This window comes from Streptomyces sp. NPDC047028 (assembly GCF_040644095.1).
GTDB lineage: Bacteria > Actinomycetota > Actinomycetes > Streptomycetales > Streptomycetaceae > Streptomyces.
In genome coordinates this window covers 1-55,398 of sequence record NZ_JBEYVS010000014.1, presented here as the reverse complement: position 1 = coordinate 55,398, position 55,398 = coordinate 1, and the positions used below count along the sequence as shown (strand labels likewise).

Here is a 55,398-nt window from a genome sequence, read left to right as displayed (position 1 = left end):
GACGGCAGTACGGCGAGCACCCGGAAGCCGCCGTCCGGGCGCGGGCCCGCCTCGATGGTGCCACCGAGCGCGGCGGCCCGCTCCCGCATTCCGGCCAGCCCGTTACCGCTGCCGCCGGCGTCCGCCCCGGTCGCGGGACCGTCGTCGTCGACCAGCAGCCGCAGCCGGTCCCCGTCGTGCTCGAACCGCACGCGCGCGTGCCGGGAACCGGAGTGCCGTACGACGTTGGTCAACGCCTCCTGGACGATGCGGAACGCGGCGAGGTCGGCGCCGGGCGGCAGCCGGGGCGGCTCGCCCTCGACCCGCACGGTCAGTCCGGTGGCCGCCGCCTGCTCCACGAGTTCCGGCAGCCGGTCCAGGCCGGGTGCGGGAGCGCGCGGCGCGGCGCCGGGCGCGCGCAGGGTGTCGAGGACCTGACGCACCTCGCCCAGCGCCTCCTTGCTGGCGGACTTGATGGTGGTGAGCGCTTCGCGCGCCTTCTCGGGGTCGCTGTCGAGCAGGGCGAGGCCCACCCCGGCCTGCACGTTGATGACGGAGATGCTGTGGGCGAGGACGTCGTGCAGTTCGCGGGCGATCCGCAGCCGTTCCTCGTCGGCGCGGCGCCGGGCCGCCTGGGCACGGTCCGCGCGTTCGCGTGCCCACTGCTCGCGCCGTACACGGGCCAGTTCGGAGATCGCGACGACGGCCAGTACCCAGGTGCCGACGACGACCTCCTGGGTCAGGGTCGCCGCCGGGTCGTCCGACGGCGGCAGCCATCGGTAGAGCCACAGGGCGACGACGGCGTGGCCGGCCCAGAGCAGGCCGACCGCGGTCCACGCGGCCCGGCGGTGTCCGGCGGCGACGGCGCTGACGCAGGCCACGGCGACGGCCACGAAGACCGGGCCGTACGGATAGCCGGCGCACAGATAGACCAGGGTGGCCGCCGCGACGCCGAACACGACGGACACCGGGTGGCGCTGCCGCCACAGCAGCGGAAGCGTGGCGGCGAGCAGCAGGACGCGCGCCCAGCCGTCCAGGGGCTGGCGGTGCGTCTGCGCGTGCGCGGCGAAGTTCGAGCCGACGAGGACGAAGGCGGTGAGCAGTGCGGTGGAACGCCAGGGCAGGCGGGTGCGCCGCGTCTCCCGGCCGTCGGGGTGCTGCGACCACGGGGGGCCGTAGCGCCACCAGCGCGCGGGGCCGTGGCCGGGCTGCTCTTCCATGACCGCCACGCTAGACGGCGCCGGGCCGCGCGGGCGTCAGCCGGACGGGGTGATCACGGATACTCCCCGTGGAGTACGGCCGTCCGCGCCCTCAGCGCTTCCCCGTCAGCCCGGCGAGTTCGGCGCCGAACAGCAGCTCCGGGTCGAACTCCATGCCGGTGAAGTGGCCGGCCAGTTCCAGGGACAGAACTCCGTGCAGGCGGGTCCAGAAGGACAGGGCGCGGCGCAGGGCGGCGGGCGGCGCCGGGTGGTCGCCGGCCCAGCCGCGGTGCTCGGCGAGATGGGCCACGAGCGGGTCGCCGGGCCCGCCCGCCATGTCGTCCGCTTCCTCGTCGGCCACGCACACGTCCAGCAGGGCCGCCATGATCTCCTGGGCGATGCCGGTGATGTCGTCGGGCGCGCGGTACCCGGGGACCGGTGTGCCGTAGACGAGGAAGTAGCGCTGGGGGTCCGCCAGTGCCCAGCGGCGCAGGGCGTGCGCGAGTCCGGCCAGTCCCTCGCCGGTGCCGGCCGCGGCACGGAAGGTGCCGGCCAGGTCGCGGTAGGCGTCCCGGACCAGTTCGGTGATCAGGTCGTCCCGGCCGGCGAAGTACCGGTAGAGGGCCGGGCCGCTCATGCCCAGCTCCTTGGCGATCGCGTTGAGGGAGAGGCCCGACGCCCCGGCCGTGCCGATCTGCTCCCAGGCGCGCGCCTTGATCTCCTCCCGCACCTGGGTGCGGTACCGCGCGCGCGGGCTCGCGGGGCCTGCCGCCATCGTGTTCACGCTCCTCGCCTTCACGGTTATCACTTGACACCTGGAGCATACCTCGTCATTTTAGTTATAGGGACTAACGCAAGCGAGGCTTTCTAGCGTCCAGCTGCCAGCCGGCATTTCTCGGAGGTCGTCATGGAGAACAAGGAGCTCGTCGAGGTCGTCCTGCCGGGCGTGGTCGAGCCCGAGGGGTTGCGGCTGCGCCGCGGGGAGGTGCCCGTTCCGGGCGCCGGACAGATCCTGGTCCGGATGGAGGCGACCGGGGTGTCCTTCGCCGAGCAGCAGATGCGCCGGGGCCGCTACTACGACCAGCCACCCTTCCCCTTCGTCCCTGGCTACGACCTGGTCGGCACCGTCCTGACGGCCGGCCCCGGCGTCGCGCCCGGCCTCGTCGGCCGGCGGGTGGCCGCCCTGGTCAAGGTGGGCGGCTGGGCCAGTCACGTGGTGCTGGACGCGGCCGACGCGGTGGAGGTGCCGGCCGGGATCGGGGCGGTGGAGGCGGAGACGCTGGTGGTCAACGGGATCACCGCCTGGCAGATGCTGCACGGGAAGGCCCGCGTCCGCGAGGGAGGGACGGTCCTCGTGCACGGCGCCAACGGCGGCGTGGGCACGGTCCTGGTCCAGCTCGCCCGCGCCGCCGGGCTGCGGGTGATCGGCACGGCGTCCGCGCGGCACCACGACGCCCTGCGCGAGCAGGGCGTGACCCCGGTCGACTACCGCACGGAGGACGTCCCGGCGCGCGTGAGGGAGCTGGCTCCCGGCGGGGTCGACGCGGTCTTCGACCATCTCGGCGGCCGCAGCGTCGTCGGTTCCTGGCGGCTGCTGGCGCCCGGTGGGACGCTCGTCTCCTACGGCAGTGCCACGACCCGGGACGACACCGGCTCCAAGCAGTGGCCGGTGCTGAGGATCCTCGGCCGGGTGTGGCTGTGGAACGCGCTGCCCAACGGCCGGCACGCGTACTTCTTCAATGTCTGGGCGGGGCGCGCCCTCGGCAAGGACCGGTTCCGGGCCCGGCTGCGCGCCGATCTCACCGAGGTGTTCGACGCCCTGCGGCGCGGCGAGGTGACGGCGCGCGTCGCCGCCCGGCTGCCGCTGACCGAGGTGGCGGAGGCGATGCGGCTGGCCGAGTCGGGGACGGTGGCCGGGAAGGTCGTCCTGGTCCCCGAGTCGTAGGGCGGTGCCGTCAGCCGACGGATGGGCCGGGGAGCCGTCAGGGACGGGTCAGGCCCACCCCCTCGGCGAGCCGGGTCACCGCATGGCGGAAGAAGGGCTCCCGGTCCTCGACGATCCCGTGGAACTGGCCGAACAGCTCGAACCCGACCAGGCCGAACAGCTGGGCCCAGGCCGCCGCCAGGGCCACCGCGGCCTCGGGGGGCAGGCCGGGGGCGAGGTCGGTGGCCATCCGCTCGGCGTCGGGACGCAGGTCGGCGGGCAACGGCAGGTCGGCCGGCCCGGCGCCGAGGTGGGCGTCGCGGAGGATGCCGATGAGGAGCAGGCCCACGCGGGCGGCGGCCGGAATCGTGGTCTCGGGGGCGGAGTAGCCGGGGACCGGGGAGCCGTAGATCAGGGCGTACTCGTGCGGGTGGGCCAGCGCCCAGCCGCGGACCGCCTCGCAGACGGCTGTCCAGCGGCCCATGTGGTCGGCCTCGGGGACCTCGGCGTGTGCCGACTCGGCCGCCTCGCCGAGGGAGTCGTAGGCATCGATGATCAGTGCCGTCAGCAGGTCGTCACGGCTCGGGAAGTAGCGGTACAGCGCCGACGAGACCATGCCCAGCGCGCGGGCGACGGACCGCAGGGAGAGCTTGGTGGCGCCATCCGCCGCGAGCTGTCTGCGGGCCTCGTCCTTGATGGCGGCGGTGACTTCGATCCTGGCCCGCGCGCGGGCGCCCTGTGCGCTGCTCATGCCGGCCAGTCTGCCACGGAGCAAGAGCGCTGCACACGAATGTGAGCAGCGCACAAAAACGAGAGCACCGCTCTTGCATTGCGCCGTCACCTCCCCCACACTGGAGCCAAGCGAGAGCACCGCTCTCCCAAACTGTGGGGGTCACCATGTCGTCGTCTACGCCGTACTACGTCAAGGGCAGCCAGATGAGCGTCCGCGTGAACGGGTTCGTCGGCTGGCTCGCGCGGCACGGGCTCAGCTTCGCCGGCAGCGCCGAACTGTCCGTGCGCGGCCGCAAGAGCGGCACGCTGCAGCGCATCCCGGTCAACCCGCTCAGCCACGACGGCGGGCAGTACCTGGTGTCGGCGCGGGGCCTGTCCCAGTGGGTGCGCAACATGCGGGTGGCCGGCGGCGGCGAGCTGCGGGTCGGCCGCTCGGTCAGCCGGTTCACCGCCGTGGAGCTGCCCGACGCGGAGAAGCTGCCGGTGCTGCGCTCCTACTTGGCGAAGTGGGGATGGCAGGTCAAGCAGTACTTCCCGGGGGTGACGGCCGCCTCCTCGGACGAGGAACTGCTCGCGGCCGCCGCCGACCACCCGGTCTTCCGGATCACCGTCGGCAAGTGACCACCGGCACCGGGGCTGCCGTCCTCAGGACGCGGCCGGGTCCTCCGCGGAAGCGGCCGGCCGCGGGTCCATCGCGGTCAGGGCGCGCTGGGCGATGGGGTGGGAGCGGACCAGTTCGCCGAGCGAGGTCGAGCCCTGCGTGATGTCCCGGAACGCCCGCCAAGCCGGGCGGAAGCCGGTGAGGGCGGCGTGGAAGATGCCCGGGCGGCGCTCGAACACGGCCAGCATGCGCTTGCCGACACTCATCTCGACGCCGAGCCCCGCCTTGATCGCGAACGCGTAGTTCAGGGCCTGGCGCCGGGCGTCCACCGCGTCGTGCGCCTCGGCGATCCTGACCGCCCACTCCCCCGCCAGCCGGCCCGAGCGCAGCGCGAACGAGATGCCCTCGCGGGTCCAGGGCTCCAGCAGCCCCGCCGCGTCGCCGCAGACCAGCACCCGGCCGCGGGACAGCGGCGAGTCGTCGGCGCGGCAGCGGGTCAGGTGCCCGGAGGAGATGCTCGGCTCGAACCCGGCGAGGCCCAGCCGGGCGACGAAGTCCTCCAAGTACCGCTTGGTGGCGGCGCCTTCACCGCGCGCCGAGATCACCCCGACCGTCAGGGTGTCGCCCTTGGGGAACACCCAGCCGTAACTGCCGGGCATCGGGCCCCAGTCGATGAGCACCCGGCCCTTCCAGTCCTCGGCGACCGTCTCCGGGACGGGGATCTCCGCCTCCAGACCGAGGTCGACCTGGTCCAGCTTCACGCCGACGTGGGCCCCTATCCGGCTGGCGCTGCCGTCGGCGCCGACGACCGCGCGGGCCAGCACCGTCTCGCCGCCCTGCAGCACCACGGCGACCGTCCGCCGGTCCGGCACCGCCGAGCCGTGCTGTTCGACGCGCTGCACCGTGACGCCGGTGCGCAGTTCGGCGCCGGACTTCTGCGCGTGCTCCACGAGCTGCTGGTCGAACTCGGGCCGGTTGATCAGCCCGAACATCATCTGCCGGGAACGGCGGGTACGCGTGAAACGCCCGTTGTTCGAGAAGGTGACCGCGTGCACCCGGTCCTGGAGGGGCAGCTCGAAGCCCGGGGGCAGCGCGTCGCGCGAGGGGCCGATGATGCCGCCCCCGCACGTTTTGTAGCGGGGCAGCTCGGCCTTCTCCAGCAACAGCACCCGCCGCCCCGCGACCGCCGCCGCATAGGCCGCCGAGGCCCCCGCGGGACCCGCGCCCACCACGACGACGTCCCACACCCGCTGCACGTCGTCCGCCGAAGAGTTCTCGCCGCTCACGTTGGTCTACTGCTCCGATCAAGCCGCTGCCGCTACCTGTCCCCCGCATCCTACGGCGGCCGTCGCCACCGGCCGCTGTGGGAGGATCGGGGTACCTCACCAGTTCAACGTCGCACCTACGAGGAGCGTGCCCATGTCGTCGAATCCGGTCGCCGAGACCGTCGCCTCGCTGCTGCCCCGGGCGAAGGCGGAGCTGACCGAGCTGGTCGCCTTCCGGTCGGTCGCGGACTTCGACCAGTTCCCGAGGAGCGAGAGCGAGGGCGCCGCGAACTGGATCGTGACCGCCCTGCGCGCCGAGGGCTTCACCGACGTGGCCGTGCTGGACACCCCGGACGGCACCCAGTCGGTGTACGGCTACCTGCCGGGCCCGGAGGGCGCCAAAACGGTTCTGCTCTACGCCCACTACGACGTGCAGCCCCCGCTGGACGAGGCCGGCTGGGCCACCCCGCCGTTCGAGCTGACCGAGCGTGACGGCCGCTGGTACGGCCGCGGGACCGCCGACTGCAAGGGCGGCCTGATCATGCACCTGCTCGCGCTGCGCGCCCTGAAGGCCGACGGCGGTGTCCCGGTCCACGTCAAGGTCATCGTCGAAGGCTCGGAGGAGCAGGGCACGGGCGGCCTGGAGCGCTACGCCGAGCAGCACCCCGAGCTGCTGACGGCGGACACCATCGTGATCGGCGACTCGGGCAACTTCCGCGTCGGTCTGCCCACGGTGACCACCACCCTGCGCGGCATGACCCTGCTCCGCGTGCAGGTCGAGACCCTCGCCGGCAACCTGCACTCGGGCCAGTTCGGCGGCGCCGCCCCGGACGCGCTGGCCGCTCTGGTCCGGGTCCTGGACTCGCTGCGCGCCGAGGACGGCTCGACCACGATCGACGGTCTGGACGCCGGCGCCCGCTGGGACGGTCTGGAGTACACCGAGGAGCAGTTCCGCGGGGACGCCAGGGTGCTCGACGGGGTCGGCCTGATCGGCGGCGGCTCGGTCGCCGACCGCATCTGGGCCCGCCCGGCCGTCACGGTCCTCGGCATCGACTGCCCGCCGGTCGTCGGCGCCACCCCGTCGGTGCAGGCCGGGGCCCGCGCGCTGGTCAGCCTGCGGGTGCCGCCGGGCGTGGACGCGGCGGAGGCGACCAAGCTGCTCCAGGCCCACATCGAGGCGCACACCCCGTGGGGCGCCCGGGTCACCACCGAACAGATCGGCCAGGGCCAGCCCTTCCGCGCCGACACCTCCAGCCCGGCCTACCAGGCGATGGCCGACGCGATGGCGGTCGCCTACCCGGGCGAGACCATGCAGTACGCCGGCCAGGGCGGCTCCATCCCGCTGTGCAACACCCTCGCCGGCCTCTACCCGCAGGCGGAGATCCTCCTGATCGGGCTGAGCGAGCCGGAGGCGCAGATCCACGCGGTCAACGAGAGCGTGTCCCCGGAGGAACTGGAGCGGCTGTCGGTCGCCGAGGCCCTCTTCCTGCGCAACTACGCCGCGAGCTGAACCCTTCTGCCACGGGCAGAGCGCCCTCGCCGCCCGGCGGGGGCGCTCCCTACGGTCGGCGCATGGACGTCATCCAGCTCCTCCCCCGCCTCCACCTCCTGCGCTTCACCGTCGGCCAGGCCTATCTCTGGCACGACGGCGACGCGCTGACGCTGATCGACTCCGGGACGATCGGATCGGCCCGGCCGATCGCCGACGCGATCACGTCGATGGGCCGCTCGCCCGGAGACATACGGCGGATCGTCCTGACCCACTTCCACGAGGACCACGTCGGCGGGGCCGCCGAACTGGCCGCGCTCAGCGGCGCCGAGGCGTTCGCCCATCCCCTGGACGCGCCCTTCGTCACGGGCGAATTCCCGGGCCCACAACCGCGCCTGGAGGACTGGGAGCGGCCGATCCGGGCCGAGGTGGCCCGGCACCTGCCCCAGGGTGAGCCGACGCATCCTGAACGGGTCACACCCGTCACCGACGGCGAGGTGCTCGACTTCGGTGGCGGCGCCCGGGTGCTCCATGTGCCGGGCCACACGGACGGCAGCATCGCGCTTCTGCTCCCCTGCGAGGGCGTGCTGTTCACCGGTGACACCGTGGCCGCGTCCCCCGTCGACGGCTCCGTGATCCCGGGTGTGTTCAACCTGGACAAGGACCAACTCCTCGCCTCCTTCCACCGGCTGGCGGAGCTGGACGTGGACGTGGCGTGCTTCGGACACGGTGAGCCGGTGGTGGGCGGGGCCGCGGCGGCCCTGCGGAAAGCGGCGGACAGGCGGGCCGCCGGGGGCTGATCATGGGGGCATGACCGCCGAGCGCTTCGCCGCCCACGCCCGGATCGCCGCCTCCCTCGCCCGGCTGGACGACCGCGAGCTGGCCGCACGGCTTGCGGAGGCCGAGCCCCTCGGTACCGGCATCGGCGGCAGGTCCGTACGGCTGACGGTGGACGATCGCCCGGTGTTCGTGAAGCGGGTGCCCCTGACGGACCTGGAGCGGCGGCCCGGCAACGAGCGGTCCACGGCCAACCTGTTCGGGCTGCCGCCGTACTGTCACTACGGCATCGGCAGCCCCGGCTACACGGCCTGGCGCGAACTGGCCGCGCACACGCTGACCACCGGGCACCTGCTGAACGGCGGCTTCCCGGGCTTCCCGCTGCTGCACCACTGGCGCGTCCTGCCCGAGGAGCCCCAGCCGCTGCACGGTGAACTCGCCGACGTGGAGCGGGCGGTGGCCTACTGGGGGCCCAAGTCACGGGCGCGCATCGAGGGACTGCGGTCGGCCTCCGCGAGTCTGGCGCTGTTCCTGGAGTACGTCCCGCACAGCCTGGGCGACCGGTTCGGCGCCGAACTCCACTCGGACCGGGCCGACGCGGCCTGCCTGCGGGTGGCGCGGGGCCTGACCGCGCTGACCGACGCGCTGCACGCCTTGGGACTGCTCCATCTGGACGCCCATTTCGACAACATCCTGACCGACGGCCGCGCCCTGTACCTCACCGACTTCGGGCTCGCTCTAGGTTCCGGGTTCCGACTGGACGACGCAGAACGGGAGTTCTTCGGCCGGCACCGGGACTACGACCGCGTCTACACCGCCAACCACCTGGTCATCCGGCTCGCCGCCGAACTGTACGGATACGGCCGGGAGGAGCGGGACGAGCACGTCAGGGCCTGGGCTTGCGGTGTCCGCCCCGAGGGAGTCCCGCCGGCCGCCGCCGACCTCCTGACCCGTCTCGCGCCGCTCGCCGTGATCATGGGCGACTTCAGCCGGCGGCTGGTGCACGACAGCCGGCTGACGCCGTACCCGGAGCAGGAGCTGCGCGGCGCCTACAACAGCTCGATGCTCTCGGCGTAGTGGCAAGCCACGGGATTTGCCACCGCCCCGGTCGACCAGTGCCGGCACCTCCTCCACGCAGGCCGTGCGCTCGGACTCGGTGAGCTGCTGGGCAGACTTGGGGCAGCGGGTGCGGAAGCGGCATCCGCTCGGCGGGCGGACCGGGTTCGGCATGTCGCCCTGGACGATGATCCGGGTCCTGGAAGACGATCTGCAGCTCGCGGCGCAGCGGCCGCATGCGGCGTCTGCTCAGCTCGGTCAGCTCGTGTCCGCCGAAGCGCACCCCTCCGGAGGTGGCCCGTTCCAGGCCCAGCAGCGTGCGGGGCGACCGTGGTCTTCCCGGAGCCGGACTCCCCCAACCAGGCCCAGGGTCTCGTTCTCGTACAGCCCCTCGCTTGTGTCTCGGAAGGACCCGGACCGGGCACAATCCCCCGTTCAGACGGTCCGTCAGCCGACCGGTACGCCCGCCTCCAGATACAGTGCGGCCCCGCGTTCCCGGGCGCGCAGCGCCCAGCGCAGCCGCTCGTAGCGCACGGGGGGCAGCATCCCGGCGGCCTCCTGCTCGGTGACGAAGCGCCAGTCGCGCAGTTCGGGGCCCGGCAGCAGCACCCGGCCGGCCGCGGCGGGGTCCAGCCGGCCGCCGTCGAACAGCAGCCGCAGGCCGCCGTAGCCCGGGGGCACGGGCCGTTCCCAGTCCACGACGAGCAGCCGGGGCACCTCCCGCAGCCGTATCCCGGTCTCCTCCGCGACCTCGCGCATGCCGGCGCGGGCCGGGGCCTCGCCGCGCTCGACCACTCCGCCGGGGAACTCCCAGCCGGCCTTGTAGGTGGGATCCACGAGCAGCACCCGGTCCTGCTCGTCGAAGAGGAGGACCCCGGCCGCGAGGGTCTCGGCGGTGGGCTCCGGGGTCTGCACGATCTCGCACGGGGCCACGTCCCCGGAGCCGACGGAATCGGCGATGCGGACGGCGGTCTCGTACGGCGTGAGCGCGCTGGTGTCGACGAGGTGGGCGTCGGCGGTGAGCCAGGAGGCGAGGGCGGCGCGGTAGGGCTCGATGTGGTCGTAGGACCACTGGCGCATCCGTATCTCGCCGTCGGTCGGGTCCGGCGGGATCTCGCGGTCCGCTATCCGCTCGCGCAGGATCGTTTCAGCCGGGGCGAGGAGCACATGACGTACGGCGATCCGGCGGGCGGCCAGCCCGCCGAAGATCTCGTCGCGGTACTCCTGGCGGAGCAGGGTCATGGGGACCACGAGGGTGCCGCCCAGGTCGGCGAGCAGGGCGGCCGCCGTGTCGATCACGAGCCGGCGCCAGACCGGGAGGTCCTGGTAGTCGCCGGCCTCGGCGAGGCGTTTGGCCGGCAGCAGGTGCCGGAGCGCACCGCCGATGACCTCCGGGTCGAAGAGCGTGCTGTGCGGGATCAGTTCGATCAGTTCCCGTGCGGTGGTGGTCTTTCCCGCACCGAACGCGCCGTTGATCCAGACGACGGTCACGGTTCCCCCTCTTCTGTTGGCCCCCTGGGGCTTGCCCGCTCCACCCTGCCACGGAAACCACGTCCAGTTGAGGGCGCTGGGAACGACGGTGCCGGCACCCCGTGGCGGGGCGCCGGCACCGGGCCGCGTGACGGGGCCGCGTGACGGGCTTGCTACTGCTGCCCGAGGGCGTTGTGGTCGATGGCCAGGCTGTCCTGGCTGACGAGCTGCTGTACGTCGTCGAGCGTGCCGGAGATCTTGAGGTCGTCCTTGGGGGCGTGGTCCGCGGCGTGGGACGGGGTGACGGCGGCCACGACGAACCCGGTGGCGAGCGTGGCGAGGGCGAGCATGCTGCGCTTCTTCATGCCGGGATCAACTGTGCGCGCGGCCGCTGGGTCACGCACCCGTCGGCGTGAGAGACGCGGCGTGCGCTCCGGCCACCGGCCGCACCACCCGGCCGTAAACAAGTGGATCACCCGCCCGGCCCGCCGGTAGCGTGCGGACCCCGCCCGTCCGTCCCGGCGACGGGCCCCACCAGGAGAGCGGCAGCATGACCAGCCCCCGCCCGACGACGACCCTCTGGCGTCCCACCGGCCCCGCCGAGCTGGAGCTCGTCCGCGAGCTGGAGTGGCGGGCCTGGCCGCCCCGGCTGCCTGAGCAGCCGATCTTCTACCCGGTCCTCGATGAGGACTACGCGATCAGGATCGCGCGGGACTGGAACGTCAAGCACGACGGTGCCGGGTTCGTGACCCGGTTCGAGGTCGACACGGAGTTCGTCTCCCGCTACCCGGTCCGGCAGGCGGGCGGCGAGACCATCCTGGAGCTGTGGGTGCCGGCGGAGGAGCTGGCCGAGTTCAACACCCACATCGTCGGCACGATCGACGTGGTCCACGAGTTCCGGTGAACAGCCGCCGTCCGACCGGACTCCGTCGGCAGCGGCAGCGGCAGCGGCAGCGGCAGCGGCAGCGGCAGCGGCAGCGGCAGGGGGAACGTTCCTGCCGGCCGGGTGGCGGAACGTTCCTGTCGGTCGGCCGTCAGACCGGGGCGGTGTCCGTCCGGCGGGCGAGGGCCGCGGCGGCCGCGCCGACCAGGCCGGCGTCCGTGCCCATCTGGGCGGGGGTGATCTCCAGGTGACGTACGAAGGACAGGGTCGCGTAGTCGGTAAGGGCCTTGCGCAGCGGTGTGAACAGCACGTCACCGGACTTGGCCACGCCACCGCCGATCACCGCGATGTCGATCTCGACGAGGGTCGCGGTGGCCGCGATGCCGGCGGCCAGCGCCTGCGCGGCCCGCTCGAAGGAGGCCACCGCGACCGGGTCGCCCGCCCTCGCGGCGGCCGCCACCGCGGCGGCGGAGGCGTCCTCGTCGGGGCCCGGCCGCCAGCCCTGCTCCCGGGCGCGGCGGGCGATGTTCGGTCCGCTGGCGATGCGCTCGACACAGCCGCGCGCACCGCACGGGCAGGGGTCGCCGTCGAGGTCGACGCTGATGTGCCCGATGTGCCCGGCGTTGCCGGTCGGACCGGGATGCAGCCGCCCGTTCAGCACCAGGCCGCCCCCGACGCCCGTGGAGACGACCATGCACAGCGCGTTGGCGTGGCCGCGCGCGGCGCCCTGCCAGTGCTCGGCGGCGGTGATCGCCACTCCGTCACCGATCAGCTCGACCGGCAGTCCCCCGGTCGCCGCACTCACCCGCTCCACCAGCGGGAAGCCGCGCCAGCCGGGCACGTTGACGGGGCTCACGGTGCCGGCCGAGGCGTCGACGGGTCCGGCGCTGCCGATGCCGACGGAGGCGGCACGTCCCCACAGGGGCGACCCGGCGAGGTCGCCGAGCACCTCCTCCACGGCCCGCATGACCGTGTCGCCGTCCTGTCGCGCGGGCGTCGGGCGCTGGGCGCGGGCGTGGAGGCGGCCGTGGCCGTCCACGAGCGCGCCGGCGATCTTGGTGCCGCCGATGTCCAGGGCGGCCACCAGGTCCGTGTGCATCAGAGTCAGATCTCCCCGTTCAACCGTGCTTATGAAGGCGAAGCAGCAGGCCGGTCGCGGTGGGGGCGCGGGCCCGGGACAGCGGTGGACAGTCTCTCGCGCAGCTGACAACGTTGTCCAGGCTCTATGCTCGACGCCACATCCTCATACAAGCCCATGGATCGACGCAGAGCACCCAGTGGGGCCTGCACGGACGACAGGACAGGACGCCGCATCGTGCCCGAGACCACCCGCCGCGCAGACCACCTCTCCGGGACCCGCTACGGCAACCGTCCGACGATGAAGGACGTGGCAGCGCGGGCCGGAGTGGGCCTGAAGACGGTCTCCCGGGTGGTGAACGGCGAGCCCGGCGTCACCCCGGACACCGAGCGCCGCGTGCAGGAGGCCATCGAAGCCCTGGGCTTCCGCCGCAACGACAGCGCCCGGGTGCTGCGCAAGGGCCGCACGGCCAGCATCGGCCTCGTCCTGGAGGACCTCGCGGACCCGTTCTACGGCCCTCTCAGCCGGGCCGTCGAGGAGGTGGCCCGCTCGCACGGCGCCCTGCTGATCAACGGCTCCAGCGCCGAGGACCCCGAGCGCGAGCAGGAGTTGGCGCTGGCCCTGTGTGCACGGCGGGTGGACGGGCTGGTGGTGATCCCGGCCGGGGACGACCACCGGTACCTGGAGCCGGAGATCCGGGCGGGCGTGGCGACGGTGTTCGTGGACCGTCCGGCGGGGAAGATCGACGCGGACGTCGTCCTCGCCGACAACCACGGGGGCGCCCGCGACGGCGTGGCCCATCTGATCGCGCACGGCCACCGCCGGATCGGGTTCATCGGCGACATGCCGCGCATCCACACCGCCGCCGAGCGGCTGCGCGGCTACCGGTCCGCCATGGAGGACGCGGGGATAGCCGTGGACGAGCGCTGGATGTCGCTCGGCACGACCAGCCCCGAGCGGGTGCGCCGGGCCACCGAGGAGATGCTGACGGGCCCCTCCCCCGTCACGGCGGTCTTCGCGGGCAACAACCGGGTCACGGTCACCGTCATCCGCGTCCTCGCCGAGCAGTCCCGCCCGGTCGCGCTGGTCGGTTTCGACGACATCGAACTGGCCGACCTGCTCCGTCCGGGGGTCACGGTCGTCGCCCAGGACGCGGCCGCCCTCGGCCGCACGGCCGCCGAGCGCCTCTTCCGCCGCCTCGACGGCACCCCCGTGGCCCCGGAGCGCATCGAACTCCCGACCCGCCTCATCACCCGCGGCTCGGGCGAACTCCGGCCCGCGGACTGAGCCACCGCGTACGACCGCCCCGCCGCCCGGACGTGCGACCGCCCCGCTCCCCGGTGTCCGCTCTGGTGTCGGGCGGGGTCCGGGGTGCGGGGCGGCAGGTGCTCGGCGGGGGCTACTTGGTGGAGGCTGTCAGGTCGCCGCGGCGAGGGGAGGCGAAGCCTTCCAGGTCCGCGCGGGTCAGGCCCGAGAGGCGGGCCACCTCGGCGATGTCGAGAGCGCCGCAGTCCAGGCCGCGCAGCAGGTAGCCGCTGAGAGCCTTGGCGGTGGCGGGCTCGTCCATCACGTCGCCGCCGGCCCGGTTGGCGTACCGGGCGAGACGGGCCGCGGCCTGCTCGAAGCCCTCGCGGTAGAAGGCGAAGACGGCCGCGTAGCGGGTCGGGATGTGACCGGGGTGCATGTCCCAGCCCTGGTAGTAGGCGCGGGCGAGAGCGCGGCGGGTGAGGCCGTAGTGCAGCCGCCAGGCGTCGTGGACCTTGGCCGTCGGGCCGACCGGCAGGACGTTGGTGGAGCCGTCCGAGACGCGTACGCCGGTGCCGGCCGCGGCGACCTGCATGACGGCCTTGGCGTGGTCGGCCGCCGGGTGGTCGCTGGCCTGGTAGGCGGCGGAGACGCCGAGGCAGGCGCTGTAGTCGAAGGTGCCGTAGTGCAGGCCGGTGGCGCGGCCCTCGGCGGCCTGGATCATCCGGGCGACGGCGGCCGTGCCGTCGGTGGCCAGGATGGACTGGCTGGTCTCGATCTGGATCTCGAAGCCGAGGCGCCCGGGTTCCAGGGCGTGAACCTTCTCGAACGCCTCCAGGAGCCGGGCGAAGGCGGTGACCTGTTCGGCGTAGGTCACCTTCGGCAGGGTCAGCACCAGCCCGTCGGGCAGTCCGCCGTGCTCCATCAGGGTGGTGAGGAACACGTCGAGGGTGCGGATGCCCCGGTCGCGTACGGCGGCCTCCATGCACTTCATGCGGATGCCCATGTACGGCGCGGCCGTGCCGTTCCGGTACGCCTCGGCGATCAGCCGGGCGGCCCGCGCGGTCGCGGCATCCTCCTCGGCGTCCGGGCGGGGGCCGTAGCCGTCCTCGAAGTCGACGCGCAGGTCTTCGATGGGCTCGCGCTCCAGCTTGGCGCGGACGCGGGAGTGGACCGGCTCGGCGAGCTCGTCGGAGAGGCCGAGCACGGCGGCGAACGAGGCGGCGTCCGGGGCGTGGTCGTCGAGGGCGGCGAGGGCCTGGTCGCCCCAGGAGCGGAGGGTGTCGGCGGCGAAGGCGTCTCCGGGGACGTACACGGTGTGGACGGGCTGCCGGGTGCCGGGGTCGCCGGGGTAGCGGCGCTCCAGCTCCGCGTCGACGGGGGCGAGGGAGGCGCTGATCTCCTCGCTGACGGCGCCCGCGAGGCTCGTCGCGACCTTCTGCTCCCGGCCCTGCTCCTGCTGGCCCTGACCCATCCCACACCCTCCATTTTCCGCTGTGCGGAATCAACAATCCGTAGAATGAAGTTATCCGGGGTGGTTCCCGCTGGTCAACACCCGTCCGGGGACTGGTCGGCAGCCGGTGGGCGCCCTCGTCGTCACCGTGCCCGGACGCCTCCAGGATGCACCGAGGCCCCCGTGACCGCGCAGGTCACGGGGGCCTCGTACGCCGTGGGCGGCGGAGGGACGATCAGCCCTTGCGGGTCTTGATCTCCTCGGTCAGCTGCGGGACCACGTCGAAGAGGTCGCCGACGACGCCGTAGTCGACCAGGTCGAAGATCGGGGCCTCGGCGTCCTTGTTGACGGCCACGATGGTCTTCGAGGTCTGCATGCCGGCGCGGTGCTGGATCGCGCCGGAGATGCCGTTGGCGATGTAGAGCTGCGGGGAGACCGACTTGCCGGTCTGGCCGACCTGGTTGGTGTGCGGGTACCAGCCGGCGTCCACCGCGGCACGCGAGGCGCCGACGGCCGCGCCGAGGGAGTCGGCGAGGGCCTCGATGACCGAGAAGTTCTCCGCGCCGTTGACACCGCGGCCACCGGAGACCACGATCGCGGCCTCGGTCAGCTCCGGACGGCCCGTCGACTCACGGGCGGTACGGCCGGTGATCTTCGTGCCGGTCGCCTTCTCGGAGAAGGACACCGACAGCGCCTCGACAGCACCGGCGGCCGGGGCGGCCTCCACGGCGGCCGAGTTCGGCTTGACCGTGATGACCGGGGTGCCCTTGATCACGCGGGACTTGGTGGTGAAGGACGCGGCGAACGCCGACTGGGTGGCCACCGGGCCCTCGTCGCCGGCCTCAAGGTCGACGGCGTCGGTGATGATGCCGGAACCGATGCGCAGCGCCAGGCGGGCGGCGATCTCCTTGCCCTCGGCGGAGGACGGGACCAGCACGGCGGCCGGGGACACGGCCTCGTAGGCGGCCTGCAGGGCGTCCACCTTCGGCACGACCAGGTACTCGCCGTACTCGGCGGCGTCGTGGGTGAGCACCTTCACCGCGCCGTGCTCGGCGAGGGCGGCGGCGGTGTCGGCGGCGCCGTTGCCGACGGCCAGGGCGACCGGCTCGCCGACGCGGCGGGCCAGGGTCAGCAGTTCCAGGGTGGGCTTGCGGACGGCACCGTCCACGTGGTCGACGTAGACGAGGACTTCAGCCATGGGACTTCTTCTCTCCTGCTTGCGAGGTATGAGGGGCGGTCAGCGGGTGCGGGCTCAGATGAACTTCTGGCTCGCGAGGAACTCGGCGAGCTGCTTGCCGCCCTCGCCCTCGTCCTTGACGATCGTGCCGGCCGTGCGGGCCGGACGCTCGGCCGCGGCCTCGACCTTGGTGAACGCACCCTCCAGGCCGACCTCTTCGGCCTCGATGTCCAGGTCGGACAGGTCCCAGGACTCCACCGGCTTCTTCTTGGCGGCCATGATGCCCTTGAAGGACGGGTAACGCGCCTCGCCCGACTGGTCCGTGACGGACACGACGGCCGGGAGGGAGGCCTCCAGCTGCTCGCTCGCGGCGTCGCCGTCACGGCGGCCCTTCACGGTGCCGTCCTCGATCGAGACCTCGGACAGCAGGGTGACCTGCGGGACGCCCAGGCGCTCGGCGACCAGCGCCGGCACGACACCCATGGTGCCGTCGGTGGAGGCCATGCCGGAGATGACCACGTCGTAGCCGGCCTTCTCGATGGCCTTGGCCAGCACCAGGGAGGTGCCGATGGCGTCCGTGCCGTGCAGGTCGTCGTCCTCGACGTGGATCGCCTTGTCGGCGCCCATCGACAGGGCCTTGCGCAGCGCGTCCTTGGCGTCCTCCGGGCCGATGGTCAGCACGGTGACCTCGGCGTCGTCCGCGTTCTCCGCGATCTGCAGCGCCTGCTCGACCGCGTACTCGTCCAGCTCGGAGAGCAGACCGTCCACATCGTCGCGGTCGACGGTCAGGTCATCGGCGAAGTGCCGGTCGCCAGTGGCGTCGGGCACGTACTTCACAGTGACAACGATCCTCAAGCTCACGCCGGCTCTCCTACTGCATCGTCATTTCCTGGCTGCCTCTTGCAGGCAGCATAGGCGCCTGAAGCGGCCGATCCCGGTCGGGGCGTCCGCGCGCTCCGACCGAAATATTACTCGTCAGTACACCCAGTTCCTGCCCGCTAAGCAAGCGCTTTGAACTGTGACCTTCGCAACGCAGCGTAACCGGAACTCGACGGCTCCGCAGGACGGGAGGGGCGTGATCAATCCCGCAGACCGTTGAAGCGGCCCTGGTGGTAGAGGAGCGGGCGGCCGTCTCCGCCGGCGTCGCCGAGGACCACCTCGGCGAGCACGATCCGGTGGTCGCCGGCCGGGACGCGGGCGGTGATCCGGCACACCAGCCAGGCCTGCACTCCGTCCAGCACCGGTACGCCCGCCGGGCCCTCACGCCAGGCGGTGGGCGCGCCGAAGCGGTCGGCGCCGCTGCGGGCGAACGTGGCGGCCAGCTCGCTCTGGTGCTCGCCGAGTATGTGGACGCCGACGTGGTCGGTCCCGGCGACGGCCGGCCAGCTGGAGGCGCCCGTGCCGATGCCGAAGGAGATCATCGGCGGGTCGGCGGAGACGGAGGTCACGGAGGTGGCGGTGAAGCCGACCGGTCCGGCGGCGCCACGGGCGGTGATCACGGCGACGCCGGCGGCGTGCCGCCGGAACGTGGCACGGAGCAGGTCGGGCGAGGCGAGCCGGATGGTGCCCGGGTCGTGCAGGGCCGTCATGGACGTGTCCTTCTGCGGGAGGTGACGTCGGTGTCCGTTGCTGCTCACCGGCTCGGACAGGCCGCGCTCGCGGTGCGCAGGAGATCGACGTGGACCCGTCCGAAGAGAAGGAGTTCGATCGGCATGGGGTCAGGCTGACGACAAGGGGCGGGCCCCGTCAAGCCGGTCCCGACGAGCGGGAGGTGCCCGTGCGGCCACCCGCTGGGCTGCCCACAGCCTCGCCGAGAGCCGCGATCACATCCGCCGTGCGGGGCTGTCCGGCGGCGCGCCGCACCACCCGGCCGTCCGCGTCGAGCACCAGCACGGTGGGCGTCTTCACCACGCGTACGCGGCGTACGAGGTCCAGGTGGGCCTCGGCGTCGATCTCGACGTGGGCCACGCCCGGGACCATGGCGGCCACCTCGCCGAGAACGCGCCGGGTGGCCCGGCACGGCGCGCAGAAGGCGCTGCTGAACTGCACGAGAGTGGCCCGCTCGCCGAGCGCGGCCCCCAGGTCGTCCGCCCCGAGGCGCTCGCCCTCAGCGCCACTCGGCCCCCTGCCCCCGTCCGTACTCCCTGTACTCCCCTCCGCCCGGAGCCGCTCGCCGTCGTTCCGCCCGCGCACCGCACACCCTCGCTTCCCGTGACATGTCGTCCCCGACGGAAAGCATGCCCGGTCGCGGGATGATTCCCGCTTTCCGGCCCGTGGTCCCGCCGGCACTCGCGTGCGGTTCCGGGGCCGGTACGGCCCGGGTACGACGTGACGAGGATCTCCCCGGCCTCGGGCACCAGGACTGGTCCCCCGTTCGTTCTTCGGGCACGATCTGCGAGACGCCGTAAACCTACGGCTGCGTAACTTTCCCGCCGGGAGCCCCTTTCCCGAGCAGAGCAGAAAGGGTCCGTCCCGCCCATGGCAGAGCTGGTCTACCGTCCCGTCATCGGTTTCGCGAAGACGTTGTTCAAGGTCTGGGACCTGAAGATCGACTGCAAGGGGTCGGAGAACATCCCGCGCTCGGGCGGTGCCGTGCTGGTGAGCAACCACATCAGCTACCTGGACTTCATCTTCGACGGTCTGGCCGCCCTGCCGCAGAAGCGCCTGGTGCGTTTCATGGCGAAGGAGTCCGTGTTCCGGCACAAGGTGTCGGGGCCGCTGATGCGCGGGATGAAGCACATCCCGGTGGACCGCGGGCAGGGCGAGGCGGCCTACGCGCACGCGCTGGACTCGCTGCGCTCGGGCGAGATCATCGGGGTGTTCCCGGAGGCCACGATCTCGCAGTCGTTCACGCTGAAGAGCTTCAAGTCCGGTGCGGCGCGGCTGGCCCAGGAGGCCGGCGTCCCGCTCGTGCCGATGGCTGTGTGGGGCACGCAGCGGCTGTGGACCAAGGGGCACCCGCGCAACTTCAAGCGCAGCCACACCCCGATCACCGTCCGGGTCGGCGAGCCGGTCGAGGCGCCGCGCGACCAGTACGCGGGCGCCATCACCCGCCGCCTGCGCGAGCGCGTCCAGGAGCTGCTGGAGGCCGCCCAGCGTGCCTACCCCGCGCGGCCCAAGGGCCCGGAGGACTCCTGGTGGCTCCCCGCTCACCTGGGAGGCACCGCCCCGACCCAGGAACAGCTGCGGGCGGCCCAGGCGCACTGACACGGCGTACGGCGCAAAGGCGCTCACCCGAGGGCCGTCGGCTCCTGGGGTGAGCGCCTTTCGTGCACCGTCCCGGCGTGCGCTAGCGCGCCATCTCCTCCTTGAGCGCCGCCACGAACGCGTCGACGTCGTCCTCCGTCGTGTCGAAGGAGCACATCCAGCGCACGTCACCGGCGGCCTCGTCCCAGAAGTAGAACCGGAACCGCTTCTGCAGCCGCTCGGTCACCTCGTGCGGCAACCGGGCGAAGACGCCGTTGGCCTGCACCGGGTAGAGGATCTCCACGCCGTGCACCCCGCGTCGCGCGCCCTCGGCGAGCCGCTGCGCCATCTCGTTGGCGTGGCGGGCGTTGCGCAGCCACAGGTCCTTCGCGAGCAGCGCCTCCAGCTGCACGGACACGAAGCGCATCTTGGAGGCGAGCTGCATGGACAGCTTGCGCAGGTGCTTCATGTGCCGTACGGCGTCCTGGTTGATCACCACGACGGCCTCGCCGAACAGCGCGCCGTTCTTCGTCCCGCCCAGCGAGAGGATGTCGACGCCGACCGCGTTGGTGAACGTGCGCATGGGCACGTCCAGGGAGGCGGCGGCGTTGGCTATCCGGGAGCCGTCCAGGTGCACGCGCATGCCGTGGGCGTGGGCGTGCTCGCAGATCGCGCGGATCTCCTCCACCGTGTAGAGGGTGCCCAGTTCGGTGCTCTGGGTGATCGACACGACCTGGGGCATCGCCCGGTGCTCGTCGTCGAAGCCCCAGGCCTGCCGGTCGATCAGCTCGGGCGTGAGCTTGCCGTCCGGCGTGGGCACGGTGAGCAGCTTCAGGCCGCCCATGCGCTCGGGGGCGCCGCCCTCGTCGACGTTGATGTGCGCGCTCTCGGCGCAGATCACCGCGCCCCAGCGGTCGGTGACCGCCTGGAGCGCGACGACGTTCGCGCCGGTGCCGTTGAAGACGGGGAAGGCCTCCGCGGTGGCCCCGAAGTGGCTCCGGACGATGCCCTGGAGGTTCTCGGTGTAGTCGTCCTCGCCGTACGACACCTGGTGGCCGCCGTTGGCCAGGGCCAGCGCGGCCATCACCTCCGGGTGCGCGCCCGCGTAGTTGTCGCTGGCGAAACCGCGGACCTCCGGGTCGTGGTGGCGACGCGCGTCGGTCCTGGGAGGGTTCACGGCTTCTCGGTCAGCCACAGACGGTTTCCGTTCACTTCGGCGGCGGTCTTGCTCCAGACGCCCTCGACGGCCTCGGCCAGGTCCTTGACGTCCGTGAAGCCCGCGAACTTCGCGTTGGGGCGTTCGGCGCGCATCGCGTCGTGCACCAGCGCCTTCACCACCAGGATGGCAGCCGCCGAGCCGGGGCCCTGCTCGCCCCCCGCCTTGCGGAAGCCGTCGGCCATGGCGAGCGTCCAGGCCTCGGCCGCGGCCTTGGCGGCGGAGTAGGCGGCGTTGCCGGCGGTCGGCTTCGACGCTCCGGCGGCGCTGATCAGCACGTACCGGCCGCGGTCGCTGCGCTGCAGGCCGTCGAAGAACGCCAGGGACGTGTGCTGCACCGTGCGGACGAGCAGCTTCTCCAGCAGGTCCCAGTCGGTGAGGTCGGTGTCGGCGAAGCCCGCTCCGCCGCGCCAGCCGCCGACCAGGTGCACCAGGCCGTCGACGCGGCCGTGGTCCTTCTCGATGCGCGCGGCCCACTCACGGGCCGAGCCGAGGTCGAGCAGGTCGACCGTCTCACCGGTGACCGTGGCGCCGCCGCGCGCGTAGCGGGCCGCGTCCACGGCCTCCGCCAGGCGCTCCGGGTTGTTGTCCGAGCCGACGACCGTCGCGCCGGCCTCGGCGAGCCGGATCAGCGCCGCGCGGCCCGCGGGACCGCCCGCGCCCGCCACCGCGATCACCGCACCGCTGAGAGACCCGTTCCCCATGTTCTTCCCCTCTTGAACTGTGTCCTGCACGCGTTGGACTGTGGCGCGGTCGCTCACGCGGCGAGCCGCTCGGCGCCGTCCGCCGTGATGCCCTTGGTGGAGGCGATCACGTTCTTCAGCTTCTTGGACAGGGCCTCATAGAACATGCTGAGCGGAAACTCGTCCGGAAGCACGTCGTCGACCAGCTTGCGCGGCGGCAGGGTCAGGTCCAGGGCGTCCGGGCCCTTGGCCCACTTGGAGCCGGGGTGCGGGGCGAGGTAGGTGGAGACCAGTTCGTAGCCGGCGAACCAGTGCACCAGCTTCGGGCGGTCGATGCCGTCCTTGTAGAGCTTCTCGATCTCGCCGCACAGCTGGTTGGTGACCTGCGGGGCGCGCTCCCAGTCGATGGAGAGCTTGTTGTCGGTCCAGCGGACGACGTCGTGCTTGTGCAGGTAGGCGAAGAGGAGCTGCCCGCCGAGACCGTCGTAGTTGCGGACGCGGTCGCCGGTGACGGGGAAGCGGAACATGCGGTCGAAGAGCACCGCGTACTGTACGTCACGGGCCTGCGGGACGCCGTCCGCCTGGAGCTTGACGGCCTCCTTGAAGGCGGTGAGGTCGCAGCGCAGTTCCTCCAGGCCGTACATCCAGAACGGCTGGCGCTGCTTGATCATGAAGGGGTCGAACGGCAGGTCGCCGTGGCTGTGGGTGCGGTCGTGGACCATGTCCCACAGCACGAAGGCCTCCTCGGAGCGCTTCTGGTCGTGGACCATCGCGGCGATGTCCTCGGGCAGGTTCAGGCCCAGGATGTTCACGGCGGCGTCGGTGACCCGGCGGAAGCGGGCGGCCTCGCGGTCGCAGAAGATGCCGCCCCAGGAGAATCGTTCCGGCGCCTCGCGCACGGCGATGGTCTCGGGGAAGAGGACGGCGGAGTTGGTGTCGTACCCGGCCGTGAAGTCCTCGAAGGTGATGCCGCAGAACAGCGGGTTGTCGTAGCGGGTGCGCTCCAGCTCGGCCAGCCAGTCGGGCCAGACCATGCGCAGCACGACCGCCTCCAGGTTGCGGTCCGGGTTGCCGTTCTGCGTGTACATCGGGAAGACGACGAGGTGCTGCAGGCCGTCGGCGCGGTGCGCGGCGGGCTGGAAGGCGAGCAGAGAGTCCAGGAAGTCAGGGACCTCGAAGCCGCCCTCGGCCCAGCGGCGCAGGTCCTTGACGAGGGCCTCGTGGTAGGCGGCGTCGTGCGGGAGCAGCGGAGCGAGCTGCTCGACCGCCTCCACGACCCGGCGTACGGCCGCCTCGGCGTCGGCCCGCTCCGGGGCGCCCTCGGCGTCGAAGTCGATCGACCCGTCCTTGGACTGCCATGGCCGGATCTGCTCCACGGCATCCTTGAGCACGGGCCAGGCCGGGTGCTCGACCACCCTGGTCAGCGAAGGAACCTGCCCCTCCGCACCCGCCTGCACAAGAATTTCCGTCATGACCCATCCTCCACGGGAGAAGCTCGCGTAAGGACACCGTAGGCATACGGGGTTCCTCCCAGCAAGAGGGGTACCCGGAAAATATCCCGTGCATCCACATGGTGACCGTCGTTTTTCCTGTGCCAAACCGTGACGGCGCTCACTTTCGTCGCGCAGGTGGGTGCGGTCACGGCGGACGGCGGGCGACTCGGGGACGGTCGGCATTCGGCCGTCCGGGTGACGGGGACCGGCGAGGAGGCGGGTCTCGGCCATGCCTGGTCAGGGACGACCGGACCGGCGGCCGGCCGGCGGTCAATCTCCCGGGGACTCGCCCACGCCAGGGTGACCGCAAGGCGCATACGAGCCAGGAACCGCCCGCCCCGTGCCCCGATGCCCCGCGCAAGCGCGGCTGCATCGCGGGACCCGGCCATTAGGCTGCCAACCTGCCTCGCGGACGACGACGTCCCGTCGCCTGACGCGGGCGTGCCGAGCCGCCGTCGACGGAAGCGAGTTGAACCTTGAACTTCCTTACCATCGGTCACCGCGGAGTCATGGGTGTCGAGCCCGAGAACACCCTCCGTTCCTTCGTCGCCGCGCAAGCGGCCGGCCTCGACCTGATCGAACTCGATCTGCACCTGAGCAAGGACGGCGCCCTCGTCGTCATGCACGACGCCGAAGTGGACCGTACGACCGACGGCACCGGGCCGATCGCCGAGAAGACCCTCGCCGAGCTGCGCTCCCTGGACGCCGGGCGCGGAGAGCGCGTCCCGGTCTTCGAGGAGGTGCTGGACGCGGTCAGGGCGCCCCTCCAGGCGGAGATCAAGGACGTGGCGGCGGCCCGCGCGCTGGCCGAGGTCATGCACGGGCGGGACCTGGTCTCCCGGGTGGAGGTGTCGTCGTTCCACGACGAGGCCGTCGCGGAGATCGCCCGGCTGGTGCCGGGGGTGCGCACCGCGCTGATCGCGAGCCGGTACGGCACCGACGTGGTGGAGCGGGCGACGGCGGTGGGAGCCGCGACCCTCGTCCTCAACATCCGGCGGCTCACCCTGGAGGTCGTCGAGCACGCGCGCGCTGCGGATCTGAAAATCCTCGGCTGGGTGGTCAACACCCAGGACCACCTGCGGCTCGTCCGCGCCCTCCAGCTGGACGGGGCGACGACCGACTACCCGGAGATCAAACGCACCGGCCGCTTCACGGCGTAGGCCGGGGCGGCCGGGACGATCAGGCGAGCTCCTTGACCAGCAGCTCGAACTGGAGGTCGTCGCGCTGCGGGATGCCGAAGCGCTCGTCGCCGTACGGGAACGGGGTCATCCGTCCCGTACGGCGGTAGCCGCGGCGCTCGTACCAGGCGATCAGGTCCTCGCGCACGGAGATCACCGTCATGTGCATCTCGGTGACGCCCCACGTCTCGCGGGCCTCCCGCTCCGCCTGGGCCATGACGACCTTGCCGAGCCCGGAGCCCTGCTGGGTGGGACTGACCGCGAACATGCCGAAGTACGCGTGCTCCCCGCGGTGCTCCAGCTGGCAGCAGGCGACCAGCCGCCCGTCCCGCTCGGCGGTCAGCAGCCGGCTGTCGGGAGACTTGATCACCGCGAGCACGCCCTCCGGATCGGTCCGCTGCCCCTGGAGGATGTCCGCCTCCGTGGTCCACCCCGCCCGGCTCGAATCGCCGCGGTAGGCCGACTCGATCAGCGCCACGAGCGCGTCGACATCGGTGTCGGTGGCATCGCGGAAGGTGGGTGCGGTGGCGGCGGTCCCCATGGGTGGTCTCCGATCTCGGGCGCGGCTGAGCCAGGTTGAGGGTAACTCCGGCGCACTGTGGCACTAACGTGCGGATGCATGGTGCATGTACTCAGCAGCCGGACACTTCTGCGGCCCACCGACCCCGAGCGGTCCCGGGACTTCTACGGGAAGCGGCTGGGCCTGCCGGTCTACCGCGAGTTCGGTACGGGTCCCGAGCGCGGGACCGTCTACTTCCTCGGCGGCGGCTACCTGGAGGTCTCGGGGCGCTCGGAGACCCCGCCGTCGCCGGCCGTGCGGCTCTGGCTCCAGGTCGAGGACGCGGCCGCCGCGCACGAGGAACTGCGGGCGAAGGGGGTGGGGATCGTACGGCCGCCGGTGCGGGAGCCGTGGGGCCTGATCGAGATGTGGATCGAGGACCCGGACGGCGTCCCCATCGTCCTGGTGGAGGTCCCGGCGGACCACCCCATCCGGTACCGGCCGGGGATCTAGCCGTACGCGGCCGTGCGTCCGCGTCAGGGGCCCCGGTCAGGTCCGCAGTGCGCCCATCGTGCCCTCCAGGCGGGTGAGCAGGTCGGCGAGGAGTGCGGCTAGTTCGTCCTGGCCCTGGGGCGCGAGGACCGACAGCACGGCCGTCTCGTAGGTGAGCTGTTCGGGGAGGATGCCGTCCACCAGGTCGCGTCCGGAGTCGGTGAGGCGGACGTGGGCGACCCTGCGGTCCCGGGTGTCGCCGCGCCGTTCGACCAGACCGCGCTCGGTCAGCTGCTTGAGCCGCTTGGTGACGGCGGCACCGGAGGAGAAGGTCTCCCGGGCCAGCTCCCCCGGCGTCAGCTCGTGCCCCGTCCGCCGCAGCGCGCCGAGCAGGTCGAACTCGGGCCGGCTGAGTCCGGCCCGGCGCAGCGGGGCGTCCTCGGCCTGCTGGAGGAGGGCGGCACAGCGGTTGATGCGGCCGATGACCTCCATGGGCCCGGTGTCCAGCCCGGGGTGCACGGTCCGCCACTGCCGGACGACGGCGGCGACGGTGTCGCCCTGGGCACCGCCCTGCCCGCGCGGGGCACGTCCGCCGGACCGGCGGCGTCCGGTCCCCGGCTCCCCGCCCGTCGCCCCGCCGGCGCCGGGCACCTCGGCCGCGGCCCGTTCGGCGACCGGCCGCTCCCCGCCCGCGCCGCTGTCCGCCTCCGGCTGTCCGCTGGTCGCCGTCATGGCCGTACGTCCTCCGTCGTGCTGCCCGTGTTCCCGGTCGACGGCACGAGACCCTGGCGTCGTGCCGTCGCCGCGAGCGTACGGTGTGCCGACTGTTCGGCGAGCACGACCCGCTCCTCGGGCAGGGCCCGCTGCCACCACTCGCCGGACGCGGCGTCGGCCGTGGCGCGCAGGTCGGCCGCCGCTGCGGCGAGGGCGCGGCGCGCGGACTCCAGGGACCGCGGTGCCGGGTAGGGCTCGGCGAGCAGCCGGGCGGCGTGCTCGCGGGCGCGGTCCACGGCGGCCAGCGCGTGCTCGATGCGGTCGCCGGCCCGCCGGTTGGTGACGGCGACCGCCGCGACGAAGCCCACCAGGGCGCCGACGAGGGTGTCCACGACCCGCTCGGTGATGAGCCGGCCGGGGTCCTGGGCGCGGGCGAACTCGGTGACGAGCAGGGCCATCGGCGTGACGCACACGGTGCCGAGCCAGTAGTTGCGGCCGATCAGCGCCTCCGCGCCGAAGTTGAAGGCGAGGCAGCACAGCACCAGGAGCACCGGGTGCAGATGGGCGAGCGGGGCCACCGCGGCGAAGACGAGGACGCCGAGGACGTTGCCGACGACGCGCTGGACGCCCCGGTTCCAGGTGAGGCTGACGTTGGCCTGGTAGAGGGAGGCCGCGGTGACCAGGGCCCAGTAGGGGCGGCCGACACCGAGGGCGAGGGAGGCGTATCCGGCGAGGGCGCAGCCGATCGCGGTCCGCGCGGCCAGGGGGGCGAGCGGGGCGAGGACGTGACGCGGCGGGCGCCGGGGCCCGGCGAGTTCGGCGTCCACGCCGAGGAGTTCGTCGGCGGCGTCCGGCAGGATCTCGGCCCGGGGCACCCGTCCGGTGCCGCGCAGGGCACGGGCCCAGGCGCGCAGTCGTTCTGGGTCGGTGTCGGCGGGGGCGGCGAGGGCTACCTCGGCGCGGACGAGGAGGCGTTCGAGGGCGCGCCGGGTGCGGTCGGGGCGGGTGCCGACGGCGAGCAGCGACTGCCAGGCGGCGTGCACGGCGGCCGCAGCGGTGGCGCGGGCCCCGACGTGGGCATCGGCGTGACCCGCGCGGGTGCCGCGGGTGGCGGCGTACGCGGCGGCCGCGTGCAGGGCCCGCGCGGTGGCCCGGCGCTCGGGGCCGTGCGGGCGGAGCAGGCCCGGGGCCATGCAGACCAGCCAGGCCCAGGCGCCCGCCGCCAGGGCCAGTCCGACGTGACTGGGCACCTGGCCGAGGGTCTGGGGCACGAACAGCGAGGCGGAGCTGATGAAGACGAGGACCACGTGCCCGGGCGGACCGATCCGGGTCGCGTCGCAGGCGGCCTTCTGTACGGCGGCCATGAGGGCGCCCACGGTGACCAGCAAAACGCCGTCGGTGGTGAGCGACGCGGCGACCAGGGCGACGGCGAGGCCGACGACCATGCCGAGCACCACCCCGGCGAGCGCCCGGGCCCGGGCGGCGTAGGGCCGGTTGTGGCCGTAGAGCGCGCACAGCGACCCGGCCATCGTGTACATGGCCAGGTCGAGCCGGCCGAGGGCCAGCAGGGCGAGGGTGGGCGGGGCGACCGCGACGACGGCGCTGAGCGCGGGCTTGAACCAGATGTCCGAAGGCCGCCCGAGGCGGAGCACCCCGGTGAGCGGAAGACGGTGGCGGGTCGCGTTGCTCATACCTTCAAATTTAGCATGTGTTTTACCCGTAAAGCATCACCTCTCGCCGCGCCCGCACCGGCCCTCACCTGCCGTGCTCCGCCGCATGCTCCCCGTGTACACCCTTGCGCTCGCGTGTGCCCCGCCCCGCGTGGGCATCGCTTCCCCGGACGGACCGTCGAGCGGGGGAGGACGCGCGTGCACGGACCGGTGTCCGCGAGCTGGCTGCTGGTCGCGCTCTGCGCGGCGACCGGTGCGTACTGTCTGCTGCGCATGCGCAGCGAGGTAGAGGAGCAGCGGCGTGCCGCGGGCGGCGAGGCGCTGATGGGTTTCGGGATGGCCGCGATGGCCGTCCCCGCGGCGGTGTTCAGTGCGCCGAGGTGGGTGTGGCCCGTGTACGCGGCCGTGTTCGGCGTGGCCGCGCTGCGCGCCCTGTGGGCCGCCCGCACCGGCCCGCACCACCTGCACCACCTGGTGGGCACCTCGGCGATGGTCTACATGTCGCTGGCGATGGCCTCCGTCTCCGGTGCGCACCATGTGCACGGCGCCGCCGGGGCAGCCCCGGTGACCGGCGTCCTCCTCCTCTACTTCGCCGGTTATGTACTGCTGGCCGGCGCCCGCCTGGTCCCGACGGCCTCGGCGACCGGCCCGGTGGCTGCGGCGACCGGGCCGGCGGCCGTCCGCTGGGGCGACCGTCCGGAACTGGCGCGCGCCTGCCGCCTGTCGATGGGCATCGCCATGGTCGCCATGCTGCTGACGATGTGAGCGACGGCCGTACGGCGTTCCCGTGCGGCGTCCCGCGACCCGCGGCGCCTGCCGTTCCGCAAGCGCGACCGGCGTTGCCTGCGTCACTTCGCCGCCGTGCGCCGTACCGCCGGGGGCCCCGCGCTCATAGGGTGCTGCCCATGATGGTCCCCGTGGCCCTGTTGCTGCTCGGCGCGCTGACCGCCGTGGCCGGGCCCAGGCTGCTCGCGCGGGCCGACTGGGCGGACCGGGAGCCGGTGGTCGCGCTGTGGATGTGGCAGTGCGTCGTAGCGGCCGTACTGCTGTGCTGCGGGCTGTCGATGACGCTCAGCGCGGCGGCGGCGTGGCAGGCGGTGCGCGGGCAGGTGTTCGCGACGGCTCCGCACGCGGTCGTGGACGCCTACGCGTTCGGCACGGCCGGTCCCTGGGCGGCGGCGACCGCGCTGGCCCTGCTCTGCGGCGCCCTGTGGAACCTGGCGATGCTGGTGCGGGAGGTCGTACGGTCCCGGGCCCGGCGGCGCGCGCGGCGGGCCGAACTCCTCGTGCGTGCCCCGCTGTTGCCCGGAGAGGAGCCCTCCGGGGGCCGGCTGGTCATCCTGGAGGGCGAGCGGCCCGACGCCTGGTGGCTGCCCGGCGCGACGCCCCGGCTGGTCGTCACGACGGCCGCGCTGCGCCGGCTGAGGGGGCGCCGGCTGGACGCCCTGCTCGCCCATGAGCAGGGGCACGCACGGGCCCGGCACGACTGGCTGCTGCACTGTTCGGCCGCGCTGGCCGGCGGGTTTCCGCAGGTGCCGGTGTTCGCCGCGTTCCGTGACGAGATGCACCGGCTGGTCGAGCTGGCCGCCGACGACACCGCCTCCCGGCGCTTCGGCCGTCTGACGACCGCGCTGGCCCTGGTCGAACTCAACGAGGACCGGGGCGTGTTCGGGCCCGCCCCGGCTCCGCACGCCGAAGTGCCGCGGCGGGTGCACCGGTTGCTCACTCCCCCGGACCGGCTCCCCGCCCTGCACCGGCTGCGCCTGACGGCGACGGCCGCGCTGGTCCCGGCGCTGCCCGTCCTGGTGGCGTTCGTCCCGGGGCTGCGGGCACTGGGGTGCTGACGGCCCGGGGGACGTGGGAGCCCGGGTAGAGTCCGGCGCATGACCGCCGTGCTGTTCGACTTCTCGGGCACCCTCTTCCGTATCCAGTCGACGGAGTCCTGGCTGCGCGCCGGACTGCACGAGGCGGGCCTGGTGCTCCCCGATCCCGAAGTGGCGGCGACGGCACGGGCGCTGGAGGCGGCCGGGGCACTGCCCGGCGGGGCGGCACCGGCCGAACTGCCGGACTCCCTGGCCCCGCTCTGGGCGGTCCGGGACGAGAGCGCGGAGCTGCACCGGGCGGCGTACACCGGCCTGTCCCGGCGGGTGCCGCTGCCCGACCCGAAGCTGCACGACCTGCTGTACGACCGCCACATGCTGCCCTCCGCCTGGTCGCCGTACCCGGACGCCGCCGAGGTGCTGGGCACGCTGCGCGGACGCGGGATCGGTGTCGGAGTGGTCAGCAACATCGGCTGGGACCTGCGGCCGGTCTTCCGCGAGCACGGCCTGGACCCGTACGTCGACGCTTATGTGCTGTCGTACGAGCACGGCGTGCAGAAGCCGGATCCGCGGCTGTTCGAGGCCGCCTGCGCGGCTCTCGGCGCCGATCCCCGGCAGGTGGTGATGGTCGGGGACAGCAGGGAGGCGGACGGCGGGGCGGCCGCGCTGGGCTGCCGCGTGCACTTCGTGGACCATCTGCCGGTGACGCGGCGGCCGGACGCCCTGCGACCGGTGCTGGAGCTGGTGGGGTGAGCCACCCGGCGAGCGACCGGCGAGCGACCGGCGAGCGACCGTACGCGAGGCCACGGCCCCCGTCCGGTGGCCGGCCGTCCGGGGCGATCCCCCGTGTCGCCCCGGCCGGACCGGACCGTGGTGCGGGCTCCGCGCACGACGGGGCCCCTGCGGTGAGTATGGTTGGCTGGCAGCCAGTCAACGCAGGAGTACAGGATGTCCCCGCGCAGCGCATCGGTCAATGAAGAATTGCGGCGGCGTTCCCGCGAACGACTGCTGCAGGCCGCCGTCGAGCTGGTCGACGAGCGGGGGTTCGAGGCGACCACGCTGGGCGACATCGCGGACCGGGCCGGTTCGGCCCGCGGGCTGGTGTCGTACTACTTCCCCGGCAAGCGCCAGCTCGTGCAGTCCGCCGTCCACCGGCTGATGCACCGGACGCTGGAGGAGGCGCTGGAACGGGAGCCGCGGACCGAGGACGGCCGGGAGCGGCTGGCCCGGGCCATCGACGCGATCCTGGGCCTGGCCCGTGACCGGCCCGTTCTGATGCGCCAGCACATGGCGGGCCTGCTACAGGCCGAGGGCTTCGTGCAGTGCCCGGAGCAGCGGCGGCTGTCCGAGCTGCTCACCGACACGGTCGCCCGGTACGGCTCCCCCGACCTGGCCGCCGACTACCCCATGCTGCGGGCCCTGCTGATGGGCGCGGTGTTCGCGGCCCTCGTGCCGGGCGTGCCGATGCCCGTGCCCGAACTGCGGGCCGAGCTGTTCCGGCGGTACGGGCTCGACTGGGAGCTGGGCGTGCCGCCCGAGCGCGACACCGGGACGCGGGAGCGGGACCTGTCGCGGTTCTTCGCCACGGAGGAACGGCACAGCGAAGGGAAGGATCCCGGTCCGCGCTCAGGGCCGGCCCGTCGGCAGCAGTCGTAGGACCGTCTCCTCCAGGCGGGGCAGGGCCCGGCCGCTCGCGAGGGCGACGGCGATCGACGCGGCGACGCCCGCCCACGCGACCGGGCCCAGCGGGGTGCAGCCGAGGATGCGGCTGAGTCCCGGCGTCTGGATCACGGCGACGAGGGCGGCGGCGGAGCCGAGGGACGTGACCCGGACGAGGGTGCTGTCGCGGCGGTCGAGGAGGGTCTGGGCGAGCTGGGTGCCGACCACGCCGCACAGGGCCATCGTGCCGGTCCTGCGGGCCGTGCCCGGGGTGAAGCGGCCGATCAGCCATGCGGTGAGGGCGCCCAGGCAGGTGGTCAGGGCGCGGTGGCGGATCTGCCGGATCAGGGTGTCGCCCAGCACTCCGCCGGCCGCGTCCTCGGGGGTGGCGATGTCGGTCGGTTCGGCGTCCTCCGTCACCGCCACGGCCATCGACGGGAACAGGTCGGTGAAGAGGTTCACCAGGAGCATCTGCCGGGTGGAGAGCGGGGCCCGGCCCGACAGCAGGGTGCCGATGATGCCGAAGCCGACCTCGCCGGCGTTGCCGCCGATGAGGATGGCGATGGCGTCGGCGACGCTGTGCCACAGGGCGCGGCCCTCGCGGACGGCGGCGATCAGGACGGTCAGGTCGTCGTCGGTGAGGACGATGTCGGCGGCGTTGCGCGCGGCGGCGGAGCCCCGGGCGCTGATGCCGACGCCGATGTCGGCGGCCCGGATCGCGGCGGCGTCGTTGGCGCCGTCGCCGACCATGCCGACGACCCGGCCGGCGTCCCGCAGCGCCTCGATCACCTGGAGCTTCTGCTCGGGCGCGACCCGGGCGACGACACCGGCGTCGCGGAGCATCCGGGCGCGGGCCGAGCGGTCGGCGGCGGTGAGCTGGTCCCCGGTCACGACCTCGGTCTCCTCCGGCCAGCCCAGTTCGCGGGCGATGGCGCGAGCGGTCTGCGGATGGTCGCCGGTGAGCATGACCGGCCGTACGCCTTCCTCGCGCAGGCCCCGCACCAGCGCCGTGGACGTCTCGCGGGGTACGTCCGACAGGGCCAGCAGACCGGCGAACTCCAGGTCCTCCAAGGGCGCTTCGAGGACGTCCGCCTCGTTCTCGCCGTCCGTCAGACGGCGCCGGGCCACGGCGAGGACACGCAGTCCGTCGCCGGCCAGCGCGTGCGCCGCCCCGGTGGCGTGTTCGGGAAGGTCCGCGCAGGTGGGCAGGACGGTTTCCGGAGCGCCCTTGACCACGAGGGTGCGCGGGCCGTCGTCCGTGCGGCCGACGGCGGCCGCGTAGCCGCGGGCGGCCTCGAACGGCAGGCCGTCGAGCTGGGTCCAGCCGGGGTCGGGTCCGGCCGCGTCGAGGACGGCCTCGTCGGTGGCGTGCACCGGGCGGTCGGAGCCGCCGTCGACCACCGGGCAGGCGCGCGCGGCGGACCGCAGGGTGTCCGCGGCGGCCGCGTCGTCCACGGGCCGTACGGTGGCGTCGGCGGTGCCGATCCGCACGAGGCGCAGCCGGTTCTCGGTGAGGGTGCCGGTCTTGTCGAAGCAGAAGGTGTCCATGCGGCCCAGCGCCTCCAGGGTGCGCGGGGTGCGCACCAGCACGCCGCCCCGGCTCAGCCGCCGGGCCGCCGCCAGCTGGGCGACCGTGGCCACCAGCGGCAGCCCCTCCGGGACGGCGGCCACGGCGACGGCCACCCCGCCGCTGACCGCCTCCCGGACGGGAGTACCGCGCACCAGGGCCAGACCGGTCACGGCGGCGCCGCCGGCGAGCGTCAACGGCAGTGCCTTGCGGGTGAGTTCCTGCAGCCTGGCCTGGACCCCGCCGGCCGGGGGCGTGCGGGCTGCCAGGTGGACGGCGCGGGCCGCCTCGGTGCTGTCCCCGGTGTCGACCACGACGCCGTGCGCGCTGCCGGCCACCACGGTCGTGCCCTCGAAGACCATGCACCGCCGGTCCGCGACCACCGCGTGCGGGGTGGCGGCGGTCTGCTTCCGCACCGGCAGGGACTCCCCGGTCAGCGCGGACTCGTCGATCTCCAGGCCGTCCTCCCACAGCAGCCGGGCGTCGGCGGGGACGACGTCGTCCGCCTTCAGCTCGATGACGTCGCCGGGCCGCAGCCGGCCCGCGTCCACGGTGCGGGTGCCGCCGGCGGGTGCCTCCTCCTCCGGGGGTGCGACGCGCGCCTGCCGCTTCTGTTCGGCGCGCAGCCCGGACAGGGCCTGCTCGGCGCGCATCCGCTGGACGCCGCCGACGAGGGCGTTCAGGTCGAGGGCGCCGACCACGAGCAGCGCGTCCACGACGGAGCCGAGGATCGCCGACGCGGCGGAGCCGACGGCGAGCACCGGGGTGAGCGGATCGTGCAGTTCCTCCCGGACGGCCCGGCCGAGCCGCACGGTCCACCGCGCGGGGCCCAGCACGGGATGCCGTACGGCGGTGCGGGCGGCCGTGCGGGCCCCGGACGTCGCCTGCTCGAAGGCGGAGGGTTCGGCGGCCGGGTCGTCGCCCAGGCGTTCCCTGGCCTCCCGCGCCTCCAGTTCGTGCCAGTGCACGCGGGGGCGCGGGTGCGGGGGGCGGGCCGCGGCCACGCCGAGGGCGGAGCGGGCGCCGGACAGCAGAGCGGTCGCCGCGCCGGCGTCGACCGGGGCGTGCCGCAGGCCGGGCAGGACGGCGAGGCGGCCGCGGCCGCGGCCGCTGCGGGACTCGCCGATGGCGACGAGGAGCCCGGAGAGCGCGGCGCCGGACCGGGCCAGGCTCTGCGCGCGGCGGCCGACCGTCCGGGCGGCCGGGATGGCGGTGAGCACCCGCCACACGTCGGGCAGCCCGTGCGGGGCGAGGAGGTCCGCGCCCCAGACGACGGCGCCGTCCTGGTCGGTCAGCGCGACGGCGACGTCGCTGCCGCGCAGTCCGGCGAGGACGTCGTGCTCGGTGGCGGACCGCATCCGGGCGACCGTGAGGACGGTCCCTTCGTCGCCGCGCGCCCCGTACACCACGTCGTCGAGCGGGCGCCGGGCGTCGACGACCTCGTCGGCGAGGCCGGTGAAGTCCTCCAGCACCGGGTCGTCGACGAGGACGACGCGCAGGCCGGCCCGGCGGGCCGCGTCGAGCACGGCCTCGGTCCACGGGTCGGCCTCGCCCTCCGCCGTGCGCAATGCGCTCGGGTGCAGGACGACGGTGTGCGCCATCTCCAGCTGCCGCAGCCGCTCCGGGTCCCGTACCAGCACGCCGGTGCGGGACAGCGCGGTACTCAGTACGGCGTGGAAGGCGGCGGGGCCGTACCGGGCGGCCTTGGGGGAGCCGGCGAGCACCGCCTCCGCCGCCTCGGTGCCGTCGTGCTTGACCAGGAGGGTGGCCGCCGCGCCCAGCAGACTGCCCGCGGAGGCGTGGGAGGCGTACTCCTGGGCCGGCGACTCGCGCAGCGGCGGGCGCGGGCAGCCGTCGGCGGCGACACTGACCCGGTCGGGCGCGCACAGATCGTCGTGCACCGCGTCGAAGGCGGCCGCGCGGGCCACCGTCTCGGCGAGCTGGCAGGCGCGCAGGGTGCCGTCGAGCACCAGCGAGGTGGGCGTCTGGCCGGCGCCGTGGGCGGCGGCGTTCGCGCAGGCCAGCAGCAGGTCCGTGCGGGACGCGCCGATCCGCGCGCGGAGGAAGGAGCGGAAGCGCGGGTTCTCCCGCAGCAGAGTGACCGCGGCCGTCACGACCCGCGGCGAGGCCGGCAGCCGCAGGGCGTAGGCGGTGAACCCGGCGGCGATGCCGAGGACGTCGGCGCCGAGGGTGGCCGCCGCAGCGCGCACCCCGGCCGGGTCGGCCGGGTGCGTCGGCTCCTCGGGATCACCTCCTGCCAAAGCCAGCCCGTGCCGTTCGGCGAGGTCGGTCGCACGGTCCATGACCCGGTCGGCGGCCTCCTCCTCGGTCACGCTCACCACCAGACGGGCGAGCCCCTGGTCCCAGTACGCGAAGACGACGTCCGGGTGCTCGGCCAGCGCCGAGGCGACCCGGCGGGCCAGTCGGCCGGTCCCGCCGGCACGGCGTACCCGCTCCGGTTCGGCGGGCCGCAGCGGCAGGTGTGCCCGCGCGCCGGACCGCCAGGGCGCCTCCGCGCCGGAGAGCGCGCCGCGCGCGACCCGGGCCACCCGCCCCGCCGTGTCCGCGCCGCGCACGCCGGCCCGCGCGGTTCCGGCCACCGCCCCGGCGGCCAGCCCGACAGCGGGAACGGCCGCCCGCGCGACCGCCCCGGGGAGCGCTTCCGCCGCTCGTACGGCGGCGGAGGGTGCCGTCAGCAGTCCGAGCACCATGGTCCTCCTCAGAGCACGGTGCGGCCGGGCCGCGCGGTCGGACCGAGGGGACCGGTGGAGGGTTTGGGCGAGGGCGGCGGGGCGTCGCCGTGGGCGCCTTCCGGCTTGTGGTGGCTTGTGGGTGAGGTGGCGTCGGTGTGCGCGGTGTCCGTGGTGGCAGCAGGCGCAGTGCCGGGCCCCGACCGGAGGGCCGCGCTGCCGATGTCGTGCGGAACCTCCGTTCGCTCGGCCTGGGCCCGCGCGACGGCCTCTTCCTCCACGGCGCCCTCGGTGACGGCCTTGTCCATGACCGCCTGCCGGATCGCCGCCTTCCCGGCCGGGGTCCGCTCGGCCGGTCCGTCCACTGCGGTGGGCGTCCGCGCTGCCGTTCCGGCCGTCTCGCTGGGCGTCCGCCCGGCCCGCGCGTCCGTGCCCACCGACTCCGCGCCCACCGACCCGGTGCCCGGCTGCTCCGTGCCCGGGTGGTCGACCGGGCGCGGCTGAGTGAGCCACGCGACCGCGGCACCGGTGAGCGCGACCGGCCATTCGACCACGCCCGTCACGCCGAGCACCCCGGCCCCGGCGTACACCGCGATCCGGCGGCCGCGGGGCGAGACGGCGCCGATCCTGTCCAGGGTCTCCTCCGCCGCCCTGCCGACCGGGCCGGCGCCGGGCACCCGCCGCAATGCCGAGGCCGCGCCGCGCAGGGGCGCCGTGAGGGCCGACGACGACTTCTGCTCAGCCATGACTCTCCTCGGGTGGAGCACCAGTGGTGCCCACCGAGTGCCCGCGACGGCGTGGGTCATCCCACCTGGTCATCGCGCCCTTCTCGGCGGAGGAGGCGCCAGCCGCACGCCCGTACGCCCGTACGACAGCCGCGTCGTGCCGATCAGGGGTCACTCCTGGCCACTCCCCTGCCGCCCCCACCGCTCCCGGCCCACGGCTCGCGGCTCGCGGCTCGCGGCTCGCGGCTCGCGGCGAATGCCGCCCTCGTGGTCACGCTCGCCCCAGGCCGCGGTACGGGTGCGCGTGCGCGTCACGGCGTTCCGCCGGCCTCCCCTTCGCCCAGCCCCGCCGAGGCGGCCAGTTCGGCCCGGTAGCCGGCGTAGGCGGCGCGCAGGGCCTCGCCCGGCCAGTCGGGGGGCAGGAGTCCGGCCGGCAGTACGGGGTCCGTGAGCAGGTGGCGGACGGCCGCGGCGAAGGCGGTCAGGGAGTCGGCCGGGTCGTGGGAGCCGGCCACCCGGGCCAGCAGGGTCCGCGCGGTGGCCGCCCAGTCCTCCAACCGCCACAGGCGCGCCACCAACTCACGCGGGGGCTCCTCCGGGCGCGCGGTGTACGTCTGCGCCACCCTGGCCAAATCCCCCGGCAGCGGCCGGTCGAGGTTGGCCGGGCGCAGCCACACGCCCTCGCGGAGTTCGGCCAGCCGCAGGGCCGTCAGACGGGCGCGCAGGGCGGCGCGTTCGGCGGGCTCGCGGCCCGTCGCGGTGATCACGACCATCTCCCAGTCGCCGGCCCACGCGCGCGTGCGGGGACGCACCGCGTCGTCCTGGCGGCGCTGGCGGGCCAGCAGCCGGTCGCTGAGGCCGTAGACGCCGTTCGCGCGCCGCAGGTCACCGGCGGACACCATCCGGCTCAGTGCGGCCCGCAGGGTGGAGCCGCCGACCCCGAACGGTTCCACGAGCCGGACCAGGTCCTTCACCGGCAGCCGTGGCGGGTGGGTGCCCAGGAGCAGGCTCAGCACGACCGACCGCGCCGACAGCGGCCGCAGGCCGGCCGTGTCCGTCTCCACCGCCCCGTTCGTCCGCATGGGCACGTACTGTACGTCCCCCTCCCCTTCATGTTGCACTCTTGCTACGGCCGCAGCAGGAGTGCAACATGACCGTATGGACTCCACTTCCGCGCAGTCGCCGTCCTCGTCGCCGTACGCCACCCACGAGGTCACCAACCAGGCCCCGCCCCTGCCGCCGTACGACGCCTCGGACGACCGTGCGCTGCTGGAGGGCCTGCGCCGGGAGGGTGCCGGCTGGGCGGAGGAGGACGTCCGGCGGCTCGGGCTGCGGGCCGGCAGCGCGCAGGCCCAGGAGTGGGGCGAGCTGGCCAACCGCAACGAGCCGGAGCTGCGCACCCACGACCGGTACGGCAACCGGGTCGACGAGGTGGACTTCCATCCGAGCTGGCACCACCTGATGCGCACCGCCGTCGCCGAGGGCCTGGCCGGGGCGCCGTGGGCGGACGACCGTCCGGGCGCCCACGTGGCGCGTACGGCCGGCGGGCTGGTGTGGGGGCACACCGAGGCCGGGCACGGCTGTCCGACGTCGATGACGTACGCGGCTGTCCCCGCGCTGCGCGCGACGCCGGAGCTCGCCAAGGTGTACGAGCCGCTGCTGACCAGCCGGGAGTACGACCCGGAGCTGCGCGTACCGACGGAGAAGGCGGGTCTGCTGGCCGGGATGGGGATGACCGAGAAGCAGGGCGGCTCGGACGTCCGGACGAACACCACGGTGGCCACGCCAACCGCCGAGGCGGGTGTGTACACGCTGCGCGGGCACAAGTGGTTCACGTCGGCGCCGATGTGCGACGTCTTCCTGGTGCTGGCGCAGGCGCCCGGCGGCCTGTCCTGCTTCCTGGTGCCGCGCATCCTCCCGGACGGCGGCCGCAACCCGTTCCGCATCCAGCGGCTGAAGGACAAGCTGGGCAACCGGTCCAACGCCTCTTCCGAGCCGGAGTTCGACGGCACGGTGGCCTGGCTGGTGGGGCCCGAGGGCCGGGGCGTGAAGACCATCATCGAGATGGTCAACTGCACGCGCCTGGACTGTGTGATGTCCTCGGCGACGCTGATGCGCAAGACGCTCGTCGAGGCCGGTCATCACACGCGGTACCGTGGCGCGTTCGGCGCACGGCTGATCGACCAGCCGCTGATGCGCAACGTCCTGGCCGACCTCGCCCTGGAGTCGGAGGCGGCGACGACCCTCACGCTGCGGCTGGCCGGTGCGGCGGACCGGGCGGTGCGCGGGGACGCCGGGGAGAAGGCGTTCCGGCGGATCGCGACCGCCGTCGGCAAGTACTGGGTCACCAAGCGCGGTCCGGCGTTCACGGCGGAGGCCCTGGAGTGCCTGGGCGGCAACGGCTACGTCGAGGACTCCGGGATGCCGCGCCACTACCGGGAGGCCCCGCTGCTCTCCATCTGGGAGGGCTCGGGCAACGTCAACGCGCTCGACGTACTGCGCGCGCTGGGCCGGGAACCGGACACCACCGAGGCACTGTTCGCCGAACTCGCCCTCGCGCGCGGGGCCGACACCCGCCTGGACGAGACGGTGACCTCCCTGAGGCGGCAACTGGCCGAAACGGACCAGATGGGCGCCCGCCGGCTGGTCGAGCGCATGGCTCTCGCCCTGCAGGCGTCGCTGCTGGTGCGGTACGCCCCGCACCCGGTGGCCGACGCGTTCTGCGCGACCCGCCTGGGCGGCGACTGGGGCCACTCCTTCGGCACCCTGCCCGCGGGGGCCGACCTCGGCACGATCCTGGATCGCGCCCTGCCCGTCCGGGAGGGCTGACCGGCCCCGTCCCTCCCCTGGGCGCGGGCGTCCCCGAAGCGGCCTCGCCCGGCCTAAAGCACCTCCCTCCCGGGCGAGTTGTGCCGGCAACGCGGTTGGCCGGTGACCGATGACGGATCGCACACAGTCAGCGCGCGGCTCCGCTTCGTTGTCAGTGGTGTGGTGCACACTCGCGATCAGTGGCACTCGCCTGGGGAGGACAACGTGTTCACGGGGATCGACGAGGTCGACTGGGCTTCGCTGCGGCACGCGTACGGCAGTGCGGAGGACGTGCCGCCCCTCCTGCGGGGGCTGGCCTCCGCGGACGCCGTCGAGCGGGAGACCGCGCTCGACGGGCTGTACGGCGCCGTGCACCACGAGGGGCGGGTGTACGACTCGACGCTGGCCTGCGTGCCCTTCCTCTTCTCGCTCGCCGTGCGTGCGGAGGTGCCGGACCGGGCCGGCATCGTCGAACTGCTGGCCAGCATCGGCGCGGGAGGCGCCGGAGCAGCGGGCGGGGGCGCACCGGCGCGGGAGGCGGTGTCCTCGGGCGCCGAGGCCTTCGTACCGCTCGCCGCCGACGCGGACGCGCGCGTGCGCCGGGCGGCGGCCGGCGCTCTCGTACTGTTCCTAGACGACCGGCCCGCGCGGGTGCTCGGCCTGCTGCGGCAGCGCCTCCTGGTCGAGCGGGACGACGCGGTCCTGCTCGCCGTCACCGAGGCCGTCGGCCTGTTCGCCCGCCGGCATCCGGGCCACGCGGCGCCCGCGGTGGATCTCCTGGCCACGCGGAGCGCCCCGCCGTACGGCCCGGGACTGCGGCTCGCCGCGCTCGGCCAGCTCGCCCGCATGGCCCCCGACCGGCTGTCTGCCGGCCTGGTGCCGACGGCCGTACGGCTGCTGCGGGAGCGGTCCGCACTGCGCGCCGCCGAGTCCGGCGGGCCGCGGGAGGACACCCTGGTGGCGCGGATACGGCGGCTGCGGCCCTCCGACGAGGAGGGTTCGCGTCTGCTGGGCACCCTGCACAGCGTGCTCGGCGACCGGGTGGACGACCGGATCGCCCTGCTCACCGGGCAGTTGACGAGCCCCGACCCCAGGGACCGGGGCAACGGCGTGTGGATGTCGGCGGGGCTGTTCCGCGGCCTGCGCGCGGACCACCGCCGGCCGGTGGCCCTCCTCGGCGCCCAACTCGCCTCGGACCACGCCTGGTTACGCGACGCCGCGGTCTCGGTCCTCGCCGAGCTGTTCGGCCTGGCGGCACCCGCCGCGGACGCGCTGCACACCCTGGTCACCGCCCGGCCCGACCTGTGGACGCAGCGCTGGGACGGCGGCCCGCCGACGCTGGGCGGCCCGCTCAGAGCCCTGGCCAGGAGCGGGGACCAACGGGCCGTCCCCGTCCTCGCCCAGGTCCTGGACAGCACGGCCGTACCGGTCGACCTGGGGCGCGAGGTGGTGCCCCTGGGCCGCGCGGCGGCTCCACTGGCCCCGGCGCTGCGCCGCCGCCTCGGCCTCATACCGCTGGACGACCCCGCGGCCGCCCGGCTCGCCCGGCCGCTGCTGGCGGCCGTCGGTGCCGTCGGGGACCGGGAGGCCGTACCGGAGGTGCTGCGGCTGCTGTCCGGTGGACCCGACGGGCCGGGTGGGCTCGACGGCATCGCCGGGCCGGCGATCGCGACCCTGGAGGCGATGGGGGCGGCGGCGCAGGCCGCGCCGCTGCTGCGGCGGTTCCTGCACACCCGGCACGCCGCCGCCGCGGCGAGTGCCCTGTGGTCGGCGGAGGGCGACGCGGCCGCCGTACTCCCCTCTCTCCTCCGGGAGTTGACAGAGCGCCGGCAGGGAGGGCGCCGTCCGGCCGCCGAGGTGCTGGGCAGACTGGGCCCCGCCGCCCGCACCGCCCTGCCGGAACTGCGCCGGACCGCCGAGTCCGGGCGCGCGACGGAGCGTGCGTGGGCCGCCTGCGCGTGGGGGCGGATCGAGCCGGACCCGGAGCCCGTGCTCCCGGTGCTCCGGACCGCCTGGACGGAGGACCCCGCCGCGCGCGGCCCGATCGCCGGCTGCCTGGCCGAGATGGGTCCGTCCGCCGCCGCGCTACGGGACCTGGTGGCGACGGAACTCGCCGCCGTCCGGCGCCACAACGCACGGGAGACCGGCCACGGCAGCCACGACATCGCCGAGGACGAGGCGCTGTTGCGAGCGTGCCGCGAGGTGATGGCGGCGCTGTAGGCGGCCGCCGGAGCCCGGCGACCCACTGCGCATCGCGGGCGGCGGGCGGGCATCGGGGTCGCGGTCGAACTGGTCGACGTGCAGGGGTTCGAGGCGACCACGCCGGGCGACATCGCGGAATCGCGGCGGCGTTCCCGCGAGCGGCTGCTGCCAGGTCCCGGCACAGCGCGTCGGTCCATGAAGTCCGGCCCCGGCGCGGCGTTCGGCACCGGCCCACCGGGGCGCGCGTCAGCCGGTCATGCGTCCCCACTGGGGGCCCAGGCGGGCCCATTCCGCGTCCCAGCCGGCCATGCGCCGGTGCTCCAGCCGCCGGCGCAGCATCATGCCGCCGACGAACGGGACGGCGGCACCGCTCACCCCGAACAGGCTGCCGATCAGCACGGCCCGGAGGCGGGCCTCGGAGACGGTGGCGGGCCGGGTGACGAGGTGCCCCTGCGGATCGGTCCAGACGGTCACCGCGGTGCCGGCCCGGCTGCCCGGCGCGACGCGGACCCGCCCCGTGTGGGCGGAACCGTCGGCCACGGTCCAGCGGACCGTGGTCCAGACCCGCTCGCCGGCGGTCGTACGCTGGTGCGCCGCCTTCCCGGGGGTCTTCTGGACCACCCGGGCGACGGCCGGGCGCCACGTGGCCCGCTCCGCGGCCGAGCCGTGCTCCACCGACCGGGCCGCCGCCAGTCCCGCCGCCACAGCGACCAGGACGGTCAGCAGCCAGGCGCCCAGCACCACCCACGCCTCCACCACGTCGGCCCGGCGTCTGAGCGGATTGCGCCGCCAGCGCCACAGCCACACCCTTTGACCACGGAACTTCGGACCACGGAACGCCATCAAAGGCATCCTCCTCACGAGCGCACCGACCGACCGGACCGCCCTCCCTTACGGGCGGACCCGCTCCGCTGCTCACGCCGAGCCGTCTCCACGACGGTCGCACGAGTCACCCCGTTCGCGCAGGCGATGCGCCGAGCGGAACCGGCCGATCTTCGCGGCCGCCCGGCGTCACCGTCGTGACCTGCGGTGACGCGCGCTCCGGGGGCCACTGTCAGTGGTGGGGTGCAGACTGGCCGATATCTGACGACGACCCGGACGAAGACGTCCCGGAGGTGATCGGCATGACCGAGGTACTGCTCGCCGTGGGCACCCGAAAAGGTCTGTTCATCGGGCGGCGGCGAGAGGGCTCCTGGGAGTTCGACGACCGTCCCTGCTTCAACGCGCAGGCCGTCTATTCGGTCGCCGTCGACACCCGGGGCGACACGCCACGGCTGCTGGCGGGCGGGGACAGCGCGCACTGGGGCCCGTCCGTGTTCCACTCGGACGACCTGGGCCGCACCTGGACCGAGCCGGCCCGGCCCGCGGTCAAGTTCCCCCAGGACACCGGCGCCTCGCTGGAGCGGGTCTGGCAACTGCACCCGGCCGCCGCCGAACCGGACGTGGTCTACGCGGGCACGGAACCGGCGGCGCTGTACCGCTCGGAGGACCGCGGCGAGAGCTTCGAGCTGGTGCGCCCCCTGTGGGAGCACCCCACGCGCGCTCGGTGGGTGCCGGGCGGTGGCGGTGAGGGCCTGCACACGGTGCTCACCGACACGCGGGATCCGCGTGCCGTGACGGTGGCCGTCTCCACCGCCGGGGTGTTCCGCACCACCGACGGCGGGGCGAGCTGGGCGCCGTCCAACTCCGGTGTCTCCGCGGTGTTCCTGCCGGATCCGAACCCGGAGTTCGGCCAGTGCGTGCACAAGGTCGCCCGGGACTCCGCCGATCCGGACCGGCTGTACCTGCAGAACCACTGGGGGGTGTACCGCAGCGACGACGCGGGCGCGCACTGGACCGACATCGGCTCGGGCCTGCCGTCCACCTTCGGTTTCGCGGCGGCGGCGCATCCGCACCGGGGCGACACGGCGTACGTCTTCCCGATCAACGCGGACGCCGACCGGGTGCCCGCCGACCACCGCTGCCGGGTCTTCCGCACGTCGGACGCGGGCAAGAGCTGGGAGCCGCTGTCGGCGGGCCTCCCGGACGAGGACCACTACGGCACGGTGCTGCGCGACGCGCTCTGCACGGACGACGCGGATCCGGCGGGCGTGTACTTCGGCAACCGCAACGGCGAGGTGTTCGCCTCGGCCGACGACGGCGACAGCTGGCAGCAACTGGCGTCGCACCTGCCGGACGTGCTGTGCGTGCGGGCGGCGGTGATCGCCTGACAGGGGACCGGCGCCACGGACGGCGTTTGATCGCCGCCCGGTGTACGGCAGTAGGGTGACGCCCGTGGCACCACGACCCTTGCATGAAATCGTCGAAGCGGGCTGGGCGAAGGCCCTGGAACCCGTGGCCGGGCAGATCGCGTCGATGGGTGACTTCCTGCGCGGGGAGATCGCCGCGGGGCGCACCTACCTCCCGGCCGGGCCGAACGTCCTGCGGGCCTTCCAGCAGCCCTTCGACGACGTACGGGTCCTGATCGTCGGTCAGGACCCGTATCCCACCCCCGGACACGCGGTGGGCCTGAGCTTCTCGGTGGCCCCCGAGGTACGGCCCCTGCCGCCGAGCCTGGTCAACATCTTCCGGGAGCTGAACACCGACCTGGGCCTGCCCCAGCCGTCGAACGGCGACCTCACGCCGTGGACGCGGCAGGGCGTGCTGCTGCTCAACAGGGCGCTCACGACGGCGCCGCGCAGTCCCGCCGCCCACCGCGGCAAGGGCTGGGAGCAGGTCACCGAGCAGGCGATCCGGGCGCTGGCCGGGCGCGGCAAGCCGCTGGTGTCCGTCCTGTGGGGGCGGGACGCCCGGAACCTGCGTCCGCTGCTGGGCCGGCTGCCGGCCGTCGAGTCCGCGCACCCGTCGCCGATGTCGGCGGACCGCGGGTTCTTCGGGTCCCGGCCGTTCAGCCGGGCCAACGAGCTGCTGCTCCAGCAGGGAGGGCAGCCGGTGGACTGGCGTCTGCCGTGACCGGCCCCGCCCGCAGCGGCTACCTGGCCGTCGACTCCGGTGGCTCCGGGCTCCGGGTGGTGGTCGGCGTGCCGGGGCGGGAGCCGGCCGCGCCGCGCGCGTCGAAGGAGCCGGTCCGGACGGGCGGGCGCGGGATCGACCCCGCACACCTGATGGAGCAACTGGTGCCCCTCGCCCGCGCGTTGGCCGAGGAGGCCGGGGTGAGCGGCCTGGAAGCGGCCGTGGTGGGCGCTGCCGGGTTCGCCAGTCTCGGTGACGCGCTGCGGGCCGAACTGCCGGGCGCGCTCAGCCGGGAGCTGGGGGTGCGCACGGTGGCGCTCGCCGCGGACGCCGTCACCGCCTACGTGGGCGCGCTGGGCCCCCGGCCGGGCGCGGTCCTGGCCGCCGGCACCGGCCTGATCGCGGTCGGTACCGACCTGACGGGCTGGCGGCGGGCGGACGGGTGGGGGCATCTGCTGGGCGACTGCGGCGGCGGTGCCTGGATCGGGCGGGCCGGGCTGGAGGCCGCGCTGCGCGCCCACGACGGCCGCGACGGCGGCTCCGTCGCGCTGCTGTCCCGCGCACAGGAGCGGTTCGGGCCGGTGAACGGCCTGCCGGGACTGCTGTATCCGCGCTCCGACCGTCCCGCCGTCCTCGCCTCCTTCGCCCCTCAGGTGGCCGAGTGCGCCGGTGACGACCCGGTCGCGGCCGGCATCCTGCGTGCGGCGGCCCGGCACATGGCCGAGTCCGCCGCTGCCGTGTGCCCGGCCGCCGGGAGCCCCGAAGTCGCGTTCACCGGGGGCCTGTTCAAGATGGGAGACGCCCTCCTCGTACCCCTGCGGGAGGAGTTGGCGGACAGACTGCCGCACGCCCGGCAGGTGCCGGCCGAGGGCGATCCGCTGCACGGCGCCGTACGCATCGCGACGGACCTGGCCGCAGGGCGGCTCACCCTGCCGGGTGAACCGGCGATGCTCTGCGTGGTCCCCGCGCCGGGTGTCTGAGCGGGCCGGTCCGGCCCGGGTGCCGGCCCCGGATCGCCCCGTATCGGCCCATGTGTCCGGCATGTGCCGGAATCATGTGTCATCCGTACGTAACTCATCAGACAAAACCGGACGGATACCGCTCACCTGCACCCTCCCCGAACAGGGGAGCCCAGAAAGTTAGTAACATGCGGCGCCATGAGCTCCCCCACTGGGCCCGCGTCCGGCCTGCCTGTACGAATGCCGCGACCCCGCCAGCCCGGACGGCACCGCCGGCCGGAACCGCTGGTGGCTCCCGAGGGCGCGCCCGCGTTCGCCCTCGCGGTGCCCGGCGTGCCCAGCGCCGCCACGCGCGGCCTCGCCGAGGAGGTCGTGAGCATCGCCCGCTCGGAGCTGCCCGGCCTGGACGCCCGGATCGGCTACCTGGACGGCGACGACGCGGAGTTCCCGACGCTGCGGGCCGTGCTGACGCACGCCGCCGAGGAGCGCACCGCCCGCTACGAGCGGGCCGTCGCCGCCGGTGTGGCGGCCAAGGAGCCGGACGGCCCGGTCGCCGTCGTCGTCCCGCTGCTGGCGGGTCCGGACAGCGCCCTGCTGCGGCGGGTGCGCCAGTCGGTGATGGACAGCCGGGTGGCCGCCGATCTCACCGATGTGCTCGGTCCGCACCCGCTGCTCGCCGAGGCCCTGCACGTGCGGCTGTCCGAGGCGGGGCTGGCCCGCGCCGACCGCGCCCGTCTGTTCACCGTGGCGACCGCGGCCGACGGCATCATCCTGGCCTCCGTCGGTGGCGAGGAGGCCGTGCAGGCGGCCGGTATCACCGGCATGCTGCTCGCCGCGCGGCTGGCCGTGCCGGTGATGGCGGCGGCCCTCGACCAGGAGGGTTCCATCTCCTCCGTCGCCGAGCAGCTGCGGTCCTCCGGTTCGACGCAGCTCGCGCTGGCGCCGTACCTGGTGGGCCCCGAGATCGACCCCGATCTGCTGTCCGCGGCCGCCGAGGAGGTGGGCTGCTCCACCGCGGAGCCGCTCGGCGCCTACCCGGCGATCGGCAAGCTGGCCCTCGCCCAGTACACGACGACCCTGGGGATCAGCCCGCAGCAACAGCAGGGCACGCCGGTCCGCTGACCGCAGGACTCGGCGCGTGTGCGTCCCGGGCCCGCTCCACCTGACGGAGCGGGCCCTTCGGGTATCCGGGGGGGGGCGGCCCGGCTGCGCGGCTCAGCCGAAGATCACGCAGGAGGCCGCGGTGACCCGCACAGAGCCGTCGTAGCGCGGCAGACCCGTCCTCTCGTCGACGGTGAACCAGGTGACGTCGCCGGAGCGTTCGTTGGCCGCGTAGAGGAGGCCGGCGTGCTCGGTGAGGGCGCGGGGCCAGTGGCCGCCGCACGGAACCGTGCCGGTCAGCCGCAGCCCGTCGCCCTCGACGGCGAGCGTGGACAGGACGTCCTCGCCGCGGGTCGCCGTCCACACGTGGCGGCCGTCGGGCGAGACGACGATGCCCGAGGGGTAGGCGTCGCCGGACGGGGCGCCGGCCAGGACGGGGACCTCGGTCAGCGGCTTGAGGGAGCCCGCGTCGGCGTCCCAGCGGCACACCGTGACGGTCGGGGTGAGTTCGTTGACCACGTAGGCGTGTTCGCCGTCGGGGTGGAAGGCCAGGTGGCGGGGGCCGCAGCCGGGGCGCAGCGCGATCTCGCGGTGCAGGACGGGGGCGCCGTCCGCCAGGGTGCAGACGCGCACGGAGTCGGTGCCGAGGTCGACGCTGACCGCCCAGCGGCCGGTGGGGTCGGCCTGCACCTGGTGGGCGTGCGGGCCGCGCTGCCGGCGGTCGTGCGGGCCGGAGCCGCTGTGCTGGAGCAGTCCGGAGGGCCTGGGCCCGAGGCTGCCGTCGGAGCGTACCGGTACGGCCGTGACGCTGCCGGAGCCGTAGTTGGCGGTGAGGACGTGCCCGGCGTAGAGGCCGAGGTAGGTGGGTCCGCTGCCGTCGACCGGCACAGGCGGGCCGGCGAGTTCGGGGGCGTCGCCGTCCACGCGGAACGCGGCGACCTCGCCCTCGGCCGTCTCGCTGACCGCGTAGAGCATGGCGCCGTCGGGCGAGAGGGTCAGGTAGGAGGGGTCGGGGACGGTGCCGAGACTGGTGGTGGGGATGAGGGCGCCGTTGTCGGGCCGGACCTCGGCCGTCACCAGGCCGGGGCCGCCCGCCGCCGTGAACGAGCCGATGAAGGCTCTGCCCTGCCGCCTGTCGCCCTCTGCCACCGTCGTCCCCTCTCGGTCGAGCCGTTCGGGGCCGACGGTAGCAGCCGATCACCCAAGGTCTAGACCAAACGAGCGAATCGGCGTCGCCGGGAACTCGGCCGGGCCGAATCACACGGCCGGTCCGTGGCCCGATCGCACGGCCGGTCCGTGGCCCGATCGCACGGCCGGTTCGTGGCCCGATCGCGCAGCCGCTTCATCGCCGGCTCGCGGACGGTTCGCAGCCGGGTCGCGGTCGGCCCGAGGCCGACTCCAGGACGGTTAGTGGCGACTCGCTGCTGCTCATGGCCGACGCGCGGCGGCTCATGGCCGGCCCGGCGGCTCGTGACCGACTCGCGGCCGACTCGCTGCGGCTCGTGACCGACTCAGAGCCGGCTCGAGGTCGGCTCCCGCCGGCTCGTGGCTGGCTCCCCGCGGCTCGTTGCCGACTCGTGCCCGGCTCCTCAGGCTCCGATCAGGGGTGAGGATGCCGACCGTGCGCGGAGCGGCTCCGCGAGGTCGGACAGGGCGCGTTCCAAGCCGTGCAGATGGGCCAGGGCGGGTTCGACGGGCGGTTCCGCCGGGCTGTGGACGTGCTCGGCGCCGCCCGGGGTGAGGGACTCGACCGCCGCCTCGACCCGCCAGCACGCGGCGGCGAGCCGGGCGTCGTGGGACGCCTCGGGGTCGGCCGCGACCGCGACCAGGCCGCGCACCTCGCGGGCGCAGTCGTCGAGCAGCGCGAGCACCCGGCGTGCGCGCCGCTTGCGGGCCGGCGCGAGGTTCAGCGGGTGCACCAGGGGGGCGACCGAGAGCCGTACCCGGCCGAGGAGCTGCTCCAGCTCGGCCACCCGCGGCGCCGGGTCGGCGTCGGGGTCGCCCGCGAGGCGGGCGGCGGCCTCGGCCGTGCAGGCGTGCACGCAACGCAGGGCGCGCTGGATCCAGGCGTCGGTGGTGACATGCGTCGTGACCGGGAGGACGAACAGTACGGCGAGCACGGCCCCGAGCGCGCCGACTCCGGTCTCGGTCAGGCGCAGGGCGAGCAGGCCGGGGCTGAGGACGCCGAGCAGGCCGTACAGCGACTCGGCCAGCACGGTCACCCAGAGCATCATCCAGGTGTAGGAGACGGCGGCCGTGTAGAAGATGCCGAACACCGCGACCGCGACGAGGACCACCGTCGGCAGGGGCGCGCCGTGCACCGGGACGGCGACGGCGACGCCCAGCACGATGCCGATGACGGTGCCCATGACCCGGCGGAAGCCGCGCACCAGGGTCTCGCCGCGCGAGGCGGTGTTCACGAACACCCACCAGGTGGCGCCGACGGCCCAGTACCAGCGCTGGCCGGAGACGAGCTGGCCGACGAGCAGGGCGAAACCGGCGCCCGCGGTCGCCTGCACGGCCTGCCGGGTGGTCACGCGGGCCAGGCCGCGGCCGGCGGGCGGGGCCGGTACGGCGGCCGGGGGGAGCCGGCGCTCGTAGCACCAGACCCCGAAGCGCACCGCCGCCGCGCTGAGGACGGACAGCAGGACGGCCGCGCACAGCCCGGGCAACTGGCCCGGGGTGGCGTGCAGGAACTCGGCGACGTAGAAGGTCATGAACGCGAAGACGCCGAGGCTGTGGCCGCGCGGACCCCAGCGGCGGGCGTACACACCGGCACCGATCACGGCGAGCAGGGCCAGGTCACGGGCGACCGGGTGGGCGTGCAGCTCGGCCGCGGCAGCGAGCACGGGCAGTCCGGCGGCGGGCAGCAGGGCGGTGGTGACCGCCTGGCCGCGCACGGTGGCGTCGGTGACCGTGAACAGGGCCAGGAGCGCGGCGAGGCCGCCGGTGACCGCGCCGACGAGGGATTGACCGGTCAGTCCGCAGACCACGACCGCCAGCCCGATGCCGAGGACGGCCCGCGCGGCGAACCGCGACCGCGCCCGCCCCGGATCCGGAGCCACGAACACCCTCTTCAGCACTACTGCCCGCCCTCGATGGTCAACCCGCACGAAAAAGGCGCCGCGGGATTCCGCAGCGCCATCGACGACTCCATGAGAGCACCTTCGGAGCCCTTGGCTCAACTCGACTCCGAATCACTGGGCCATTGGCCCAGCATCCCAAGGAGATGGTCAGCACGTGCGAGGCCAACGGACCAGGGCGGGCGGCCCACTCGCCGCGCGGATCGCTGGGCCATTGGTACAGTCGTCCGTCATGGCCGTGGACGAACTCGACACCCGCATCCTGCGACTGCTGCTGGAGCAGCCCCGCACCAGCGTGCGGGAGTACGCCCGTGTCCTCGGGGTCGCCCGCGGCACACTCCAGGCCCGCCTGGACCGCATGGAGCGGGACGGTGTCATCACCGGCACGGGCCCCTCCCTCTCCCCCGCCGCCCTGGGCCACCCGGTGCTGGCGTTCGTGCACATCGAGGTCACCCAGGGCCACCTCGACGACGTCGGGGACGCGCTGGCCGCCGTACCGGAGATCGTCGAGGCATTCTCGATCACCGGCGGCGGGGACCTGCTGGCGCGGGTGGTGGGCCGGGACAACGCTCACCTGGAGGACGTCATCCAGAAGCTGATCAGCATGCCCGGCGTGGTGCGCACCCGCACCGAGGTGGCCCTCCGCGAGCGCGTGCCGTACCGGCTGCTGCCGCTGGTGGAGTCGGTCGGACGCGCGGCGCGCGGCTGATCCGGAGACCGGCCGCGCGCCGGGGCGCCCCGGCATCGTGCGGCCGGTCAGACCACCCGGGCCGCGGCAATCGGCCGGTCGGCGACCGTGAGGGTCTGAGCCGTGGTTCTGCTGGTGTTCACGCTCCACCGGTACCGCGAGAACTCTCCGGTGGAGTCGGAGGCGTAGAACATCATGTGGCCGATGCCGGCGCCCTGGAAGTTGTCACCGTCGACGTCGCTGACCATCCGGGTGTCGGGGTAGGACGCGTAGGTGCTCAGGCCGTAGACGCCGTGCGGGTCGGAGGTGCAGTCGACGATCTCGACGGCGTACTGGGTCTCCCCGGAGAAGTCGGCCGTACCGCTGAAGGTGCCCTTCACCTCGCGGACCATCACGATGTGGCCGGTGTTGTCCGGGACCTGGCCGCTGTAGTCGATGGCGATCAGGTCGCCCGGCCGCAGGTCGGTGACCTTCTCGACGCGCCGGAAGCGGGGGCCGGCCGTGCCGTCGGTGAACGCCTTCCGGTAGTCGGCCGCCTCCGGGACGCTGTCCTTGAAGTACGTGGTGAAGTAGTCGTCCGTCGCCCAGCCGTAGGTATGTTCGAGCACCCTGGTGACGAAGGACGAGCAGCGGGCGCGGGAGATCCAGGTCGCCGGATCGTCGGGGGTCCCCCAGGCCAGGGACGACGGGGAGCCGATCAGGTAGACGTTGTTGGCGCGGGCCGTACGGCCGCTGATGAGGGCGACCTCGTCGGCGGTCAGGACGCGCTGGTAGGCGCGTACGTCGCCGATCGCGCCGTCGAAGCGGTTCGCCGGGGCGCCGTCCCACTTGGCGCGCCCGATACTGAAGCCGCCCGTCGCGGCCCAGGACACGGTCGTGTCCGCGGTGCCCGCCAGGGCTCCGTCGACGTAGAGGTGGATCCGCGTGCCGTCCCAGACGCCGGTCAGGTGGGTCCACTTCCCGAGGGCGGCGGGCGCCGTCGCCACGGCGGAGACCTTGGTGCTCTGGTCGGCGCTGCGCACCTTGAACGCCCAGGTGCCGGCCGTGTCGTCGTACTGGAGCAGGAAGCGGCTGGCCGTCGTGCCGTCCTGGCTCACCGCCGTGTACATCGTGGAGAGACTGGCGGTGTCCGACAGTCGCACCCACGCGGAGACCGTGAAGGGTGCCGTGGTGTCCAGCACCGAATCCGTGGCCGCGTACGCGCCCGACGTGCCGTCCAGGCTCAGCTCCCCGCCGGCCCGCAGTTTCGTCCAGGTCGCACCGGAGCCGAGCGTGACCGAACGGCCGAAGCCGGACCGGTCGGCGGCCGTGCCGGCCAGCGGCCAGTGACCGGTCAGACCGCTCGGCAGGTGACCGGCGGCCAGGAGCCGCTGGTACTGCACCATCTGCTCGGCCTGTAGCAGGTGCGGCACCGACACCGGCGTGAACGGTGTGTCCAGCGGCGCCTCCGCAACGGCCGTACCGGCGCTCTGCACCACGCCCGCCAGCGCTCCGGCCCCCACGAGCGCGGCTCCGCCCAGCAATCCGCGTCTGCTGACCCCTCGGGCCATGATGTCCCTCCCCCCGGCCGGTCTGCGACGACCGGCCTGACATGTCGATGATCGCGGTGATCATAGCCAGTCACAGTTCGGCCACCCGAACTGATGAGCGACAGCCGGTGGGGTGGAGCACACGGTTCGTGGGTCTTCCAGGGGCACCGGCGGCACGCCTACCGGGCTCGACGGCCGGTGACTGCGTAGCGTGATCGCATGACGATGGCGCGGCCCCCGCGGGCCACCGACGACCGGCGGCGGTGGCGGGCGCTCGCGGTCTGCCTGACGGCGGGCTTCATGACGCTGCTCGACAGCTCGATCGTGAACGTGGCGCTGCCGTCGATGGAGCGCGGCCTGGGCGCCGACGCGGCCGATCTGTCGTGGGTGGTGTCGGGCTATGCCCTCACCTTCGGCCTCGTCCTCGTCCCGGCGGGCCGGCTCGGGGATCTGCGCGGACGACGGGAGGCCTTCCTGTTTGGGCTCGCGCTGTTCACTCTCGCGTCGGTGGCGTGCGGGCTGGCGCCCGGCGCGGGCTGGCTGGTGCTGTTCCGGCTGCTCCAGGGTGCCGCCTCGGGCATCGTCGCCCCGCAGACGACGGGGCTGATCCAGCAGATGTTCCAGGGCGCCGAACGGGCCCGGGCGTTCGGGATGCTGGGCAGCGTCGTCGGACTGTCCACGGCGGTGGGCCCCCCGGCCGGCGGCCTGCTGATCGAGGCGTTCGGCACCGGCGACGGGTGGCGCTGGGTGTTCTACGTCAACGTGCCGATCGGCGTGGCCGCGTTCGTGGCGGCGCTGCGGCTGCTGCCCCGATCGCCCGGGCCCGCAGGCGAGCGCGACGGCGTCGACCTGCCCGGCGTGCTGCTCCTCGGCGCGGGCGTCCTGGCCCTGATGCTGCCGCTGGTGCAGGAGCAGGAGTGGAGCGGGCGCCTGAAGTGGGCGCTGCTGCCCCTGGCCGTCCTGCTGCTGGCGGCGTTCTGGGCGTGGGAGCGGCGCCAGGGGCGCTACGGGCGGGCTCCGCTGCTCGACCTGGCGCTGTTCTCCGTACGGTCGTTCACGCTCGGCGTGCTGCTCAACCTGGTGTACTTCGGCGGTTTCACCACGGTCTTCTTCGTCTACACCCTGTTCCTGCAGAACGGCGTCGGATACAGCGCCCTCGCGGCGGGACTCGCCTCGCTGCCGTTCGCGGTCGGTTCGGCGGTCGGGGCCGCCGCCGGGGGGCGGCTGGTCGTACGGCACGGACGCAAACTCGTGGTCGTCGGGCTGGTCGGGGTGGCCGTGGGGCTGCTCGCCGTCGTCGCCGCCGTGGAGGTGGTGCCGGGGCGGGGAGTGGCGTGGGCGACGGCGCTGCCCCTGCTCATCGCCGGGATCGGCTCGGGCGTGACGATCTCCCCCAACACGACCCTCACCCTGGCCCGCGTTCCCGTGCGCCGCGCGGGGGCCGCGGGTGGCGTACTGGTGACCGCCCAGCGCATCGGGTCGGCGGCCGGCATCGCCGTCGTGGGCGCGGTCTACTTCGCCCATCTGGCCGGACGCGGCACCCCGGCCGCGGCCCTGCAACTCGGGCTGCTCACGGCCGTCGGCATCATCGTGATCGCACTTACCCTGGCGATCGCAGACCTCCACGAACGCCGCACCCACCCGCAGCCTGCCCCGCCCACGGCGGAACGGGCACCGTCACAGGAACCCGACCCCACACACTGAGCGGGCTGTCGGGGACTCTGCCGAGAGCCCGGAGGATCCGGGGAGAATTGGCGTGGGCCGGGCCGAAGGTCCGGTGCCCTTACGATCTCCTGCGCGGCTTACGATCTCCTGCGCGGCCGGCCCCGCTTCGCCGCGGGTTTGCCGCTCTGCGCGCGGGCGCGCGGGTTGCCGCCGGCCGCCCTCGCCGCTCCGGACGCCGTCGTCCCCGGCTTGCGCGCCCCCTGCTTCGACCGGCCGCCACCACTGCTCTGCTCGGCCTGCTTGCCCTGCGGCTTCTCCATCGTGGACTGCGCCGGCGTACGGCCACGGCTGCTGTTGACGGTGCGGCCGCGGACGATGCCGATGAAGTCCTCCACCAGGTCGGTGGTGGCCTCCTCGGGCCAGGCGAGGGCCACGCTCGACTGCGGGGCGTCGACGACCGGGCGGTAGGTGAGGTCCTTGCGGTGGTACAGGCGGGCCAGCGACTGCGGGACGACCAGGAGACCGACGTTCGCCGCCACGAGTTCGACGGCGTCCGGTGTCGTGGCGGGACGCTCGAAGGCGGGCTCCCCAGGAGGCGCGGCCCAGTCGAAGACGTCGTCCAGGGGGTGGAACAGCACCTCGTCGGCGAGGTCGGCCAGCGTCACCTCGTCGGCCGCCGTGATCAGGTGGTCCTTGGGGACGACGACCACGGTGGTCTCGGTGTAGAGGGGGATCGCGCTGAAGTACGTACGGTCGACCGGCAGCCGTACGAAGGCCGCGTCGGCCTCGCCCGCGCGCAGCACGCCGTCCGTGTGGGGGGCCGGGACCTGGGTGAGGGTGAGCGGGATGCCGGGCAGGCGTTCGTTCCAGATCCGCACCCATTTGGCGGGCGTCACTCCGGGGACGTACGCGAGCCGGAACGACGGTGATTCCTGCGAGCCTGTCACCTGGCCAGGTTACCGGCCGTGGTCGGCCGGCGGGCACGCGGCCGATACGCTGGACCGCATGAGTTCGCAGCAGAGCACCCAGACGATGAAGCCCGCGACCGCGGCGAAGAAGCTGGGTGTGTACCTCCCCGCCACCCCCGCCGAGTTCCAGGAGGGTGTGGTCACGCGCGCCGAGCTGAACGCGTTGCAGGCCGAGCCGCCCGCGTGGCTGCGGGAGCTGCGTGCCAACGGCCCCCACCCGCGTCCGGTCGTGGCCGCGAAGCTCGGTGTGTCCATCGCGGGCCTGGCGCGCGGCGGGGTCACCGAGGCGCTGACCACCGAGCAGATCGAGACGCTCAAGCAGGAGCGGCCCGAGTGGCTGGAGAAGGAGCGCGCCACCCAGGCCGAGGTCCGCAAGGAGGCGGCCCGGCTCAAGGACGCGCAGAAGGAGAAGCAGCAGAAGGAGGAGCGGGGCGGCGGGCGGGACTGACGTCCGCCGGCTCCTCATTCCCCGTAGCGCGGCCGTGCCCGGGAGGCGAAACGTCTCTCCCCGGGCCCGGCCGCGTTGTCAGTGGTCTCCCCTACAGTTCCCGACAGTTGATCACTGCGGTGCGGGGAGGCACGGATGGGGTGGGTGTCGGCCGGCGACTACGAAGTCGCCCTCGACGGCGGAAAGGTGGTCTGCCGCAACGCGGCCGGGCGGCGGCTGAAGTCGGTCCCGCCGAAGATCGCCGACGAACCGGCGGTGGTGGGCCTCAGGCAGCTCGTCGAGTGGCTGGAGCGGCACGAGCGCCAGTGCCTGGCCGATGTGGAGCGGTGGATGGTCCGCTCGCTGCCGGTGCCGCTCGACGTCGTCACCCGGGTGTGGCCGGATCCCGCCTGGCAGGCCGCCCTCCGCGACGTCGTCGTCACGGGGGAGGACGGCCGGGTCGCCGGCTTCCTGCGCGACGCCGGGGCCGGGCGTGGCCTCGGCCTGGTCGACCTCGACGGCGACACCGTCCGCATCGCCCCCGACCTGGTCCGCATCCCGCACCCCGTCCTCCTCGACGACCTGGAGGAGCTGCGCGAGTTCGCCGTCGAACTCGGCGTGGAGCAGCGTGCCCAGCAGTTGTTCCGCGAGGTCTGGCACCGGCCGGCCGCCGTCGACGCCGAGGGCACGCAGGTCGACGAGTACGCGGGCGGCTCGTTCAAGGAGCTGCGCTTCCTGCACGGCAGGGCGACCCAGCTCGGCTACCGGGTGCGCGGCGGGCACGCGGTGTGCCCGGTCCTGGAGGGCGGGCGCGGCATCGAGGCCCGCGTCTGGATCGGTGACTACGACGGCTACGAGGAGACCGAGACCGGTCCGCTGGTGTGGTCGGACCCGGCGGGCCGGGTGCTGAGGCTCGGTCAGGTCGGGCCGGTCGCCTGGTCGGAGGGCATGCGCATGGCCGCCGCACTGTACGCCGGGCGAGTCATCGAGGACGAGGAGCAGGCTGCCTAATGCTGTTGTCAAGCCACGAGACGCAGGGGTGCTCGGGCCTGGAAGGGCTGGCGGTCACGGAGCATGGCGTAGAGGACGTTGATCT

The 55,398-nt window shown here is 74.1% G+C and carries 51 protein-coding genes (1 of these 51 only partly in view); 24 read left to right on the top strand and 27 right to left on the bottom strand.

Annotated elements, in window-relative coordinates:
* On the bottom strand, positions 1-1,199 hold the 5' portion of the coding sequence (locus ABZ854_RS14995) for a sensor histidine kinase (protein ID WP_361209767.1). 22 nt of this gene lie to the left of the window's left edge; the window shows 1,199 of its 1,221 coding nt (coding positions 1-1,199); the start codon lies at positions 1,197-1,199; its stop codon lies beyond the left edge, outside the window.
* A 91-nt stretch (positions 1,200-1,290) separates the two neighbouring features.
* Entirely contained in the window at positions 1,291-1,953 is a 663-nt protein-coding gene (locus tag ABZ854_RS14990) for a TetR/AcrR family transcriptional regulator (protein WP_361209764.1), read from the bottom strand.
* Positions 1,954-2,085: 132 nt separating this feature from the next.
* On the opposite strand from ABZ854_RS14990, the gene ABZ854_RS14985 reads away from it, so the two are divergent.
* Positions 2,086-3,123, top strand: coding sequence for a medium chain dehydrogenase/reductase family protein (locus ABZ854_RS14985; protein ID WP_361209761.1), 1,038 nt, complete (start codon positions 2,086-2,088; stop codon positions 3,121-3,123).
* A gap of 37 nt (positions 3,124-3,160) precedes the next feature.
* On the opposite strand, the gene ABZ854_RS14980 is transcribed toward ABZ854_RS14985, so the two are convergent.
* The gene (locus tag ABZ854_RS14980; RefSeq protein WP_361209758.1) at positions 3,161-3,853 is read right to left on the bottom strand and encodes a TetR/AcrR family transcriptional regulator; all 693 of its coding nucleotides are present in this window, start codon (positions 3,851-3,853) and stop codon (positions 3,161-3,163) included.
* A 146-nt stretch (positions 3,854-3,999) separates the two neighbouring features.
* Here ABZ854_RS14980 and ABZ854_RS14975 point away from each other — a divergent pair, with 146 nt between their 5' ends.
* Complete coding sequence (locus tag ABZ854_RS14975) at positions 4,000-4,455, top strand: nitroreductase/quinone reductase family protein (protein ID WP_361209755.1); 456 nt, start codon at positions 4,000-4,002, stop codon at positions 4,453-4,455.
* 24 nt (positions 4,456-4,479) lie between these two features.
* On the opposite strand, the gene ABZ854_RS14970 is transcribed toward ABZ854_RS14975, so the two are convergent.
* Positions 4,480-5,721, bottom strand: coding sequence for a geranylgeranyl reductase family protein (locus ABZ854_RS14970; RefSeq protein ID WP_361209752.1), 1,242 nt, complete (start codon positions 5,719-5,721; stop codon positions 4,480-4,482).
* A gap of 133 nt (positions 5,722-5,854) precedes the next feature.
* Here ABZ854_RS14970 and ABZ854_RS14965 point away from each other — a divergent pair, with 133 nt between their 5' ends.
* From ABZ854_RS14965 to ABZ854_RS14955, 3 genes are all read left to right on the top strand, one after another.
* Positions 5,855-7,210, top strand: coding sequence for a dipeptidase (locus ABZ854_RS14965; protein WP_361209750.1), 1,356 nt, complete (start codon positions 5,855-5,857; stop codon positions 7,208-7,210).
* Positions 7,211-7,272: 62 nt separating this feature from the next.
* Entirely contained in the window at positions 7,273-7,989 is a 717-nt protein-coding gene (locus tag ABZ854_RS14960; protein WP_361209747.1) for an MBL fold metallo-hydrolase, read from the top strand.
* Positions 7,990-7,999: 10 nt separating this feature from the next.
* Complete coding sequence (locus ABZ854_RS14955) at positions 8,000-9,043, top strand: protein kinase family protein (RefSeq protein ID WP_361209745.1); 1,044 nt, start codon at positions 8,000-8,002, stop codon at positions 9,041-9,043.
* 426 nt (positions 9,044-9,469) lie between these two features.
* On the opposite strand, the gene ABZ854_RS14950 is transcribed toward ABZ854_RS14955, so the two are convergent.
* Entirely contained in the window at positions 9,470-10,513 is a 1,044-nt protein-coding gene (locus tag ABZ854_RS14950) for an NUDIX domain-containing protein (protein ID WP_361209742.1), read from the bottom strand.
* Positions 10,514-10,665: 152 nt separating this feature from the next.
* Entirely contained in the window at positions 10,666-10,857 is a 192-nt protein-coding gene (locus ABZ854_RS14945; RefSeq protein ID WP_361209739.1) for a hypothetical protein, read from the bottom strand.
* Positions 10,858-11,042: 185 nt separating this feature from the next.
* Here ABZ854_RS14945 and ABZ854_RS14940 point away from each other — a divergent pair, with 185 nt between their 5' ends.
* Complete coding sequence (locus tag ABZ854_RS14940) at positions 11,043-11,396, top strand: hypothetical protein (RefSeq protein ID WP_361209736.1); 354 nt, start codon at positions 11,043-11,045, stop codon at positions 11,394-11,396.
* A gap of 130 nt (positions 11,397-11,526) precedes the next feature.
* On the opposite strand, the gene ABZ854_RS14935 is transcribed toward ABZ854_RS14940, so the two are convergent.
* Complete coding sequence (locus ABZ854_RS14935) at positions 11,527-12,474, bottom strand: ROK family protein (protein ID WP_361209733.1); 948 nt, start codon at positions 12,472-12,474, stop codon at positions 11,527-11,529.
* A gap of 216 nt (positions 12,475-12,690) precedes the next feature.
* On the opposite strand from ABZ854_RS14935, the gene ABZ854_RS14930 reads away from it, so the two are divergent.
* On the top strand, positions 12,691-13,740 hold the full coding sequence (locus ABZ854_RS14930; RefSeq protein WP_361209730.1) for a LacI family DNA-binding transcriptional regulator: 1,050 nt from the start codon (positions 12,691-12,693) through the stop codon (positions 13,738-13,740).
* Between the two features lie 112 nt (positions 13,741-13,852).
* Here the strand turns inward: ABZ854_RS14930 and ABZ854_RS14925 are convergent, their stop codons facing one another.
* The 6 genes from ABZ854_RS14925 to ABZ854_RS14900 all read right to left on the bottom strand — a co-directional run bounded on the left by ABZ854_RS14925 (position 13,853) and on the right by ABZ854_RS14900 (position 18,521).
* Entirely contained in the window at positions 13,853-15,172 is a 1,320-nt protein-coding gene (locus tag ABZ854_RS14925; protein ID WP_361209727.1) for an aldolase, read from the bottom strand.
* A 214-nt stretch (positions 15,173-15,386) separates the two neighbouring features.
* Complete coding sequence (locus ABZ854_RS14920; RefSeq protein WP_361209725.1) at positions 15,387-16,349, bottom strand: electron transfer flavoprotein subunit alpha/FixB family protein; 963 nt, start codon at positions 16,347-16,349, stop codon at positions 15,387-15,389.
* Between the two features lie 54 nt (positions 16,350-16,403).
* Positions 16,404-17,189 carry an electron transfer flavoprotein subunit beta/FixA family protein gene (locus ABZ854_RS14915; protein ID WP_129310946.1) on the bottom strand — a complete coding sequence of 262 codons (786 nt, stop codon included), beginning with the start codon at positions 17,187-17,189 and terminating at the stop codon, positions 16,404-16,406.
* Positions 17,190-17,407: 218 nt separating this feature from the next.
* Positions 17,408-17,917, bottom strand: a complete 510-nt coding sequence (locus ABZ854_RS14910) for a flavin reductase family protein (protein ID WP_361209721.1) — start codon at positions 17,915-17,917, stop codon at positions 17,408-17,410.
* Between the two features lie 44 nt (positions 17,918-17,961).
* Positions 17,962-18,042 (bottom strand): putative leader peptide, encoded by an 81-nt coding sequence (locus ABZ854_RS14905; RefSeq protein WP_361210045.1) that lies wholly within the window; start codon positions 18,040-18,042, stop codon positions 17,962-17,964.
* Between the two features lie 32 nt (positions 18,043-18,074).
* Positions 18,075-18,521 carry a thioredoxin family protein gene (locus ABZ854_RS14900; protein ID WP_361209718.1) on the bottom strand — a complete coding sequence of 149 codons (447 nt, stop codon included), beginning with the start codon at positions 18,519-18,521 and terminating at the stop codon, positions 18,075-18,077.
* 285 nt (positions 18,522-18,806) lie between these two features.
* Here ABZ854_RS14900 and ABZ854_RS14895 point away from each other — a divergent pair, with 285 nt between their 5' ends.
* Positions 18,807-19,535: a lysophospholipid acyltransferase family protein gene (locus ABZ854_RS14895; protein WP_361209715.1), complete on the top strand. Its 729-nt coding sequence runs from the start codon at positions 18,807-18,809 to the stop codon at positions 19,533-19,535.
* Positions 19,536-19,617: 82 nt separating this feature from the next.
* Here the strand turns inward: ABZ854_RS14895 and ABZ854_RS14890 are convergent, their stop codons facing one another.
* Genes ABZ854_RS14890 through ABZ854_RS14880 form a run of 3 tightly spaced genes read right to left on the bottom strand, consistent with a single transcriptional unit; the run spans position 19,618 to position 22,885 of the window.
* Positions 19,618-20,691 carry a low specificity L-threonine aldolase gene (locus tag ABZ854_RS14890; RefSeq protein WP_361209712.1) on the bottom strand — a complete coding sequence of 358 codons (1,074 nt, stop codon included), beginning with the start codon at positions 20,689-20,691 and terminating at the stop codon, positions 19,618-19,620.
* Complete coding sequence (locus tag ABZ854_RS14885; RefSeq protein WP_361209709.1) at positions 20,688-21,434, bottom strand: SDR family oxidoreductase; 747 nt, start codon at positions 21,432-21,434, stop codon at positions 20,688-20,690. Before ABZ854_RS14885 ends, ABZ854_RS14890 begins: the two co-directional genes overlap by 4 nt.
* A gap of 53 nt (positions 21,435-21,487) precedes the next feature.
* Positions 21,488-22,885, bottom strand: a complete 1,398-nt coding sequence (locus ABZ854_RS14880) for a DUF6421 family protein (protein WP_361209706.1) — start codon at positions 22,883-22,885, stop codon at positions 21,488-21,490.
* Positions 22,886-23,382: 497 nt separating this feature from the next.
* On the opposite strand from ABZ854_RS14880, the gene ABZ854_RS14875 reads away from it, so the two are divergent.
* The gene (locus ABZ854_RS14875; protein WP_361209703.1) at positions 23,383-24,066 is read left to right on the top strand and encodes a glycerophosphodiester phosphodiesterase family protein; all 684 of its coding nucleotides are present in this window, start codon (positions 23,383-23,385) and stop codon (positions 24,064-24,066) included.
* 19 nt (positions 24,067-24,085) lie between these two features.
* Here ABZ854_RS14875 and ABZ854_RS14870 read toward each other — a convergent pair whose 3' ends face one another.
* The gene (locus tag ABZ854_RS14870; protein ID WP_361209700.1) at positions 24,086-24,625 is read right to left on the bottom strand and encodes a GNAT family N-acetyltransferase; all 540 of its coding nucleotides are present in this window, start codon (positions 24,623-24,625) and stop codon (positions 24,086-24,088) included.
* 78 nt (positions 24,626-24,703) lie between these two features.
* Between ABZ854_RS14870 and ABZ854_RS14865 the strand changes: the two genes are divergently transcribed.
* Positions 24,704-25,096 (top strand): VOC family protein, encoded by a 393-nt coding sequence (locus ABZ854_RS14865; protein ID WP_361209697.1) that lies wholly within the window; start codon positions 24,704-24,706, stop codon positions 25,094-25,096.
* 36 nt (positions 25,097-25,132) lie between these two features.
* Here the strand turns inward: ABZ854_RS14865 and ABZ854_RS14860 are convergent, their stop codons facing one another.
* The gene (locus ABZ854_RS14860) at positions 25,133-25,807 is read right to left on the bottom strand and encodes a MarR family transcriptional regulator (protein WP_361209694.1); all 675 of its coding nucleotides are present in this window, start codon (positions 25,805-25,807) and stop codon (positions 25,133-25,135) included.
* Complete coding sequence (locus ABZ854_RS14855) at positions 25,804-27,480, bottom strand: FUSC family protein (protein WP_361209691.1); 1,677 nt, start codon at positions 27,478-27,480, stop codon at positions 25,804-25,806. The genes ABZ854_RS14860 and ABZ854_RS14855 overlap by 4 nt, the downstream gene beginning before the upstream one ends.
* Before the next feature lie 177 nt (positions 27,481-27,657).
* Here ABZ854_RS14855 and ABZ854_RS14850 point away from each other — a divergent pair, with 177 nt between their 5' ends.
* The 4 genes from ABZ854_RS14850 (at position 27,658) to ABZ854_RS14835 (ending at position 30,935) form a co-directional block, all read left to right on the top strand.
* On the top strand, positions 27,658-28,224 hold the full coding sequence (locus ABZ854_RS14850) for a DUF5134 domain-containing protein (RefSeq protein ID WP_361209689.1): 567 nt from the start codon (positions 27,658-27,660) through the stop codon (positions 28,222-28,224).
* Between the two features lie 140 nt (positions 28,225-28,364).
* Positions 28,365-29,303: a M56 family metallopeptidase gene (locus tag ABZ854_RS14845; RefSeq protein ID WP_361209686.1), complete on the top strand. Its 939-nt coding sequence runs from the start codon at positions 28,365-28,367 to the stop codon at positions 29,301-29,303.
* Positions 29,304-29,342: 39 nt separating this feature from the next.
* Positions 29,343-30,032, top strand: coding sequence for an HAD-IA family hydrolase (locus tag ABZ854_RS14840; RefSeq protein WP_361209683.1), 690 nt, complete (start codon positions 29,343-29,345; stop codon positions 30,030-30,032).
* 195 nt (positions 30,033-30,227) lie between these two features.
* Complete coding sequence (locus tag ABZ854_RS14835; protein ID WP_361209680.1) at positions 30,228-30,935, top strand: helix-turn-helix domain-containing protein; 708 nt, start codon at positions 30,228-30,230, stop codon at positions 30,933-30,935.
* Here the strand turns inward: ABZ854_RS14835 and ABZ854_RS14830 are convergent.
* The 3 genes from ABZ854_RS14830 to ABZ854_RS14820 form a co-directional block, all read right to left on the bottom strand.
* Complete coding sequence (locus tag ABZ854_RS14830) at positions 30,906-35,216, bottom strand: cation-translocating P-type ATPase (RefSeq protein WP_361209677.1); 4,311 nt, start codon at positions 35,214-35,216, stop codon at positions 30,906-30,908. The genes ABZ854_RS14835 and ABZ854_RS14830 overlap by 30 nt on opposite strands.
* Positions 35,217-35,224: 8 nt before the next feature.
* On the bottom strand, positions 35,225-35,941 hold the full coding sequence (locus ABZ854_RS14825; protein ID WP_361209674.1) for a hypothetical protein: 717 nt from the start codon (positions 35,939-35,941) through the stop codon (positions 35,225-35,227).
* Positions 35,942-36,231: 290 nt separating this feature from the next.
* Positions 36,232-37,002 (bottom strand): PaaX family transcriptional regulator C-terminal domain-containing protein, encoded by a 771-nt coding sequence (locus ABZ854_RS14820; protein WP_361209671.1) that lies wholly within the window; start codon positions 37,000-37,002, stop codon positions 36,232-36,234.
* 76 nt (positions 37,003-37,078) lie between these two features.
* Between ABZ854_RS14820 and ABZ854_RS14815 the strand changes: the two genes are divergently transcribed.
* The gene (locus tag ABZ854_RS14815; RefSeq protein WP_361209668.1) at positions 37,079-38,749 is read left to right on the top strand and encodes an acyl-CoA dehydrogenase family protein; all 1,671 of its coding nucleotides are present in this window, start codon (positions 37,079-37,081) and stop codon (positions 38,747-38,749) included.
* Positions 38,750-38,953: 204 nt separating this feature from the next.
* A complete protein-coding gene (locus ABZ854_RS14810; RefSeq protein WP_361209665.1) occupies positions 38,954-40,948 on the top strand; it encodes a HEAT repeat domain-containing protein in 1,995 nt (664 codons plus the stop codon).
* A 228-nt stretch (positions 40,949-41,176) separates the two neighbouring features.
* Here the strand turns inward: ABZ854_RS14810 and ABZ854_RS14805 are convergent, their stop codons facing one another.
* A complete protein-coding gene (locus ABZ854_RS14805; protein ID WP_361209662.1) occupies positions 41,177-41,773 on the bottom strand; it encodes a hypothetical protein in 597 nt (198 codons plus the stop codon).
* 281 nt (positions 41,774-42,054) lie between these two features.
* Here ABZ854_RS14805 and ABZ854_RS14800 point away from each other — a divergent pair, with 281 nt between their 5' ends.
* The 4 genes from ABZ854_RS14800 (at position 42,055) to ABZ854_RS14785 (ending at position 45,963) form a co-directional block, all read left to right on the top strand.
* Positions 42,055-43,140, top strand: coding sequence for an exo-alpha-sialidase (locus tag ABZ854_RS14800; RefSeq protein WP_361209660.1), 1,086 nt, complete (start codon positions 42,055-42,057; stop codon positions 43,138-43,140).
* A 64-nt stretch (positions 43,141-43,204) separates the two neighbouring features.
* The gene (locus ABZ854_RS14795) at positions 43,205-43,882 is read left to right on the top strand and encodes a uracil-DNA glycosylase (protein WP_361209657.1); all 678 of its coding nucleotides are present in this window, start codon (positions 43,205-43,207) and stop codon (positions 43,880-43,882) included.
* Positions 43,879-44,862, top strand: coding sequence for a BadF/BadG/BcrA/BcrD ATPase family protein (locus ABZ854_RS14790; protein WP_361209654.1), 984 nt, complete (start codon positions 43,879-43,881; stop codon positions 44,860-44,862). The genes ABZ854_RS14795 and ABZ854_RS14790 overlap by 4 nt, the downstream gene beginning before the upstream one ends.
* A gap of 177 nt (positions 44,863-45,039) precedes the next feature.
* Positions 45,040-45,963, top strand: a complete 924-nt coding sequence (locus ABZ854_RS14785; RefSeq protein WP_361209652.1) for a hypothetical protein — start codon at positions 45,040-45,042, stop codon at positions 45,961-45,963.
* Positions 45,964-46,056: 93 nt separating this feature from the next.
* Here the strand turns inward: ABZ854_RS14785 and ABZ854_RS14780 are convergent, their stop codons facing one another.
* Both ABZ854_RS14780 and ABZ854_RS14775 read right to left on the bottom strand, forming a co-directional pair.
* On the bottom strand, positions 46,057-47,091 hold the full coding sequence (locus ABZ854_RS14780) for a lactonase family protein (RefSeq protein WP_361209649.1): 1,035 nt from the start codon (positions 47,089-47,091) through the stop codon (positions 46,057-46,059).
* 440 nt (positions 47,092-47,531) lie between these two features.
* Entirely contained in the window at positions 47,532-49,025 is a 1,494-nt protein-coding gene (locus ABZ854_RS14775; RefSeq protein WP_361209646.1) for an FUSC family protein, read from the bottom strand.
* 232 nt (positions 49,026-49,257) lie between these two features.
* Here ABZ854_RS14775 and ABZ854_RS14770 point away from each other — a divergent pair, with 232 nt between their 5' ends.
* Positions 49,258-49,734, top strand: coding sequence for an Lrp/AsnC family transcriptional regulator (locus ABZ854_RS14770; protein WP_361209643.1), 477 nt, complete (start codon positions 49,258-49,260; stop codon positions 49,732-49,734).
* Positions 49,735-49,781: 47 nt separating this feature from the next.
* On the opposite strand, the gene ABZ854_RS14765 is transcribed toward ABZ854_RS14770, so the two are convergent.
* Entirely contained in the window at positions 49,782-51,263 is a 1,482-nt protein-coding gene (locus ABZ854_RS14765) for a LamG domain-containing protein (RefSeq protein ID WP_361209640.1), read from the bottom strand.
* A gap of 198 nt (positions 51,264-51,461) precedes the next feature.
* Here ABZ854_RS14765 and ABZ854_RS14760 point away from each other — a divergent pair, with 198 nt between their 5' ends.
* Complete coding sequence (locus ABZ854_RS14760) at positions 51,462-52,946, top strand: MFS transporter (RefSeq protein WP_361209637.1); 1,485 nt, start codon at positions 51,462-51,464, stop codon at positions 52,944-52,946.
* Positions 52,947-53,044: 98 nt separating this feature from the next.
* Here the strand turns inward: ABZ854_RS14760 and ABZ854_RS14755 are convergent, their stop codons facing one another.
* Positions 53,045-53,854: a LysR family transcriptional regulator substrate-binding protein gene (locus ABZ854_RS14755; protein WP_361209634.1), complete on the bottom strand. Its 810-nt coding sequence runs from the start codon at positions 53,852-53,854 to the stop codon at positions 53,045-53,047.
* Between the two features lie 58 nt (positions 53,855-53,912).
* Here ABZ854_RS14755 and ABZ854_RS14750 point away from each other — a divergent pair, with 58 nt between their 5' ends.
* Positions 53,913-54,323 carry a DUF5997 family protein gene (locus tag ABZ854_RS14750; RefSeq protein ID WP_361209631.1) on the top strand — a complete coding sequence of 137 codons (411 nt, stop codon included), beginning with the start codon at positions 53,913-53,915 and terminating at the stop codon, positions 54,321-54,323.
* 135 nt (positions 54,324-54,458) lie between these two features.
* Positions 54,459-55,313, top strand: a complete 855-nt coding sequence (locus tag ABZ854_RS14745; RefSeq protein ID WP_361209628.1) for a DUF4132 domain-containing protein — start codon at positions 54,459-54,461, stop codon at positions 55,311-55,313.
* Positions 55,314-55,398 lie beyond the last annotated feature (85 nt).

Excerpts from the sequence above, each read along its gene's own strand:
- ABZ854_RS14990 (WP_361209764.1), bottom strand. The coding sequence starts at position 1,953 with ATGGCGGCAGGCCCCGCGAGCCCGCGCGCGCGGTACCGCACCCAGGTG.
- ABZ854_RS14985 (WP_361209761.1), top strand. The coding sequence starts at position 2,086 with ATGGAGAACAAGGAGCTCGTCGAGGTCGTCCTGCCGGGCGTGGTCGAG.
- ABZ854_RS14980 (WP_361209758.1), bottom strand. The coding sequence starts at position 3,853 with ATGAGCAGCGCACAGGGCGCCCGCGCGCGGGCCAGGATCGAAGTCACC.
- ABZ854_RS14975 (WP_361209755.1), top strand. The coding sequence starts at position 4,000 with ATGTCGTCGTCTACGCCGTACTACGTCAAGGGCAGCCAGATGAGCGTC.
- ABZ854_RS14965 (WP_361209750.1), top strand. The coding sequence starts at position 5,855 with ATGTCGTCGAATCCGGTCGCCGAGACCGTCGCCTCGCTGCTGCCCCGG.
- ABZ854_RS14960 (WP_361209747.1), top strand. The coding sequence starts at position 7,273 with ATGGACGTCATCCAGCTCCTCCCCCGCCTCCACCTCCTGCGCTTCACC.
- ABZ854_RS14955 (WP_361209745.1), top strand. The coding sequence starts at position 8,000 with ATGACCGCCGAGCGCTTCGCCGCCCACGCCCGGATCGCCGCCTCCCTC.
- ABZ854_RS14945 (WP_361209739.1), bottom strand. The coding sequence starts at position 10,857 with ATGAAGAAGCGCAGCATGCTCGCCCTCGCCACGCTCGCCACCGGGTTC.
- ABZ854_RS14940 (WP_361209736.1), top strand. The coding sequence starts at position 11,043 with ATGACCAGCCCCCGCCCGACGACGACCCTCTGGCGTCCCACCGGCCCC.
- ABZ854_RS14935 (WP_361209733.1), bottom strand. The coding sequence starts at position 12,474 with ATGCACACGGACCTGGTGGCCGCCCTGGACATCGGCGGCACCAAGATC.
- ABZ854_RS14925 (WP_361209727.1), bottom strand. The coding sequence starts at position 15,172 with ATGGGTCAGGGCCAGCAGGAGCAGGGCCGGGAGCAGAAGGTCGCGACG.
- ABZ854_RS14920 (WP_361209725.1), bottom strand. The coding sequence starts at position 16,349 with ATGGCTGAAGTCCTCGTCTACGTCGACCACGTGGACGGTGCCGTCCGC.
- ABZ854_RS14910 (WP_361209721.1), bottom strand. The coding sequence starts at position 17,917 with ATGACGGCCCTGCACGACCCGGGCACCATCCGGCTCGCCTCGCCCGAC.
- ABZ854_RS14905 (WP_361210045.1), bottom strand. The coding sequence starts at position 18,042 with ATGCCGATCGAACTCCTTCTCTTCGGACGGGTCCACGTCGATCTCCTG.
- ABZ854_RS14895 (WP_361209715.1), top strand. The coding sequence starts at position 18,807 with ATGGCAGAGCTGGTCTACCGTCCCGTCATCGGTTTCGCGAAGACGTTG.
- ABZ854_RS14885 (WP_361209709.1), bottom strand. The coding sequence starts at position 21,434 with ATGGGGAACGGGTCTCTCAGCGGTGCGGTGATCGCGGTGGCGGGCGCG.
- ABZ854_RS14880 (WP_361209706.1), bottom strand. The coding sequence starts at position 22,885 with ATGACGGAAATTCTTGTGCAGGCGGGTGCGGAGGGGCAGGTTCCTTCG.
- ABZ854_RS14870 (WP_361209700.1), bottom strand. The coding sequence starts at position 24,625 with ATGGGGACCGCCGCCACCGCACCCACCTTCCGCGATGCCACCGACACC.
- ABZ854_RS14865 (WP_361209697.1), top strand. The coding sequence starts at position 24,704 with ATGGTGCATGTACTCAGCAGCCGGACACTTCTGCGGCCCACCGACCCC.
- ABZ854_RS14860 (WP_361209694.1), bottom strand. The coding sequence starts at position 25,807 with ATGACGGCGACCAGCGGACAGCCGGAGGCGGACAGCGGCGCGGGCGGG.
- ABZ854_RS14855 (WP_361209691.1), bottom strand. The coding sequence starts at position 27,480 with ATGAGCAACGCGACCCGCCACCGTCTTCCGCTCACCGGGGTGCTCCGC.
- ABZ854_RS14845 (WP_361209686.1), top strand. The coding sequence starts at position 28,365 with ATGATGGTCCCCGTGGCCCTGTTGCTGCTCGGCGCGCTGACCGCCGTG.
- ABZ854_RS14840 (WP_361209683.1), top strand. The coding sequence starts at position 29,343 with ATGACCGCCGTGCTGTTCGACTTCTCGGGCACCCTCTTCCGTATCCAG.
- ABZ854_RS14835 (WP_361209680.1), top strand. The coding sequence starts at position 30,228 with ATGTCCCCGCGCAGCGCATCGGTCAATGAAGAATTGCGGCGGCGTTCC.
- ABZ854_RS14830 (WP_361209677.1), bottom strand. The coding sequence starts at position 35,216 with ATGGTGCTCGGACTGCTGACGGCACCCTCCGCCGCCGTACGAGCGGCG.
- ABZ854_RS14825 (WP_361209674.1), bottom strand. The coding sequence starts at position 35,941 with ATGGCTGAGCAGAAGTCGTCGTCGGCCCTCACGGCGCCCCTGCGCGGC.
- ABZ854_RS14820 (WP_361209671.1), bottom strand. The coding sequence starts at position 37,002 with ATGCGGACGAACGGGGCGGTGGAGACGGACACGGCCGGCCTGCGGCCG.
- ABZ854_RS14815 (WP_361209668.1), top strand. The coding sequence starts at position 37,079 with ATGGACTCCACTTCCGCGCAGTCGCCGTCCTCGTCGCCGTACGCCACC.
- ABZ854_RS14805 (WP_361209662.1), bottom strand. The coding sequence starts at position 41,773 with ATGGCGTTCCGTGGTCCGAAGTTCCGTGGTCAAAGGGTGTGGCTGTGG.
- ABZ854_RS14800 (WP_361209660.1), top strand. The coding sequence starts at position 42,055 with ATGACCGAGGTACTGCTCGCCGTGGGCACCCGAAAAGGTCTGTTCATC.
- ABZ854_RS14785 (WP_361209652.1), top strand. The coding sequence starts at position 45,040 with ATGAGCTCCCCCACTGGGCCCGCGTCCGGCCTGCCTGTACGAATGCCG.
- ABZ854_RS14770 (WP_361209643.1), top strand. The coding sequence starts at position 49,258 with ATGGCCGTGGACGAACTCGACACCCGCATCCTGCGACTGCTGCTGGAG.
- ABZ854_RS14765 (WP_361209640.1), bottom strand. The coding sequence starts at position 51,263 with ATGGCCCGAGGGGTCAGCAGACGCGGATTGCTGGGCGGAGCCGCGCTC.
- ABZ854_RS14760 (WP_361209637.1), top strand. The coding sequence starts at position 51,462 with ATGACGATGGCGCGGCCCCCGCGGGCCACCGACGACCGGCGGCGGTGG.
- ABZ854_RS14750 (WP_361209631.1), top strand. The coding sequence starts at position 53,913 with ATGAGTTCGCAGCAGAGCACCCAGACGATGAAGCCCGCGACCGCGGCG.
- ABZ854_RS14745 (WP_361209628.1), top strand. The coding sequence starts at position 54,459 with ATGGGGTGGGTGTCGGCCGGCGACTACGAAGTCGCCCTCGACGGCGGA.